The following is a 43442-nucleotide window of genomic DNA, read 5'->3' as shown; positions in this document are numbered from 1 at the left end:
AAAACCCATACGATTTACGGAAGAAAAGGTTTTTCAGGTTCCACACGTATTACAGATTATCTTGATGGATTTCAGTATGATTATAATGAAGGAGGCGGCTTATGTCTTACTTGTAGAAGTGAAACCGCTTTTGAAGAACAGGCGTATAAAAACATCAATGATGGCCTTGTTATCGGAGGTCCCCCTGAATGGAAACTGGATTTTGTGCCTACTTCAGAAGGGTTTTACAGTTTCACGTAAAACCGCTATATTTACCAGTACAGAGACCACCTTGGCAATGCCAGGGTAAGTTTTGCCAAAAACAGCGAAGGCATTCTGGAGGTTACGGATACTAATAATTATTATCCTTTTGGCTTGAATCATATTCAGGGAATGCTTAGTAATTCAAAGTTGGGAAGCTATTATAGTTATAAGTACAATGGTAAGGAACTGCAAGAGACCGGAATGTATGATTACGGCGCAAGGTTCTATATGCCGGATTTAGGAAGATGGGGTGTGGTGGATCCGCTGGCGGAAAAGATGAGGAGATGGTCTCCATATAATTATTGTTTTGATAATCCTTTACGTTTCATTGATCCTGATGGGCGAGGGCCAAATTATTTTGTTGGTACAGATGGAAGAAAAGTTGATGCTAATGTGGTAAATGGTAAAATAGTTTTGGGAAGTAATGCGTCAAAAGATTTACAACGTATGGCTTCTATGACAAATGATTCTGGAAGTTCCAAGGCTATGTCTCAATTTATGGGAGTTGCTAATAATGAAACTAAAGTTAATTTTCAAATAAAGTCAGAAAAAGTTAATAATGGTTTATTAGGTCTACACCAAGCACACGATGCAAGTGGTAAAGCATTAAATTGGAATGATAAAACAAATACTTGGGATGGGAAAGCTGAATATATAAAAGATTCAAATGGGAATTCTGTTTATAAAGAAGCAACGATTACTATTTTTGAAGGGAATCACACACCGGATCAAGTAGATGCAGCAAATATTACAGGAGCTAATAACTTCACCAAAGCAGATGCAATGGTAGTAACGAACGCACACGAGAATGAGCATGATTTAAATATAGAAGACACTAGTACTATTAAAGGGCGATCTGAAGGAGTACATAGTCCCAGAGATCCTGAAGCTGCTGCTACGAAGGTCGAAACGACAACTGCTGTTCAGATTGGAATTAAAAGAGATCCTGCCAATGCTGAAAAGATATTAAATTCTAATTAAAATAATGTAAAAAGTTAAAATGAATAAGTTTATATGTTTATTTCTAATTATAGTTGTGAATTGTAAGGCGCAAATAAAAAATGGTAATGATTATCAAAATATGAGGGATGTAATAAATGAAAATATAAAAAACACTATATATTCTGAAGTTTTAAAAGAAAACAATATACAAGCAAAATTTTATATTACGAATTTATCTTCTGATGCAAAAGAAACTATAAAATCGGACTCATTAAAAAATGAACCATTACTAAATGATGGAGTTTATGCTTTTTATATAAAAGATATTAGATATTCATTTATTCATATTTATGTAAAATCCACAGGAAAAATAAAAATATTTGAATCTGTAAATTGTCCTCCCAATAATCCGAAAATAAAGCAAGCAATTACTTATATAAAAGGTAATTTTGTAAATAAAGAAAGTTTATTTGAAGGTGTCTCTAATTATTCAAAATATGTCCAATATTATAAAATTGATCCCCAATCTAAATTTAATTGTCAAACACGATGAAGAGATAGTATAAATAAAAATTCTCAGACAAAATAAAACCACTGTAACCTTGCAGTGGTTTACTATTTGAGAAAACCGCTATATTTACCAGTACAGAGACCACCTTGGCAATGCAAGGGTAAGTTTTGCGAAAAACAGCGAAGGCATTCTGGAGGTTACGGATACTAATAATTATTATCCTTTTGGATTGAATCATATTCAGGGAATGCTTAGCAGTTCAAAGTTGGGAAGCTATTATAGTTATAAGTACAATGGTAAGGAACTGCAAGAGACCGGAATGTATGATTATGGAGCAAGATTCTATATGCCTGACTTGGGAAGATGGGGCGTAATTGATCCTTTGGCAGAAACTTCTAGACGTTGGAGCACTTATACTTATGTATATATATAATAATCCTTTGAGGTTTATTGATCCTGATGGAATGGAAAATAAGGATATCCATCTTCTGGGGAATTTAGCAGATAAAGCACTTGAGCAATTAAATGCAAATAGCAGCCTTGCTATGACAAAAGATTCGAATGGCAAATTGAATACTGCAAATTTGAGCAAAAGTGACTATAATAAGCTTTCAAAAACGGATAAAGTTCTATATGATGGTATAAAGAATACCAGTATGGATTCAAAAATTTATGCTGAGAGTAACAATGTAACGCCGAGTGGGGGGCTAATGCCAGGAGGATCTTTTGGTGGTGCTGATTATGATTCAGCAACGGGAATTAGTACAGGAACTCAATATACAAATCCTGATGTACTAGGAAGTGCAGAAAGTTTTACAGGAACTCAAAAAGGAACAGGAATAACACATGAAGTTGTCGAAAATGTGCTTATTACCCAAGAATCTTTAAATACAAAAACAGACTTTCCGATAAAAACAGCATTAAATCCTAGTCCAATATTTGATAAATTCCATGATCAAACCAGAAGCATGATGCCGTATGATAATTTAGTCATATCAGCTAGAACAAGATTTGAGACTGTTGGGACAACGACAAGAAAATATTATGAAGGTTTTGCTGGAAAAAAAGATGTTAACGGAAAAATTCAGACACAGCCTTTGTATAAAGTTTATTCAGATGATAAAAAATTAAAAAAATAATCTTATGAAAAATATAGTTTTTTTGTTTTTCTTCTTTATTTGTAGCTGTCAAACAAACAATGTAATTGTTAGTTCAAAACCTGTTCATATAACAAGAAAAATAATCTCTTTTAAAGAAAATAAAGAAGTTAGCATATTGATAGCAGATAATAATGATATTATAGAAGTATTTAAAGAAAATACGTCCAATAATTGTAAAAAAATTAAACTAGGAAAAAGCTATTCTTTAAAAATAATTCCTGTTAGTGATTTAATACAACATGGCATTGAATCTCCCAATGAATACATTTTAAATGACTCAACCATAATTAAATATAATCATTATTATACTTTAGAAAAAAAACAAAATATTTGTATAATAAAATAAATCCTCCTCTTTCCCGCTGCGCAAAGTCTGTGACTTTGAGCGGATTTATGACAGTGTAATAAATTATTATATAGGTGAATATTCAGACGATGAAACATTTGTACAGTATCTTTTGGAAGAAGTATTCCTGAACCCCACCAAATTATATTTATATTGATTGGGAAGCTACGGCAAGAAATCTAGTGTATGATTATTATAGTGATGGGCATTATTTCCGCAGTTAAAAATACAGTCAGATTCAAATAGATTCAATGATGTTTAGTCAAGGCTTTTTAACAAAAACAGTAACCGAAATCGTGACTAAGTGACCAAAAGTGACCGAAATAAAAAAGCAACTTGCTGTAAATTAGCGAGTTGCTTTTGTTTGATTGTAGACCCACAGGGATTCGAACCCCAACTGATGGTACCAAAAACCAGAGTGCTACCGTTACACCATGGGTCTGTATCTTTTTGGTGATGCAAAATTATAAATAATATTTGATTGAAAAAATATTTTTTGCAGATCAATGACAAAAAAAAGTAGTGTTTATCTATAATTGCATGATTTTTAATTAAATACATGATCATGAAAATTCATGAAAATGAGTTCCCGAAATGGTATTTTTTAACGACTAAATAATAAAATCTTATCTTTGCAAAAAATTGGGCTCCAAAAGTTGGAGATACCCATTAATAATTTCATTTATTAAACATTTTTATGTCAAATATTGTCGCAATCGTTGGGCGTCCCAACGTAGGAAAATCAACACTTTTTAACCGTTTACTAGAAAGAAGAGAAGCCATCGTAGATTCTACGGCTGGTGTTACCAGAGACCGTCATTACGGGAAATCTGACTGGAACGGAGTAGATTTTACAGTTATAGATACCGGCGGATATGATGTAGGAACGGATGATATTTTTGAAGAAGAGATCCGTAAGCAGGTTCAGCTGGCAATAGATGAAGCTACGTCTATCATTTTTATGATGAATGTAGAAGAAGGCCTTACTGATACCGATTACGAAATTCACGAACTTCTTAGAAGAGCAAATAAACCCGTTTACATCGTTATCAATAAAGTAGATTCTGCCAAAGAGGAGATAAACGCTACTGAATTCTATCAGTTAGGAATTGAAAAATATTACACTTTGTCTTCAGCTACAGGTTCCGGAACAGGAGAAGTCTTGGATGATATTGTTAAAGATTTCCCTACAACAGATTATAAAGATCCTTTCGAGGGATTGCCGAAAATTACGATCGCAGGTCGTCCCAATGTTGGTAAATCCACTTTAACGAATGCTTTGCTTGATGTAGAAAGAAACATCGTAACTGATGTTGCAGGTACTACAAGAGACAGTATTCAGACTCTTTATAATAAATTCGGACACGAATTTGTTTTAGTTGATACTGCCGGAATGAGAAGGAAATCTAAAGTAAATGAGGATTTGGAATTTTATTCGGTAATGAGATCTATTCGTTCTATTGAATTTTCAGATGTTGTAATCATTATGGTGGATGCAACGCTTGGCTGGGAATCTCAGGATATGAATATTTTCGGTTTAGCACAAAAGAACAGAAAAGGAATTGTGATCGTTGTGAATAAGTGGGATCTTATTGAAGATAAGAAAACCAATACCGTCAGGGATTTTGAAAATTCAATTAAAGAGAAGATCGGTCAGTTCAGTGATATTCCAATTCTTTTTGTTTCAGCATTAACGAAGCAGAGAATCTTGAAAGCTGTGGAAATGGCAATGGTTGTATACGAAGACCGTAAGAAAAAGATCAAAACTTCAAAATTAAACGAAGTGATGCTTCCTATTTTTGAGCAGACTCCGCCACCAGCTAACAAAGGAAAGTATATTAAAATTAAATATTGTGTACAGCTTCCAACGCCGTCACCACAGTTTGTATTTTTCTGCAACCTTCCTCAATATGTAAAAGAACCTTACAAAAGATTTACTGAAAACCAATTGAGAAAGCAATTCGGGTTTACCGGAGTTCCTATTGAAGTGTATTTCAGACAGAAATAATAAATAATCCCTTTTAGATTTTTCTAAGAGGGATTTTATTCATATAAAATTTAATCGTTTAAATAAAAAGTTTTTTCAGAATAATGAATACAATTGTATTGTCAAAACAATTTTCTTTAGTAAACTCCTGGATCAATGAGCTTAGGAATATAGACATCCAGCATGACAGAATGAGGTTCCGTAGAAATATGGAGCGTATCGGCGAAATTGCAGCGTTTGAGATCAGTAAAGGATTAGAATACAAAGAAGTAGAGATTCAAACACCTTTAGATAAAATTAAAGTGCAGGAAATTGCGGTTCAGCCTGTGATTACCACTATTTTAAGAGCCGGAGTGCCTTTGTTTGAAGGTATCCTGAGTTATCTGGACAGAGCAGATTGTGGTTTCGTTGCCGCTTACAGAAAGCACGATGCCAATGATTATTTCTCTATCAAACAGGATTATCTTACCTGCCCGAATATTGAAGGAAGACCACTTATTGTGGCTGATCCGATGCTGGCAACAGGAGCTTCTTTAATTGAAGCCATCAAAGACCTTTTAACCAATGGAACTCCAACACAGCTGCATATTGTTGCGGCAATCGCTTCCAGACAAGGAGTGGAAACCATTGAAAAAGCGTATCCTGATGCAAAAATATGGGTAGGGGCTATCGATGAAGGATTGACTTCAAAAGGATACATTACGCCAGGACTTGGTGATGCCGGAGATTTAAGCTACGGTGAAAAACTACAACGATAAAAATGTTAAGAAAGACCCCAGAAGTCTTTCATCAGATCAAATAATAAATTGGGCCGTACTTTTTCCATAGGATGCTTGGTGTCCGGAAGTATGGCCAATTTTGCATTTGGAATACTGCGGTAAGCACCGATACTTTCTTCTATACTGACCATATGATCTTTGTCTCCGGTCATGATCTGTACCGGGATTGTAATACCCCAAAGGCTGTTTTCATTCAGAGGTGGATTTCTGCCCAGTGAAACCATCATTTTTGCAATGGCAGGAAGTAATTGTTTCCATTTTGTCCCGTGTTGGTTTTCCAGTTGTTCAGCATATTTGGGAACTTTAAAAAGAATAGATTCCGGGTCAAGCATTTTGCTTTCCTTTAAAGCCTGTTCCTCCGTCCAGTCGAATTTTGTACCCAGAGTCATAATAGAATGAATTCTTTCCGGATATCGTAGTGCACAGCAAAGCGCTGCGTAACCTCCCATACTATGTCCAAAAATGCATACCTCTTCTAAATTTTCTTTTTCCAAATAGGCTTTTACTTCTTCAGTGTATTTTTCGATACTAATTCCCTGTTCTGGTAAATCAGTTTCTCCATGTCCTGAAAATAAAAGCGTATGGATATTGAAATATTCTGACAGCTCCTTTTCATAAGGTTTAAAAATGGAACTGTGTCCCAATGCACCGTGCAGCAAAAGCAGATTTTTCATGATCAATAGTTTACCGGAAAATTAGGAAAAAGAATTGAAAGCAGAAAGGTAATTGAATGGAAGGGTACGAGAGTTTTAGTGATTCGGGGGGTATCAACTGGCAACTGGCAACTAGTAACTGTGAACCAGTAACCAGATCACTCTAAAACGCTCAAACCCTTATACTAAACATCCACTGCCATCACCAGAACGCTCACTTTATTATCTCCTGCATTTAAAATTTCCCAGGCAATAGATGAAACAGTACTTCCCGTCGTGAAAACATCATCAATCAAAAGAATATGCTTTCCCGAAATTGACTTTGAAAGAGAAAATGGATTCGTTGTTTCCAAACGGTGTTGTTTATCCTTTAAGGCCTGTGCTTTTGAATAGTGATTTCTTTGGATCAATTCGTGGTCAAATGGGATATGATAAAACGTCGATAATGTTTCTGTAAATACATGCAGTTGGTTATAGCCCCGTTCCTTTAATTTTTTAGGATGAAGCGGAACAGATACCAGAATATCTGGTTTTTCTTCATTGAAATTCAAACGTTCTTTGGTCCATTCGGCAAGAGTTTTACCGGCATTTTCCCTGCTTTTATATTTCAGTTCGTGGATAATCTTTTGACTTAAACTATCCTGCTCAAACCTCATCAGGGCATAGGTATTTTCAATGGGAAACAAAAGTTTGCATTTTTCTCTAATGATGTTATCACCAGAATAGTCAAAATGAGTAAAATGAATCTGTTCAAAACATAAACTGCAAACCAAAAGATCTGAATCTATGATCCGGCTACATTCAATACAGCGGTTGGGAAAAAATAAATCTAATATCATGGTGTGTATTTTTTTTAATTAGAAAATAGAGATTAGAAGTGAGATATTGTTTGTGGAAACTTTAATTTTGCATCTATCATCTATCATCTATCATCTATCATCTATCATCTATCATCTATCATCTATCATCTATCATCTATCATCTATCATCTATCATCTATCATCTATCATCTATCATCTATCATCTATCATCTGTTTCCTGATCTTCTCAATGGCATTTTTCATACTGAGGTTAAAATGTTCCTTTTCCAGTCGGATCGGCGGTGACTGCCGGACTTCACAATCCGGAATGCTGCACGACTCACAGGTGACTCCTACATTGATCGTCTTTAAGGTTGGAGATTTTATAAAACCTATCTTTTTGATGGTTTGGGAGTTCAATAAAATTCCAAGGCAATAGCTTCTGTTGCTTCCATCTGAAAAAGGATTTTTCTGTGAAGTGGAAATCACCAGATAGCTTACTCCCTGATCCTTGTAATGTGAGATCTGAGCATCGGTAAGCGTTTCATTCTCCTTTAAATGATGCAGGTTTTTTACGGCAATCCATCTTCGGCAGTAATGTTCGTTCATCGCATTGGCGTGCGGTGCCTGCTGATGATTCAGGTGAAGTTCCTTTAAAATCTGGATTTTATCCGAATTCTTTTTCTTGACCAGACACAGGTAAAATAAATCCTTTATTCCCAATTCAGAAGAAAGTAAATTGGTCAGTCGGTAATAAAATGTTTCAGGAGAGTCGGTAAAACTTTCAATCAGCTCTTCAAAGCTTTTCGGTTCCCAAGTGTGCTGAAGCAAAAATTCTGAGGTTTTTTCAAGCGTTTGTTTCTTGGGAATTAATAAAGCACCGGCAAAATAAGACGCATAAAAATTATTCAGAATTTCTTCAAAACTTCCGAAATCCAGCCACGAATAAGTGTTGGGACGAATCTTTAATTCCAAAACATTAAACCCTATTTCCTTAGCCAGAATAAATGTTCTCTGATCTTTTTCAAGCTTCCGGTTTAAAAGTAAAAGTTTTTGTTCAGGAACAAACAGGGAACGCAAATTATCCAGTATTCCAAATTGTTCAAAATCCTCAGACTGGATGCTGTAATGAAATTTTTCCGTAAGAATGCTTTCCAAAACAGAAGCTCTCAGATCTTTGTTGATGTCCAACCCGTTTTCTTTGATGAATTCAACTGTTTTATCCTCAATTTCAGGGAAATAATTATCATACAGCTCCTGAAAAGATCTGAGGACAGCAAAGTAAAAGCGTTCTTTTCCCAAATTGTAATTCTGTGAAATCTCAATCAATGCATTAATGAAAGCAGTTACCTTTTTAGGCGCATCACTGATGATGCTGATCAGGTTGTTTTTGCTGATTCCAAAAAGATCCAACGGTATTTCCTTGAAGAAATCCGATTGCAGAATCTCGTTAAATGGAGCTAAGCTTTTGTCGAGTTTAGTAGAAACCAGCTCGTCAAAAGTAGAGCCCAGCGATTCCGAAAGCTGAATGATTTTATCATGCTTCGGATATTTTTTTCCATTTTCAATTTCATTGAGGTAAGATTTGGATAAACCGGTCTTCACGGCAAGATCCTGCAGAGACCAGTTTTTCTTTTGTCTCAGCTGTTTTAGCTTTAGTCCGAAAACGGTTTTGATAAAATCACTTTCTGAATTCATATTCAAATATAAAAAATTGAATGCGATTATTCGCATAATAAATTTTTAAAATATTTAGCGAACGTTCGCTGATTGTGAAAATTTTTATTTATGTTTGTAACATCAAATCACAAAATCAATAGGTTATGGAAACCAGAACTCAGTTAAAAATAAAAGCTCAGAAGCAGTTTGAAGAGGTTTTTACTCCGGAACTAACCGATTTTATCGTTGCACTTCATCAGAAATTCAACGCAAAAAGATTGGCACTTTTAGAAGAAAGAAAAAAAATACAGCAGTTTTTTGATTTGGGAAATCTTCCTCAATTTTTTCCTGAAACCGAAGAAATAAGAAATGGAAGCTGGATCTGTGCATCACTTCCCGCTGACCTTTTAGATAGAAGAGTAGAGATCACAGGACCTGTAGACCGGAAAATGATCATCAATGCTCTCAATTCCGGAGCATCAACCTTTATGGCTGATTTTGAAGACAGCAGCTCGCCAACCTGGGACAACTGCATTCAGGGACAGATAAATCTGGCCGATGCGGTAAGAAGAAAGATAGATTTCACGACTGAAAATGGAAAATCTTACCAGCTTAATGAAAAAACAGCGGTTCTTCAGGTACGTCCACGAGGTTTGCATCTGCCGGAAAAGCATATGGAGATCAATGGTGAAGAAACATCAGGCTCGCTGACTGATTTTGGAATCTATTTTTTTAACAATGCTCAACAATTACTCCAAAACGGAAGTGGTCCCTATTTTTACCTTCCGAAATTAGAACATTATAAAGAAGCACGCTGGTGGAATGAGGTTTTTGTTTTTGCCCAAAATTATCTTGGAATTCCAACAGGAACTATCAAGGCAACTGTTTTGATCGAAACCATTACCGCTTCATTTCAGATTGATGAAATTTTATTTGAATTAAAAGATCACAGTGCCGGACTGAATTGCGGAAGATGGGATTATATTTTCTCGTACATCAAAAAATTCAGAAACCTTCCCGCGTTTATGGTACCAGACAGAGATCAGGTGACTATGGTCTCGCCGTTTATGAGCGCCTATTCAAAAAGAGTGATCGAAATCTGTCATAAAAGAAACGTTCATGCTATCGGAGGAATGGCAGCGCAAATTCCTGTAAAAAACGATGATGAAGCGAACAAAGCGGCTTTTGAAAAAGTAAAAAAAGACAAGGAGCGTGAAGTGAAAAACGGTCACGACGGAACCTGGGTGGCCCATCCTGCTTTAGTCTCTATTGCAAAAGAGATTTTTGATGAACATATGCCAACGCAAAATCAAATTGATAAAAAATTGGAATACCACATCAAAGAGGCAGACCTGTTGGAAGTTCCAAAAGGTGAAATTACTGAAAAAGGAATCAGAAAAAATATCAACGTAGGTATTTTGTATCTGGAAAGCTGGCTGATGGGAGTGGGTGCAGCCGCTATTTACAATCTCATGGAAGATGCCGCCACCGCAGAAATTTCCAGAACGCAGCTGTGGCAATGGTTACAAAATGAAGCAAAACTTGATAACGGGCAAATATTAACCCGCGAAATGATTCTCCAATGGGAAGCGGAAGAAATAGACCACATCGAACAATATGTAGGTGAACAGCGTTTTAAAAATGGGAAATTCAATCTTGCGAAAGAACTTTTCAATGAATTGGTATTCTCGGAAAAATTTGAAGAATTCCTGACTTTGAAAGCGTATCCGTTTATTGAGTGAGAGCGTATATAAGTAGGAGTATTTTAGAGTGGGAGCGTTTGATTTTAAGAGAATTGGCTTTTGGAAAGCGGGACGATTCTATTATACTAAAACCATCGACTTTACCTCATCATTCATAGCTCATCAATGATACCTCAAACAATGCTAAGACTCTCTCATCCCTGAAACCTATCATCTAATCCCTAACAAACAACAAATCCAAAATATTATGAAAACAAGACAAGAACAAATCCAGGCTATAGAACAGGATTGGCTGAACAATCCCCGCTGGACAGGAGTGAAAAGAACCTATACCGCTGAAGAAGTAGTAAAACTTCGCGGTTCTTATAAAATCGATTATACGATTGCGACAGAAATGGCAAACAAATTCTGGAATAAATTAAATAACCAGGATTACGTGGCAGGACTTGGTGCATTAACCGGAAATCAGGCAGTTCAGGAAGTGGATGCTGGACTGGAAGCGATCTATCTTTCAGGGTGGCAGGTAGCGGCTGATGCCAATTTATCAGGAGAAATGTACCCTGATCAGTCATTGTATCCTGCGAACTCAGTGCCTTCTGTGGTGAAAAAGATTAATAACGCATTGTTGAGAGCAGATCAGATCCAGTCGGTGAGCGGAAACGGAGATAAAGAGTATCTGGTTCCCATTATCGCAGATGCTGAGGCAGGATTCGGAGGCAATCTGAATGCTTTCGAACTGATGAAGCAGATGATAGAGGCAGGAGCAGCAGGGGTTCATTTTGAAGATCAGCTTTCTTCGGCAAAAAAATGCGGACACCTGGGCGGGAAAGTTTTGGTTCCGACTCAGGAGGCTATTAATAAATTGGTTGCAGCCCGTCTGGCTTCGGATGTATTGGGGGTTCCAAGTATTATTATTGCAAGAACAGATGCAGATGCAGCAGATCTTCTGACTTCAGATATTGATGAAAGAGATCGTAAATTTGTGACGGGAGAAAGAACTTCCGAAGGATTTTACGTGGTCAATAATGGAGTAGAGCAGGGAATAGACCGTGGTTTATCTTATGCGCCTTATGCAGACCTGATCTGGATGGAGACTTCTAATCCCGATCTGGAGCAGGCAAGAAAGTTTGCAGAAGGAATTCATGCTCAGTTTCCGGGAAAAATGCTCGCATATAACTGTTCACCTTCATTCAACTGGGCAGCCAGATTAAGTGTGGAGGAAATGGGGAATTTCCGTGAAGAGCTTGCGAAAATGGGTTATAAATTCCAGTTTATTACACTCGCTGGTTTCCATGCATTGAACACCGCAATGTTTGAACTCGCATTAGCGTATAAAGAAAGAGGAATGGCAGGGTATTCCGAACTGCAGGAACGTGAGTTTGCTTTGCAGCAGAAAGGATTCAGAGCGGTAAAACACCAGTCGTTTGTAGGAACGGGGTATTTTGATGAAGTACAGAATGTAGTGACTAACGGTTCTTCTGCGACCGTTGCTATGAAAGATTCTACGGAAACGGCGCAGTTTCATTGATCACTTTCCCTATTTAAATAAAATTTTCAAAGGTGAACCTTCTCAGTTTTGAGAAGGTTTTTTGATCGAAATTAGAATTAAAAATTTAAAGTTTATATATTTGATTAGTAATGCAGAAGAAAAAATAATGGATTTAGTTTATCAAAAAGAAATACACGTAACCGAAGAGCATATCGACAAGAATCATCATGTCAATAATGTGCAGTATGTACATTGGGTGGAAGAAATTGCCGGTGAACATTGGGATTCTTTGAAACACAAAACGGAATTTGCAGAATTTGCATGGATCCTCGTTGATCATCATATTCAGTACAAGAAACAAGTGTTCTTACATGATGTGATCACGGTTAAAACCTATCCGAAACCTCCTGAAGGCATAAAACAACCCAGAAAAGTTGAATTCTACTGCAAGGATAAGCTCGTGGTAGATTCAGATACGCTTTGGGTTTTGGTAGATCTGAAAACTCAAAAGATCAAAAGGCTGGAAAGTGACTGGCTGGATAATATCTTTGAAGAATCATAAATTTTCAAAGTCATCTGTATCATCATCAAAACGGATCTGCTCCAAACTATAAAGTATCGATCCATTTGTACAGATCTGTATCAGCAGATATTCCGAATGATTTCCTCAGCCTGCTTTTCCTTGTCTGAACAGTCCGTACCGAAATGTGATTGTATTCCGCGATATCTTTTGTAGTGAAACCCAGCTTGAGAAGAGCGCATAATTTAAACTCCTCGGACGTAATATCCGGATTTATTTCCATGAGATTATCATATAAATTGGGAAATGAAGATTTTATTTTGGGTATGAAAGCAATATCATCATTCATGGCTAGTTTTACCAGATTCTCCAAATCCAGATCATCTTTTCTGTTGAGTTTTGTACGCATATCGGAGATGATTTTTTCGCTTCTAAGAAGCTTCTGGTATAATTCCAAAACCGTAAAGTGTTTTAACATAATAAAATATCCGATAATTGCCAGTGCCACAAACACCATTATAAAAGTAATAAGTCTTTGATTTTTTGAAAATTCTAAATTTCCCATGTTACCAATGCTGAATATTCTGAAATCATAATAATGACTTATGAGAAATAAAATAAATACAGTAGCAAAAATAATGATGATATACTTCAAGGTTTTTCTTGTATTAAAAATAAACAGCGGACTGGTTAATAGCGGGAAATAATACAATGACATGCCATTTTCAAAACCTGATGTGGATGAGAAAAAGAAAACCACCAGGATGTAAAGCTCTATAGTAATAAGGCATACTAAAGAATTTTGTCGAACCTTCGTAAAAAAGAAAAGGATCAGGGAAATAACTCCCAGTATAAACAACACTTCAAAATAATTTTCAAACCCAAACCACAAGTCCCTGAAACTGTTGAAAATCAAAATAACGCCTATAGAAAATGAGAATAAATTTAGTCTTTGGCCATCAAGACGCTTAAGGTTGTCTGCATCGGGATCAATATGCAGATTCAGTATATAATTCAGTATTTGATGTAGCATTGTTAATAAATAAATGTAAAAAGATAATGCTTATTTATTGATAAATTAAAGTTTTAAAATTAATTTTCTGTAATGTTAAAAAAAATAGTATTGTTTATATATAATTGTTTATCAGTTAAATAAAATTAAATTTTTCTTTGATAAAACTTGAAATAAGATTCCCGGAATCCTTTCTGTTTAAAAAAAAGCATACCATTTTATACCACAAAGTGTCTTTTCCATTTGGATACTGTGTTACGGCTTAATTTAAAATGGATGGCAAGCTGGCTGTTGTTGAGTTGATTTTTTTTCTGGTAATCAAGTATTTTAAGAATGTCTGTTTTTGTGTACGAACGGTGCCTCTGGTTGGCTGCAAAAGTTTCTTTGTCTGGGAGGCCGAAAATTTTTTCGTTCAGTTCTATAATGTCCATAACAGATAAGTTTTCTTTTTGTAATAATCGCATGCAGGAATCTCTTTTATTTGGAAACTCTTTTATAATGATATCGTTATAGATTCTCTTATAATCAGGGATTAATTTTTCCATAAGTAGTTTTTATTTTAATTTCATATACCTTTTCATCTTTGAAATACAGCCATAATACCTTTATTTTTCCCAGCCAACTCTTAGACAAAATGTAAAACCAGAAATCGGCAGGATAGTAGTTAAAGTCCTGTTCAAGAAGCTCTGTTATCTCTTTCTTGGATTTTCCTATGAGATAAACATATTTATTATTTTTCATCTTCATCTTTATATTTGCTTATCCACTTATAAAGAGTTGTTTTTGGGATTTTATAATGTTCAATTACTTCCAATCTTGACATTTCTCCCGACTGTATTTGCTTCAGAATAAAGCCAATAACTTCTTTTGTATACATGCTTTTACGGAACTGAGGTAAGATTGTTTTCTTGTAGCTCTTGTTTTCTGCGCTTTTGGTTACTGGAGCATACAGGATCAAATGCTGTGAATACAGCCTGAAAAAATCATATTCTAACAGCTTGCTCCATTTCAACAGATTTTCTGTTTCTATACTTGTTGCCTTGTAGACTTCCTCTATTTCCTGTTCCGTACATTTCATAAAATTACAGATACGGGAAAGTTCTATTTCGCGTGCTGCAACTTCTTGTTCAATCAATGATCCTATTGGAATCTCTTTAAAATTCATTTGTTTATGTTTTTGAAGTCCTATAGAAACCGGCAGACAGATTCATCTGCCGGATAGGAAAAATTTAAGGTATTTTACTGTTCTATTTTTATATATGCTTTAGTATCAATGGGATTATTTCCGGTTGGCTCTGCCATTACAGTTACAGGATAAGCGGTTTCTTGGCTACTTGTTCCGGTTTGTTATTTTGGTGGAAGCACAAAGCTGGCTGTCCCCTTACTTTCATGACTGTATAATAAATAGTAACAAAATTTTTAATAGAATTTGAAAATCATTGTGAAGATGACATTCTTTGTGCAGTCATAAAGACACGTCGGATGTTATTAGTAGGATCATTATCATTTAGGTTATCTACAGAAACATAAACTATTATTCTATACCAAATTCCGTCAACAATTAAATCTATTGTTTCCATCTCCTGTGAATCATCACTGGAGCTGGTGGCTGTTACAGCAGTTGAACTACCATTCATATTATCTCCCCAGTTAAGATAAACTCCGTTATCGGTTTCCATATAACCTCCTGAGGCTAATAAGACATTCGCCCGCCGGAAATGGTCTATGCTCGATGACGCTACATACCATAGCTTGATATTACCCGGAGAGACATTAACTAAACGAGGATTGTAGCTCACCGTTCCGGAACCTTGATTGGAGCTTACAGTAAAATTAAGATCCAATCTTATCTTTCCTCCTAAAACAGCATTATAAGAGCTGCCAATCTGTGTACTCAATAATCCTACGTACGTCGCTGGTAATCTATAAGTAAAGAACTGGTATTCACCGGGAGCCAGCACTTTTCCAAGGCCAACTGATGCACTGCAGCTTTGTCCTCCGATGGAAAGGGGAAATGTTGTTGTACTGGGACTGGATACCGTTGGTATCCCGGAAATGCGATAGTTTAAAGTACCTGATCCCTGCGCAAAATTACTCTGTGAAAGTGTTGCTGTAAGTCCGTTGACAGGTCCTATAGATTGTGCAGGGTACATTCCTTCATTTCCTCCCGCATACGGAACAGACATGGTGCCTGCAAAAGGAACACCGCTAGTATAGGTAAGCGGCTCCAGAGTATTGTCTGTGCATGTCAAACTACCGATGGTGCCAAGCTGTGATGAACGTCCATCAAAAGGTCTCCATTGGGAGCCGTCCCAATATACATAGCCTTTATAGGTAAGGGCAGCTGTTCCTAAATTGAATACTAGTAAACCAGTGGCCGGACTTGGAATTGTAACCGCATCGTTATATGCTGTTAAAGCTATTCTTGGACCTAAAAATCCCTTTTTGTTGGTTGTGGCAAGCTGGCTTACATTAAGTTCCAGAATAGCAGATGCATCGGGATCTGCACCGATACCTGTTGATCCTGATGCAGTGACAATAAAATCATCTGCTAACTGTATTGCAGTGGGAGTTCCTGTAGCAGCATTGTTTTTGCCGCCATCTATATTGAAAATCCCTTGTGGATTTTGTGTATTGATACCCACCTGGCCGAAAGCTAACGAACCGATCGTTAATGTAAAGATGATATAAAATTTATTTCTCATTTTGTTTTCTCATTTTAGAAGAATGAAAAGAGCTTTATAATAACTCCCTTCCCGGATTGATATATTTGAACTTATACTTTTTTTCATGTAGTGTATTGAAAAGAGGAGGAGGACGGATCTGTATTCCTGATAATAAAGTCCTTTTGAATACTACTGTTTTGAAAGGTTGCTTTGGGAAATTTTTATTTTCGTATACAGCAACCATTTTGTATTTATGCTGTAATACTAATGCTGATTGTTTTTCCTTAAAAGGATTGGTTATAACACCAATATTTACTGATTTTTTATTGGAAACTATAACAGGGTTTTTATTTTCAGAGATATAGACTTCCCGTTTGTAAACTTTTTTCTCTGTTTGAAAAATAATGCCGTGCTTTTTAAGTAGACTGCCATTTGTTCCTGTTGGTAATTGTGCATTGATATTATAAAAAAGGCATAGCAAAAGAAGCATGCAGGATGCTTTTTTTATACGGTAACTGCTTTTCTTTAATTGTATTTTCACCTATGAGAGAATTAAGGTGCAAGATTAGCCTTATTTTTTCCTGTAATAAAGGAATGAGATACGCTGAGGATACTTTCTCTTTATATTTAAGGATACTACATAGATACTGTCAAAAATACCAATATTGATTTAAGTTTCTTATTATCAGTAATATAATGTTGTGAATATATTTGAATTTTGAACTTATGGTGATGTTCTCAAAACGCAGATCTGGGCAATAATCTGGTAAAAGTTGATCCTAAGAAAATTAAGAAAACTACTAATTCTTCTTGCGGATAATTGTAAAAATCACATAGGGTGAAAATATTTAAAAATTAATGAAATCAAATTTTATAAACATTTATTATTAGCCAGTTACAAAACAAAATTAAGAGTAGGTTTTTTTCCTGCTCTTTTTTATTTTAAATTTGAGCATTATTTTATGGTTTCATTGATAGTTGACACATATTTTGACACAATTAAATTTGATTTAATTTTAACATCTTGAAAACCAGTTATTTAAAAATAGTACATTTAATATGATACGTATTACAAAAATTTTCACATTCGAAACAGCCCATGTGCTGTACAACTATGATGGGAAATGTAAAAATATGCACGGACATTCCTATAAACTGTTTGTAACGGTTAAAGGAAGGGTGATTAATGATTTGGAGAATTCCAAAAATGGAATGGTAGTGGATTTCGGAGATATAAAAAGTATCGTAAAATCTGAGATCGTAGATCTGTGGGATCATGCAGTTCTTGTCAATGCGCTGTCTCCCCATAAAGAATTAGGCGAAGATCTTGAAAATAAAGGACACAAGGTGATCTATTGCAGTTTTCAGCCGACCTGCGAGAATATGCTGTACGCTATTGCTGCCAAAATAAAATCAAAACTTCCGGCTGAGGTTTCTCTGGCCTATCTTAAACTTCACGAAACAGAAAACTCTTATGGAGAATGGTTCGCAGAAGATAATAAGTAACAGTAATTTACCCATAAAAATTCAGACCGGTGTTAAAAACGATCATTAATTTAGAACCTGGAAAAAAAGTCTATTTCGCTTCAGACCAGCATTTTGGAGCTCCTGATCCTAAGGAAAGCAAGATGCGTGAAGAGAAATTTATCCGTTGGATGGATGAAATCAAGGAAGATGCTCAGGTTTTGTTTTTAATGGGTGATCTTTTCGATTTCTGGCACGAGTGGAAACACGTTATTCCCAAAGGATATGTGCGTGTTCTCGGGAAAATTGCAGAACTGAAAGACAGAGGGATTCACATCTATTTCTTTGTAGGCAACCATGATTTGTGGATGAAAGATTATCTTGAAGAAGAAATCGGATGTACCGTTTTTTATAAGAAACAGTACTTTGAGATGGGTGGAAAAGAGTTTCTCCTTGCTCACGGAGACGGTCTCGGGCCTGGTGATAAAGGATACAAAAGAATGAAAAAGCTGTTTACGAATCCCGTAGCACAGTGGTTTTTCAAATGGCTGCATCCCGATATTGCCATGAAAGTCGCATTGTATCTTTCACAGAAAAATAAAATGATCTCCGGAGAAGAGGATAAAGCCTTTTTAGGAGAAGAAAAAGAATTTCTGATTATCTATTCGAAAGAAAAACTGAAGACTCAGAAAATCGATTATTTCATTTACGGTCACCGTCACCTTCCTATGGTTTTGGATCTGGAACAGAAAGCAAAATACATTAATCTGGGAGACTGGATTTCCTATTTTACCTATGGCGTTTTTGAGCATGATTTTGAACTGAAAACGTTTAAAGACGGCACAAAAAAAAATTACCCCTGAGAGAGGTAATTTTCGAATGAACCGAAGCTCACTCTTGTTTTTAATCCATATTCCAAATTAGTAATTGCAAGAAGTTTACCAAAGTGTAATTTTGCAATGAAAAAATAGTAAAAAAATATAATTTTTTATATAATTCATTCATTTTGAATTGATAAGGAGTTTTTAAAATAGTCTTATAAAATTGGAAAATATATTCAGCATACAGACAGAACAGGATTTCCTGAATGCATCATTGGCCGCTTTTCATTATCAATATGAACATGTTGAGATCTACAGAAAATTTGTAGATTACCTGAAAATAAACCCTGATGAGGTCAATACGTTGACGAAGATTCCTTTCCTGCCGATCGAAATGTTTAAAAACCATCAGATCCTGGACAAAAAACCGAAGACTGATTTGTTTTTTCAGAGTTCCGGAACTACGCAGATGAATCTTTCAAAACATTTTATCGCCGATCCCGGTCTCTATGAAGAAAGTATTTATAAGAGTTTTGAACGGTTTATAGGAAAACCTGAAGATTTTATTTTTCTGGGCTTACTTCCAAGCTATCTTGAAAAACAGAATTCATCTCTCATTTATATGGTGGATTATCTGATGAAAAAATCTGCAAAACCTGAGAACGGCTATTTTCTTTATAATCATTCAGACCTGTTTGAGCTTTTAAACAATTTGAAAGATAAAAAAGTCATTCTTTTCGGAGTGTCTTTTGCCTTGCTTGACTTCCTGGACTCTGTGGAATCCCTTAATCTATCTGTCAACGGATCTCAAAATCTGACGGTGATTGAAACCGGAGGAATGAAAGGCAGAAAAGAAGAAATGACCAAGGATGAACTCTTGAAAATTCTGCAGAACGGTTTTAAAACAGAGAAGATCTATTCCGAATATTCAATGACAGAGCTTCTCTCTCAGGCCTATTCGCTGGGCAACAATGAATACAAGTGTCCCAACTGGATGAGAATATTGGTACGGAATGCAGAAGATCCTTTTTCCTACGAACAGGAGGGAAGAACCGGAGCTGTTAACATAATAGATCTCGCTAATATCCATTCATGCTGCTTTATTGCAACACAGGATTTGGGTAAAAAACTTCCAGGTGATACATTTCAGGTGCTGGGAAGAATAGACCATTCAGATATCCGCGGATGCAGTTTGCTGGTTTCATAAAACTCAGTTTTAAAAATAACAATGATCTCTTGCTATGAATCTCTTAAAAAATTTCTTTTTAATGATCATGCTGACTGGGGTTTCTTGTCTTTTATCTGCCCAGAAAAAGAAGGAAAAGGATATCTGGTCCGGGACGTACCTGGTGAATGAGATCAATAAAGGAGTTTCTACGACTACAGACACCTTAGTGGTTACCAGAATTAAAGATGCTGATCCTAAGGAAATTCCTGCTAAAGAAAAATCTGATCTGGCAAGGTGGTCGATGACTTCAAAAAGAGAGGGAGGGAGGGATAAAATCATCATTAAGCGGTTTTTATTTGACATCGAAGATGACCGTGATGCCTATAAAGAATTCGGGTGGACAGATCTACACAAAGATGGAAAAATGAATTGTATGGATGGCGGACATTTTTTTATTTGTCAGACACAACCCGATACTACCGTTATGTTTGGAAAAGATGAATCTTATGTGACCAAAACGGGCATTTTTGGAATCTGGCTCCATTATGGCGTTGTGGAACTGGAAAAGAAATAATCTCAATTTAAACTTTAATTGTCATGCTGAAGATCGAAGAACTTGTTCACGCTTATATCCATTCCCACTGTGATTTCGAAAAAGAAATTGTACTGACGAATTATTTTCAGGCCGACTGGGAAGCGGATATGCTGTTGATTGATTCTGAAGGATTCAGTCATGAAATTGAGATCAAACTTTCGAAAAGTGATTTTAAAAATGATTTCAAAAAATCATACCTTAATAAAGAGACCGGCGAAAAATTTCTGAAACATGACAAGATTTCCTGCGGAGATTATATCTGCAATGCGTTCAGTTTTCTTCTTCCGATGGGTATGATAGACCATGCCTTAATTCCCGGACACTGTGGGATTATTGAATTCTATCATAACGCAGACACCTGGGAAACGGAGTTCTACCTTATACGCAATCCCAAAAGAGTGCATGAAGACCCTTACTGGAAACTCAATGATAAAGATGTTTTTATCAGAAAAATGGCGCTAAATCTGCTGCAGCGAAAAATGGAGATGAAAGGAAAACAGGAAGAACTTATTTTTAAAAATCCTTTTGAAATCAAGAAAATCAAATAGATATCAGACATGAGTCATCCGTTTTCAGCATTGTATAAAGTTTCCGGATGCGAATTTCGTGGTTTAAACCAGCCACTAAACTCTTCCCAAAACTAAAATTCAAAACTTAAAACCAGCACACAGCCCTACAATAAAATAGGCCGCCAAAAAATGGCAGCCTAATGTTTTGATATAATGATTGGAATTAATCAGCAACAACTTCCGTTGAATCTCTCTGAAGTAAAAACTTGTAGATCAATCCTCCTGTAATTCCTCCCGCAATAGGCGCTGCCCAGAACAGCCAAAGCTGAGACATGGCAAGCCCACCCGTAATGACAGCCTGCGAAAGCGATCTTGCCGGGTTTACCGAAGTATTCGTGATCGGAATAGAAATTAAGTGGATCAGTGTTAAAGCCAAGCCAATCGCAATACCGGCAAACTTTCCGTTAGCCCATTTGTCTGTAGCTCCCATGATGACAATCAGGAAGAAAGCCGTTAATAAGAATTCAGCAAGAAATGCCGCTCCCATACTGAATGCTTTTCCATTATAGACCGCTTCTCCATAGAAGTTGGTCGCAAAAGCGCCCGGTTTTGAAAAATCTACGGCTCCGGAACCACTAAGGATAACATACAGACATCCCGCAGCCAAAAGAGCTCCAAGACACTGTGCCACAATGTAAGGGATAAGGTCTTTTGCAGAGAACCTGCCTCCCGCTAAAAGTCCGAAAGAAACAGCCGGATTGAAATGTCCGCCGGAAATGTGCCCGACAGCATAAGCCATCGTAAGAACAGTAAGACCAAAGGCTAAAGATACCCCTAAAAGGCCAATGCCAATATCGGGAACTCCGGCAGCAAAAACTGCACTTCCGCAGCCGCCGAAAACAAGCCAAAATGTGCCGAAAAATTCAGCAAAAAGTTTTTTTATCATATGTTTATTGTTAAAAGTATCTCAAATGTAAAATTTAAATCTTAAAATAGAAAGATAAATCTTTAAAATATTTCAATTTATTGGGAAGAAAAATTAATGATTTAATAATTTGGTTTGATGTTTGTTGGGAATTTTTTCAGAATGACAGTAAGCGGGAGTTGAATGGTATGACATAAATGTTTATCTTTCGTTTAGTAATTTAAAAGCGTGGTTAATGAGAAAGTTTTTTTGTGCGGCCTTTGTGCCTTTTATGTATAGCTTTTATTATTCGCAGGCAGCAAAAAAAGTACTTCCCTGCTATGATCTTACGTCTGTATTAAAAGTGGAACCCACTGCTCTGTACAAATCGCATCTGGATGCATCAAAAAGTTTTGGCATAAAGTTGCTTACAGACTCTAAAACGGTGCAGAAATATATCAGCAGCGGAAAGTTTCATAAAATAAAAAAAGCAGGAAAAGGATATCGCGTCCAAAAACTGGATTACAGCCGGGCCTATATGGTTTCCAAAGCAAAGAGTACCCTCGAAAAAATGGGGGCCAGATTTAGCAAAGAAACGAAAGGGCATACTTTTACGGTTTCATCCATTACAAGAACATTGGAAGATCAGTGCAGGCTGAGAAGAGTAAACTCCAATGCATCGCTGGGAATAAGCTCTCATAACTACGGAAACTCCTTTGATATTTCCTACATCCGGTTCAATGATGTGCTGAAATACAATCCTAAAATGGAAGTGGCACTGGAAAAGGTATTAAATTTTTATGCAGCTGCCGGCAAAATTTACTATATCAAAGAAAGACAGCAAAGTTGTTATCATATTACAGTAAGAAATTATTGATGTATTAATTTCAGACAATCTCAGTCTAAGGTCTCTTATCAACAGATGATTCTCCATAAATCACAAAAATATTTTAACGGATAGGCGGTTTTTGGTTTTCAAAATTAAATTTATTTTACGAATAATAAATTTATGATATGATTAGTTGTGCAGGATGTTTAGTTTGTATAATTTTATGCCACTAAATAAACCATGAACTTATGAACGAGAACGATTATAAAATAGCGGTTGCTGAATGGAGCAAATGTCTTTCAGACTATCACTTGATCTCAAACCTGATTCCTACCAATTACATTTTCGAACTGCCTGCGGACAAGATCGAAAAAATCAAAGAGAAAAACAAATACGTTGATGTCTGTGCAGAAGTAGGCGTATTCAACGGGGAAGTAGTCCTTATTTTTATCCCGCTGGACGAGAAAGGATATGTTGATAAAAGTGTTGTTGAGTACCAGTACACAGTTTTAGCACCTCTTAAACATGATATCATCCTGCAGCAATCAAAGGAATTTACCGTTGTCAAAAACGCAGTTCTTTCCAGCAATCTTACCCAAATAGATGATAATACCAATACGTTTTTTCCGGTTTCCGACCAGCCCATCCTGGATCAGGATATAGCGATAGAAGCTATCGGACGTTGGAGAGATGAAGGAATGGAATGGTTCTTCCGTGAGTGTACAGAATTCGCAGGAGCGAGAATTTTCAGAAAATTCTATATTCCTATGGAAGATCTTTGTCATCCTGAACCGAAGATCGCAGGGGTTAAATGTTCGTTTGCACTCAGATACAATGATATTTACGGGAGAATGCTGGTAACCCTTATCTTTATCTCTTTCCAGGAGCTATTGCAGGGAAACAGTGCTAAAACTATTTCAAATACTTACGATTGGGCGAAACCTTGTCCTCCTATCTGCCGTATTCCTGAACTTGGATCTTAAATACTTAGTATAGATAGGAATGACCGATTTTTTTAAAGCAATTTTATTCCTAAACTACGGTCTGCTTCTGTCCATCATACTTTTGGGAGCAGCAAAATACCGTATATTAAATAATAAAGAAAAGCAATATTTTCACTGTATTGCTTTTCTTTTTTTTATAGAACTCCTGAACCTCGTTCTGCCTTATATTTTCAATCTTAACGATACCTCGTTTCTGTATCCTCTTTATATCGCTGGAGAGTTTTTTCTGATTACTGCTTTGTTTATCCGGAAGCTGGAACTTCCGAAATATTTAATTTGGGTCACCGCATTGCTGGCAACCGTATTTATGGTGTCAAAATATATTTATGATTATCCTTTTAACAGCGATATCGTAAAGGTGGTTTCAAATATCATCATCATTTGTCTTTCAGGATTTGCACTGATCCGTGAGATCAAAGGCGTTTCTGTACCCAACCGTTTTCTTCTCGCAGATGCCTGTATTTTTTTCTATTATTCCGTTTCGGTCTTTATTTTTATCATTCAGCACCAGATCGCGAACCTGTCAGAAAATGACTATTATATTATTCTGAGCGCGAATAATATTCTGTCGAGCATTTTATATTGTTCATTTTTATATACCTTCATCAAATTAAAGAAGTAACCTTAAATATCAGCCTGTTGATCCTTATAATTGTTACCATAGCAATTATAGTATCCTTTATTCTTCTTGCCTACAGGGCCTTTATCAGTAGGATCATTAAGGAGAAGAATGTCCAGCATGAAGCTGAAGTACTCCATCAGAAAAAGCTGGTGCTTGAAAATATAAAAGCACAGGAAGAAGAAAGAAAAAGAATTGCCGTCATGATTCATGATGATATTGGAAACCGGCTTAATATCCTTTCATTGTGGATGAATAACCTCGATACCAAAGGCGATGAGGTGATTAAAAAAAATATTTACAGCCAAATGTCATCACTTATTGATGCCGCCAGAAGTATTTCCCATTCATTGTATCCTGTCAACCTTGAATCGGTAGGATTCGTTCTCTATGTGGAAGAGCTGATTGCCAACCTTTCACACAAGATCAATATTTCCATGCAGGTAATGCCGGGATATGAGAAAAAAGATATCTTTGTAGAAGTACAGCTGTACAGAATTATTCAGGAATTTACCACCAATGTGATCAAACATTCCACAGCGACGGATCTTTGGATCTACATCAAAGATTACCCACTGAATATGGCTGTAATCATCTCTGACAATGGGCAGGGATTTGACTATGACCTGGTGAAAAAAGGGATGGGTATCAAAAATATCGAATCCAGAATAAAATCTATGAACGCCGTACACAAATGGAAAAGTTCTTTAAATAAAGGAAGCCGTTTAATCATTATAATTCCAAAAAACCATGAACTCCCAAATCAAAATAGCCTTAATTGATGATGAGCAGCTGATCCTGGAAGGGGTGAAAATGCTGCTTTCAAATGAAAAGAATATATCTGTATGCCTTACCTCCAACAACGGGCCTGATTTTATTGAGAAACTGGGAAGCCTTTCGGAAGATGATTTTCCGAATATAGCGCTGGTAGACGTACAGATGCAGCCCATGAACGGCTTTGAGCTGGTAGAAGTTCTTAAAGAAAAATATCCGGAACTGAAGATTATTATTCTTTCTTCTCATTACAAAACGTCGATTCTCGGCTATATGGTCAAGTTGGGCGTATCTGCTTTTCTTCCCAAAAACTCACACCGAAAAACATTCATCGATGCTATTACCATGGTTTATAAAAACGGAGTTTTCTTTACCGCAGAAGATCATCAGATGCTTTTTACCTATATGAACAGTTCAGCAAAGAAGAAATCGCTTTTTGAAATGGAAGACGAATTGTCTGAACGGGAAAAAGATGTCGTCAAACTCATTTGTCAGGAATACACGAATAACGAAATCGGCGAAAAACTCTTCATCAGTCCCAGAACAGTAGAAAGCCACCGCCAGCGTATCCTGGAAAAGATCGGAGCCAAGAACACTGTAGGGATTGTCATCTACGCGGTTGTCAACAACATATATTCTCTTGATAAAATCTGATTCCGTAGAAATACGGAATTTTTTATTTGGTATTTTTCACGCTAGTATTGCTCTTCCTTCTTCCGTTAATTTGAAAAATAAGTTTTACAGGATTTAAAGTAGAACACAACAATCAAAAAGCAGAGGGAATTTTTTAATAACTAAAGCAAAACACTGCGATGGAAAACGATACAATACTATCTGTCGGAATCTTTTTTGACGGAACAGGAAATAACGGGATCAATGCTTCTTCATCTGAAAGGCCTTTACAAAATAATGAAAGCTATAAAGGAGCTCCTACCAATATCTATAAATTATTTAATTTATTTAAAGCAAACAGTAAAATATATGTCGAAGGTATAGGAACTGTCACTGGCGGTGAAGATAGCAATTTTGCAATGGCAACATGCGCCAATCCTCCTGATGGACAGGGATATTCTTCCGACGACAAATTAGACAAAGCAGATCGTTTTGTACAGAATATCTTGGGCGACGGAAATACAGAGTATCACTTTTATATCTATGGATTCAGCAGAGGAAGTATGCTTGCCAGAGAGTTCTGTAATCAGCTGGTAACAAAATATCCATCAGCAAATATAACCATAAAATTTCTCGGTGTTTTTGATACGGTTGAATCCAAACCATTCAACACCTATGATATGAATCTTCCGCAGGAAGTGGAAAATGCCCTCCATATCTGTGCAGTCAATGAATGCCGCTTCTTTTTCCCGCTCACCGGTTTTTTTGAAAATTCAAAAAGTATGCAGGATACCAAAACCGAAACTTCAGGATCGGTCTGGAAAGAAGTTTTCGTTCCCGGCGCTCACGCTGATGTAGGAGGTGGCTATCTTCAGGCACCGCATTCCGTATATATTTCTACAGATTTTATTAATACCAATGACCTTGAAGATTATGTTTCTGATGTAAGAACTGCAAAAACCGATGCTGAAGGAAATAAAATATGGGACGCCCTGCTTTCCGGATTTCAGATTGAAAAAGGAGTTGTCCTTTCCCAGGCTTACGTTTCCAGAGAAGTAATCTTGAATACCCTTCCCATTGTATACGGAAAAGTAATGTTGCAGGAAACCAATAATGTCATGGCAGGGATTTTCAGCACAGATCTTTCCCGGTCAGGGTTAGAAATTACAGATGATACTTTCCTTTCAGATTTCTATACCCACCTTGCAGCCTATGTGGAAAGTTTTTCACTGGATATGAAACCTAAGTATGATTATTCAGGTTTCGCAGATTATACTCATATTTCAGCCAATTTTGGAATGTATAGTGCTGATATGTTAAAAAGATCGGCAGATGAGATTGAGGCAGAGCTGATCAATAATGGTCTGAATGTACCCAGCAGTACCTCTGTAGACCGGGGAATCCATACCAAACTTCTTACTGAACTGCACCTCCCTGAAGACAGTTTTGTAGCAGACTTTCTGTATGGAACCAATGTTCCGAATAATGATATCTGGAGCCGTACAATAGAGATAAGATCCTTTGCGGCAGAACAGAATTAGATAAAATAACGTTAGTACTTTTCAGTTTTAAATTTAGGTTATGAAGGGATGTCTGGCAGGGCATCCCTTTTTGTTGTTCCAAAAGCCGTGCTGTCAGGGAGTCTGTTTTTATTTCTGGCCTATTCATTTCTTTTTCCGTACTTTTGCACCCGAAAATTCATTATTCATCACTAATTTTTATTTAATAAAATGCTTTCTGTTCAAGGTTTAGGATTACATCATTCGGGAAACTATCTGTTTCAAAATACCAATTTCACCATTAAAAAGGATGACAAAGTTGGTCTCGTGGGAAAAAATGGAGCGGGGAAATCCACTTTATTGAAAATGCTTTCAGGGGAAATTAATTTCTACGAAGGAACTGTCGTTCGCGAGGGAGGTGCTACCATTGGTTTCCTGAAGCAGGATCTGGATTTCGTCAAAGGAAGAACCGTATGGGCTGAAACCATGCAGGCCTTTGAGCAAATCAATGCCTGGAAAAACGAACTGGAAGAGGTAAATCATCAGATGGCCGTAAGAACAGATTATGAAAGTGATGCGTACACGGATCTGATCAATAAAATGACAGAGCTGAACGATCTTCTGATGAACCATGACGCTTACAATCTTGAAGGCGATATGGAAAAAGTATTGTTCGGTTTAGGATTCAGAGCGGATGATTTCCAAAAAATCACCGACGAATTTTCCGGAGGCTGGAGAATGAGAATTGAACTGGCTAAACTACTGCTTCAGAAAAATGATATCATGCTTCTCGATGAGCCTACCAACCACCTGGATATGGAATCCATTATCTGGCTGGAAAACTTCCTGAAAGACTATCCCGGAGCCATCGTTCTGGTAAGTCACGATAAGCAGTTTATGACCGCGGTCTGCAACAGGACTTTCGATATCAATAATAAAAAAGTTGACGATTATAAAGCGAATTACTCCAAATATCTGATCATGCGTGAAGAACGCCGCGAGAAACTCATCGGGGCCAAAAAGAACCAGGATGCAGAGATCAAGCAGATGGAGGATAACATCAATAAGTTCCGTGCAAGTGCTACCAAAGCTTCCTTCGCACAGTCCCTTATTAAAAAATTAGATAAAATCGAGCGTATTGAAGTGGATAATGAAGATGTTTCCAAATTCAACATCCGTTTCGTACAATCTATGGTTCCCGGAAAAGTAATTTTTGAAGCTGAGCATTTAGGGAAAGCATACGGAAAAAAACAAATTTTTGATGATGTAGACTTTATTGTTCAGAGAGGAGACAGAATTGCCCTTTTAGGACAGAACGGACAGGGAAAAACTACGTTGGCAAAAATTCTTGCCGGAGAAATTAAGGATTATTCAGGAACCTGGAATTTAGGACACAACGTCAACATCGGATACTTTGCCCAAAATCAGGAAGAAGTACTGACCCCCAATAAAACCGTTTTAGAAGAAGCTGAAGATGCAGCAACAGAAGAAACCAGACCCAGGGTAAGAGATTTATTAGGATCTTTCCTATTTCAAGGAGAAGCTGTTTCCAAAAAAACAAAAGTGCTTTCCGGAGGAGAAAGAAACCGTCTGGCGCTTTGTAAATTACTGCTTCGTCCATTCAACACGCTGATCATGGATGAGCCTACCAACCACCTTGATATTCAGTCTAAGGAAATTATCAAACTGGCCTTACAGAACTTTCAGGGAACATTGATCGTGATTTCTCACGACAGAGAATTCCTGGATGGACTTTGTGATAAGATTTATGAATTCCGTGACGGAAGAATGAAAGAATTCCTGGGAAGTGTTGGCGAATATCTTGAATACAGACAAAAGGAAACGCTTAGAGAAATTTCTGCTGAAAAAGCAAAACTTCACAGTGAAGATGTAAAGGTTGAGGTAAAACCAGCTCCGAAAGAAGTGAAGGTCGAAGAAAAATCAACGATTGTCAGCAAGGAACAAAAAAATATTCAGAATAAATTAAAGAAAGTAGAAGAAAAAATTTCTGAACTGGAGTCTGAAATTGAAACTATGGAAGCTACTTTTACAAAAGAAAACCCTTCTGAAGAAACTTTGGAAAAATATAATAAAACCAAAGAAGAACTGGAAGTTGCTTTACAGGAATGGGAGCATTTAGGTTCTCAGCTGGCTTAAGTATGGCAGATTTTCATGAATGGAGGAATTGAAATTGATTTGCGGATAACAAGGATATTTAAATCTTATATTTTGCATTTTACAACTTCTTCAATATCCAATTATGATACAAAATAACAAGAGATATAGATCCTTCGGCTCTGCTCAGGATGACAGTTTTAAAATAATACGTTTTTTATTTTTGTGGCTATCACAGTAAATTACAGTTGGTATTAGGAATGTCACCCCGAGCGAAGCCGAAGGATTTTTTACTATAAAAAAAATAAATAAAAAAATAATTACCTCTGTCAAAGTATCTTTTTGTAACAAAAAACTACTTTTACCGACGTATTGAACAGTTTTAATGAAGTGTTTAACCAAAACTTAATTTAAAACTTAAATTATTTTTATAATTTTACAAAATGATTTTTAAGGAAAGCAGAAATCTGAAGAACTTTATTTCCAAACTTTTGTTTGGGATTTACTTCATTGCACTGTTTTCTCAAAGTTTTCACCACCATGACGCTGTCGACTACTTTAAGAGTTTCAATCTCAAGAAGACAGAACATGCCATGACCAAAACTTCGGCTAAAGAAAAGCCCGGCGATTGTCTCGCGTGTCATTTCTTAGCTACAGGACATACACTGGTTCCTGACGAATACAATTTTACTTTCGAACATTTTACGCACGAAGTAAAACAGGTGATGGCCGTTCAGGAAAAAATATGGTCTCAGACCAAATTCACTTTTCAGCTTCGGGGGCCTCCCTCAATTTCATAAATCATAGATTTTTATAGGCTTTAATTGATTTTAAAGTTCAATATTTTGGGTTTAAAGCTATTGTTTGATAGCTGTTGGATGTTCGGGTTCCTGGTTTTCGGAATTCGAGATAAGACGTACGGGATAAGTGTTTTTAAGACTGGGAAATGGAAGTTTTCGGAGGTCTTAAGTACGAATACTATTCTCATTTAGGTTTCAGGATGCACGTTCAGTGATTCAGGATTTTGAATTTTCAGGATTATAAATGAATGTATACATCTGAAAGCGGTTATCTAATATCTTACACATCAATTATTACTACTTTTTACATTGTACATTTTACAATTTAAAAACAAACCCATTCAACAAATTTTTACAAAAAAAATGTACCTGTAAAAGGTACGCAATCAATCTATAGACAATGAAATTGATATATAGTCTGATGTTGGTTCTATGTGGACTGACGTTGATAAATGCACAAAAAACGTATACTGTAGAAGGAACTGTTCATGATTTTCATGATAAAACCATGCTGCAAAATGCGGTGGTGAATATCGGTGGATTTACTGCTAAAACCGATACTAAAGGTAAGTTTATACTGAATAAAATTCCTGCGGGAAAATATACGCTCATTGCCAAACATCCTGATTGTAATGATTATACTGAAAATATAGAAGTTGGTCAGGATTTACAATTGGTCATTAAGTTAGAGCACCACAGCCATGATATAGAAACGGTGACCATTCATGGGAGTCATAAATCTAATGGTTCTCTGATCATTAAAACCTTAGATAGATCTGAAATCGAGAGGAATTCTACCGATAACCTGGGGAACTTATTATCAAAAATTTCTGGGGTTGCCACTTTAAAAACAGGGAATAATATTTCAAAACCTGTTATTCACGGCTTGTATGGAAGCAGAATTTCTATTTTGAACAACGGAGTAAAGCTTGCAGAACAGGAATGGGGAGTAGAGCATGCTCCCAATGTTGATATTAATAATTTTCAGCACATCGATGTGATCAAAGGAGCTTCTGCATTGAAATACGGAAGTGATGCTATCGGAGGAGTGGTGGTGCTGGAACCTGAAATTTTTCCTAAAAAAGACACGATTAAAGGGTCGGTCGGACTTACAGGGATCTCAAATGGCAGAGGGCTGGGACTGGATGTAGATGTTGCTAAAGTCTGGAAAAACGGATGGGCTGTGAAATCCCGCGGCAGTGTCAAAAAATTAGGAGATCAGAGTGCTCCCGATTATAATCTGAAGAATACGGGAATGGATTTTTCTTCTTTCAATTTTACGGTTCAGAACAACAGTTATGAAAAAGGAATTTCATTTGACTATTACCTGACGAACCAGAATATAGGAATTTTGAGAGATTCGCACGTTTCTACTTCCGGGGATTATGACAGGGCAATGACGGCAAATCCACCTGTTTACTCAGGAAAATTCAGTTATGATATTGATAATCCAAGACAGGTTGTGGAGCATCATATTGCAAAAGTTTCAGCTTTTAAAAGATTTGAAAATATTGGAAAACTGTCAGCAACCTACAGTTATCAGTACAATCACAGACAGGAATATGATATCCGGAGAGGTGAACTGAATGATATCCCTTCTTTAGATTTAGAGCTGATGACTCATCAGTTTAACCTTAATGATTTATTGGAAAGAGGCAAATGGTCTCTGGAAACAGGAATTGATGCAGGTTTTCAAAACAATTATTCAGATCCTGCGACAAAAGCGAGACGTTTGATTCCTAATTATGATAAATATTCTGCAGGAGCTTATTCCGTATTTAAATATAAGATGTCTTCTAAATTTAATTTCGAGGCTGGCGCAAGATATGATTTCACCCGTTATGATGTGACCAAATGGTATGATCAAAATGACTGGGAAAAATTATATGCCGACACCTATCCTCAATTTTATGTGAAGAAAAGCCAAAACAGAATTCTGACGCGTCCCCAGCTTAATTACAATAATGTTTCCTTTAATGCAGGTTTGGAATACCGCCCGGGATCAAATTTTGATCTGAAATTTAACTATGCAAAAGTGGGCAGATCGCCGAATGTTGCAGAGTTATTTTCGGACGGATTACACCATTCTGCAGGAGTGATCGAAACCGGAGATATGGCATTGAAAAATGAAGAGGGACATCAGTTTAACTTAACAGTAGACTCAAAATTCAATGTCTTGAAAGGACTGAATATTTCTGTAAACCCCTATTTTTTTATCACTAAAAACTTTATCAATCAGGTTCCTGTGGGAATCAAGGGAACAATCAGAGGGGTATTTCCCGAGTGGGCCTATCAGCAGATCGATGCCAGGATGTACGGGGTAGACCTTGATATCAACTGGAAACTTACGGATGACCTTACCTATGTGGGAAAAGGAAGTTACGTTCACGGACAGGATGATACCAACCATGAACCTTTGATTCTGATGATGCCACCGAATTTCTCCAACGCATTACAGTTTAAAAAGGAAAAATGGAATAACTTCTATTTTACCGTTGAAAATCAAACCTCTCTGAAACAAACCAGATTCCCTGTCCGAAATGTTCCGCTGGAAGTATATGTGGACGGCGAATTGGTGGATAAAACCATTGATTTGAGTACGCCACCCAACAGCTATTCTCTTTGGAACGTGCAAACAGGAATCAATATCAGCAAAAATCTTTCTGCAGGGCTTATCGTCAACAATCTCTTCAATACTTCTTACAGAGATTACCTGAACCGTTTGAGGTTCTTTGCGGATGAGGCAGGAAGAAACTTTATTTTAAACTTTAGATACAAATTCTAAGGATTCAGAAAAATATTACATTACAATTTTACAAACTTAAAATTCTAAAAATGAACAAACTATTCAATACTAAAAATATTATCAGATTACTAGCTGTTTTATTCATTACAATCACTGTTATTTCTTGTCAGAGAGACGGTTCTGTAGCAGAAGATGATCTTCCTCAGGAAGAACTTACCAATATTATTTTGTTGGTGAAAGAAGACACGCCGGGATCTACAGCGATCGAATATAATTACAGTATCGGAGCAGGAGGTATTCCTACAATTCCTCTGAAAGACGGGAAATCCTATACTGTGGAAGCAAAATTCAGAAACGGAAATGAGGACGCTACCAACGAAATCATTGAGGCTAAAGATGAGCATTTCCTTATTTTCGACTTTCCGAAATCCAACATTGCCGTTACCAGACTGGACGGAAATGATCTTAGAAAAGATGGAAAAAGAGTGGGGTTGAAAACAAAATGGGATGTTGTAAAAGCGGTGGACGGAACTTCTCCGTTCCTGAAATTAACCCTTATTCATGAGCCTCAGAGTGTAAATGAAGTAAAGGTTGGAACGGCCTGGGGAAGTGTAGTAGGAGGAGAAACTGACGCAGAAGCTACTTATAATCTAAGTAATTAGAAATACTTACCTAAGGATAGAACCGCTGATATTTTCAGCGGTTTTTTATTTATCAACATTTGAGGACTAAGAATTGATTAGAAGTAGGTTATTCTCATAAAATTTTCATATTTTTGCAACCTAAAATTTTAATCAATAATGAAGGTTACCGCACAAAACCATGATGACGTAAGTGCATTACTTACAGTGACATTGGAAAAATCTGACTACAAAGAAAAAGTAGACAAGCAGTTGATTAATTATGCTAAAAATGCGCAAGTTCCTGGTTTCAGAAAAGGGAAAGTGCCTTTGAGTATGGTTAAAAAACAATATGAAGCAGGTATTGCATTCGAAGAAATCAACAAACAGGTTTCTGACGCATTGAACAATTATGTTAACGACAACAAGTTAAGATTAGTTGGACAGCCTGTTCCTCAGCCAGTAAACCAGTTGGACTACAACGCTGATCAAATTGAAGTTGGTTTCGAAGTAGGATATGAGCCTGAATTCACTATAGATTTAGCTAAATATGAAGCTCCTCACTATAAAGTAGAGGCTTCTGACAAGGAAATCACAAAGAGCATTGAGAACATGCAGAAGCGTTTTGCGGAGCAGGTTCCTCAGGATAAAATCGGTAAAGATTCTTATGTAGCTTTAGAAATTTCTCAGGTTGTAGAAGAAGATGCTGAAGGAGAGCACCACCACCAGCCAAAGAACGTTACCATTACTGCTGAAAACAAAGAAGCTTTCAAATTGGTAAAAGCTTTGAAAATGGACGGTTCTGTAAAAGTATCTAAAGAAACTCTTGCAGGTGACGAAGAACTGGCTAAAGAATTAGGATTCACTAAAGAAGAAGTTGAGCATCTACACCATGCTGAAGTAGAAGTTAAAGTAAAAGATTTCTATGCATTGAACTTAGCTGAACTGAACCAGGAGTTATTCGACAAAGTATACGGAGAAGGGACTATTACCTCTGAAGAAGAGCTTAAAGAAAAAGTAAAATCTGAATTGGATGAGTATTTCCAGCAAAATGCTGACGTTCACTATGTGAATAAAGTATTGGAGCAGGTTACTGAAAAAGAAGAAGTGAAACTTCCTGAAGCTTTCTTGGTAAAATGGTTGTTATTCTCTAACCAGAATATTCAGTCTGAAGAGCAGGCTAAAGAAATTCTTGAAGCAGAGAAAAGTCAGCTAAGATACCAGATCATTGAAGGTAAATTAATGACTGATAACGAAATCAAGTTAGACTATGCTGATGTATTGGCACAGGCTGAGCAGTTGGTGAAAAACCAGTTGGCAATCTACGGAATCCACCACTTAGGGGATGAAGAAATCCAGAAATACGCTGTTGAAATGTTGAAAGACCAGGAGCAGGTAAGACAAATTTCTTCTGAAGTAGCGATGGCTAAACTGAAAGATGTAATCCTTGAAAAAGGAGGGAAAAAAGAAACTAAAATCTCTCACGACGAGTTTTTAGAAGAACTTAAGAAATAATTTATTTCGATATAAATATTTGAAAACCTCCGAGCAATCGGAGGTTTTTTTTATTTTTGCCTAGTGCCCATTATCGATCTTGAAGCAGTTTCTATCTGCCTCATTCTCTTTGATTAATTTTTGTTTTCTTAAAAAATCTTAATGGATCCGGACAGGAATGATCCGGTATTCCCTGTAAAAATACTTTGTTAAATTTATTGGAGTCATTATTCATATATTTACATCCTTAAATTTATTATAGATATGAAAAAGATCATCATTCCGTTTTTCTGTGCCGTATTGTTTTCAGTACCGGCAGCAGCTCAGCAGACCACCGCAGCTCCCGCAAAGACGGAAGTCGTGAAATCTAAACTTGCACCCAAAGAAGTCATTGATAATTACTTCAAAGCTTTAGGAGGAAAGGCCAAATTAGAAGCCGTAAAATCTACGGTAGTAGACAATACTCTTAGTGTTCAGGGGATGGATATTACCATGAGCACCATGAAACAGGGCAATAAATTCAAATCTGTACAAACCGCAATGGGACAAAAGGTAACCCAGTTTTTTGACGGTGAAAAAGGATACATAGAAAGAGCAGGCCAGAAAACTGATTTTCCTGCCGATAATATCGCTGAACTGAAAAAAGGAAAAACTGTAGAAGCATTGGCCTTTGATCCTGCAGGCTTTCAATCGGTTACCGTAGAAAAAGTGGATGGAAAAGATTATAATGTATTATCTTCAGAAAAAGGAAAATTTTACTTTGATGCCTCAACCGGCCTTTTATACAAATCTACGGTAGGAGAGGGGAATGTGATTGTGAAAGATTATCTGACTGTAGAAGGTTTGAAATTCCCTTCCGAAGTTGATATTGAAGGAAAAGGGCAGAAAGTGACGATAAAAACTACAAAAGTTGTTTTAAACACGGGCGTTTCAGATGCTGATTTTAAATAAAAACTGTCATTTTGCAGTACAAAAGCCGGATATTTTCCGGCTTTTTTGTTGCCTTTTTAATTTTAACTCAAATTTAACTATGATATGAATTTTAACACTTCTTCAGCTGGTGAATAATTGATATTTTTAGCACGAAAATAAATTCAAATTACATGAAGAAAGTTTTATCATCATTTGCGGTCATCTTCCTGATGTCTTCAAATGTTTTCGGACAGAATATCCCCGTGGATGCTTCTGTGAAAATCGGTACTCTTCCCAACGGAATGAAGTACTATATCAAAAAAAACACATTACCTGAAAAGAAAGTAGATTTCCGTCTGGCCATCAATGCAGGATCTATTCTTGAAGATGAAAATCAGAGAGGTTTGGCGCACTTTATGGAGCACATGAACTTCAATGGAACCAAGAATTTTCCGGACAACAAACTGGTAGATTTTCTACAGTCTATCGGAGTAAAATTCGGACAGCACCTGAATGCTTACACAAGTTTTGACGAAACGGTATACATGCTTCCCGTTCCGCTGGATAAACCAGGAAACCTGGATGCAGGTCTGAAAGTAATGGAAGACTGGGCATTTAATGCTACACTTTCCGATGAACAGATCAACAAAGAAAGAGGGGTAGTTCTGGAAGAACTGAGACTGGGTCTTGGCGCTGACAAAAGAATGGCCGATAAATATCTTCCTAAACTATTGTATCAATCTCAATATGCAGACAGACTTCCGATCGGTAAAAAAGAGGTGCTGGAAAATTTTAAGCCGGATGTCATCAGAAAATTCCACCAGGACTGGTACAGACCGGACCTCATGGCGATCATAGTGGTAGGAGATATCAATGTAGACGAAGTTGAAAAGAAAATCAAAGACAACTTCAGCAAATATAAAAATCCTTCTAAACCAAAAGAAAGAAAAGTCTTTGATCTTCCCAACCATAAAGAAACATTAGTAGCAATAGAGACAGATCCTGATGCTACAAGTTCAATGGTTCAGTTTATTATGAAAGATGCGGAAGCTTACAAGCCTGATGTTACTGTTGAACAGTACAACCAGAGTATTATAGAAGGTCTTTCTACCGCAATGCTGAATAACAGATTAAAAGAACTGATTAACTCAAACAATCCACCTTTTACCTTCGGATCTGTATATCATGGAGGAACGTATGCAAGAAGTAAGGAAGCTTTCCAGGGATTTGCTGTGGTAAAGGAAGGAAATCAGCTGAACGCTTTGAAAGTTCTTTTGGAAGAAGTAGAAAGAGCAAAAAGATTTGGATTTACCCAGTCTGAGCTGGACAGAGCGAAAGCACAGACGCTGTCCAACCTTGAAAGGTCTTACAACAACAGGGACAAGACAGAAAGTGATATGCTGGTAGACGAATATGTAAGAAACTTTCTGGAGCAGGAACCGATGCCGGGAATTGCATGGGAATATGAAGATACAAAATCATTCCTTCCTAAAGTTACTCTCGCACAGACCAACGACGTGATCAAGAAATTGGTGAAAGATGACAGCAGAGTGATTGTGATGACCGGGCCAAAGAAAGACAACGTTACCATGCCTACAGAAGCCATGGTTCTTAATACATTCGAAGCTGTAAAAATGGCAGACCTTAAGCCGTACGAAGAAAAAGCAGCCATCAAAAATTTAATAAAACCTTTCAAATCAGAAGGGAAGATTACCAAGACTGAAACTGATGCTAAACTGGGAACAACAACCTGGACGCTAAGCAACGGAGCTAAAGTGACTTTCAAAAAGACAGATTTCAAAGATGACGAAATCGTATTTTCTGCAAGAAGTTTAGGAGGAAACTCCCTGATCTCCGATGCAGACTTTATCAAAACTCAGTTTGCTTTTGGAGCATTATCTGAAGCAGGAGTGGGCGGATTCTCAAAAGCAGATCTTACCAACTATCTTGCCGGAAAGCAGGTGAGTGTCAATCCTATGATTGGACCATATTTTGAAGGGATTTCAGGAAGAACTTCCCAGAAAGATTTAGGGACGGCTATGGAGCTTACGTATGCTTATTTTACAGGTTTAAATTACAACCCTGCAGCATTCAATGCCTACAAAGAAAAGCAGTCTGCCATGCTGGATAACCTGTTGTCTAATCCTCAGGCTTATTTCTCCAATGAGCATGCGAAATTTATGAATCAGAAGAACCCGAGATTCATTGGATTATTCCCGATGGAAAAAGACTGGGCGAATACAGATTATAAAAAAGCGTACGATATCTATAAAGAGAAATTTGCCAATGCCGGAAACTTCCAGTTCTATTTTGTAGGAAATATTGATGAAGCAAAATTAAAAGAACAGGTACTTCAGTATATCGGTGGACTTCCGACATCAGGAAAAACAACAACATTTAAAGATACCGGATACAGACAGATGACCGGAGATTATTCAAAAGTCTATAAAAAAGGAAAAGACCCTAAGAGTATGGTCACCATCTCTTACAGCGGAGAAACCCCTTATAATGAAAAAGAAGCTTTAGCTCTTTCAGCTCTTGGAGAAGTGGCTACCATCAAAGTAATTGAAAAACTTAGAGAAGATGAAAGCGGAATTTATGGCGGTGGAGCCAGAGGAAGTATGAACAAGATTCCTTACAGTACATACAATTTCAGCATCAGTTTCCCATGTGGACCTGAAAATGCAGAGAAACTTACAAAAAGTGCAGTGGCTGAGCTTCAGAAACTTATTGATAAAGGTCCTGAGCAAAAAGATCTTGACAAATACAAAGAAGGGGAGTACAATGACAACAAAACAGAACTTAAGGACAATATGTTCTGGATGAGTGCTCTTGCTAAAAATCAGTTGGATGGCAGCGATAAATATGACATCCTGAACTATCAGGAAAAAGTAAAAGCGCTTACCGTGAAAGACCTTCAGGATGTGGCTAAAAAATACCTTGCCAAAGGTAAAATCACAGCGACCTTGATGCCGGAAGACGGATGGGAAAATACTAAAAAAGCTGATGCAAAACCTGCAGTGGTAGGAGCAACAGTCGTTAAATAATATTTTTCAGAATAATTGATAAAAAAAACCGCAGATCAGTCTGCGGTTTTTCTTTATTTAAGAGCCATAGGCTTTTTTCCATTCCTCAGCGGCTTCACTTAAAACGCCGTAGAACTCCTCACCATATTTTCTGGTCAGTGGAGTTTTCAGAAACTTATAGACAGGAACCTGCAATTCTTTCCCCAGCGCACAGGCATCACTGCACACATTCCATTCGTGGTAGTTAAGCGCTGTGAAAGTGGAATATTCTGTAATACGGATCGGATAAAGGTGGCACGAAATCGGCTTTTGCCAGTCTACAGCACCGTCCTCATAAGCCTTTTCAATACCACATTTTGTAATTCCTTTTTCATCGAAAGTTACATAAGCACATTCGCGGTCTTCCACCATGGGCGTTACGTACATTCCGTCCTGCGGATCTGTGGTCCATGTTCCCTGTTCTTCAAGCGCTTTGATGCCTTCCTGTGTAAGATAAGGCTTTATTTTATCAAAAATACGGTCTAAAATCTCAAGTTCGTCCTTATCCAACGGAGCACCTACATCTCCTTCCACACAGCATGCACCTTTACATTTCGTAAGGTTGCAAACAAATTCTTCGGAAAATATATCCTCTGAAATCAATTTATCGTCTATCTGAATCATAATCTTTAAAATAAATTAAAATACGTACCTGCCTTAAAAGCAATCAAACTCATAATGATAAGCCATAAGCTTACCTCCTGCATCCAGTATTTAGGCAAAAATCTCATCATCCTGCTCAGGATAATGCTCGATGGGAATGCCAGAAGCAGTAAATATTCATAGTTTTTATTCATGTACAGAATAATAGTCACCAGCTGGGCCAGTGAAAATACCAGCAGAAATGTATATTTATACCGGCTTATCGGGCTTTTCTTATTGTAATTTTTAAAATGGTCGTATACTGCATAAATCAGCATCAGGACAATAGGAATTAAAGGAAACAGATCAATATAATCCGTCATGGGCTTCATTTTTCCAAACGGGAAATAATCTATATTCCACGTCGTAAAACTGAAAAAGAACATGATGGAAAAATAGCTGAATGCAATTAATATCGTTCCTAAAAGAAACCTGAAGAGATTTAAACTTATTTTTTGAGAAGTGGCAATCACGTGAATGATCACGAAAAGCGCCATTGGCCACGTCGTTGGCAGGAAAATAAAATTCAAGGCCACGATGGCTCCTACCAGTACATAAGACTTCTTTCTGATGTCTTCATCTGCACTCGTGAGCAGCAAAACAAGAAAAGAATTGGTAAGCAGTGAAACAGCAATTCCTATGTCCAGGTTTCCCGGATAAAGTCCGAAAATAAAAAAGGTATAAAGAAATAAAGGCAGATGTGTCTGATAATTGAGCGCAATGCTGTGAAAACAAAAATATCCCAATGCAATTCCCAGAAAAGTTATCCCGGCAATGATGGCTTCATAAGTGTTGAAATTCAGTATGTTAAATATTATAACTACTAAGAGAAGAAAGCCAATATAAACAGGAATTGAAAAAATATTGCTTTCTTTTGAAAGTAATTTAAACATTTTTTATAAATTTGTACAAAGTTAATTTAAAAAAGGAAAATAATGACGTCTTTCTGGTTATTCTTAAGTAAAGTTTTCAAATGGACCTTCGGTTTTTTTGATTCGTTTGGAAATGTTTTAAACTGGATTCTATTTGCCGTTTGCTGCGTATTGTTCACGTACTGGTGCTATGTACTAGTAGTAACATTAGGTGGTGATAAAGATAAAGACTATTATTCTCCAACTGAGGGGAAGAACCCTTACTACGATCCAAAGATCTATAAAAAAGAAGGTTAATTAATTGGTTATATAGTAAAAAACCGATGAGACTCAGGTCTGATCGGTTTTTTTATTAACAATTAAAAATGTATTTTTTAGTCGTGGATGGGGAGTACCAACACCGGAATATGGGAATCTTTTGTAAGTCCTTTCGTTAAACTTCCTACAAAAACATCATAGATCCCACTTCTTCCATGGGATCCCATGACGATATAATCCGCATTTTTGGCCTTTGCATATTCCAGGATAGTATCCTTGGCGATTCCTTGTTTTAAAAGATGCTCACAGTCCACGTCGTGGGCAATGATTCTTTGCTCGATCTTATTCAGCTCTACCAGTTCAGCTCTGATCTCATTAGCTTCTACTTCAGGAAAATATTGATATCCCATATCACCGATAGCAAAACCAATATCTGATGGCGCGACATGAATCAAAAAGATTTTGCCGTTTAACTGTTTTGCGAATTTTATAGCGCCTTCTACAAGTTGTTCCGTTTTGTCCCCAAAATCTACGGGTAGTACAATATTTATCATGACCTCTAATTTTGTTTATTTTAAAGATAAGAAAAAATTGCCAAAATTTTATGTTAAATCCTTATAATATTCGAATATCAAGAATTTTATCATCTTTTAGATAAGCTTCCAGCACGTCATTTTCTTCTACTTTTCCTACCCCTTTTGGAGTTCCCGTAAAAATAAGATCACCCACTCTCAGGGTAAAATACTGAGACGCAAAAGCGATGATGTCGTCAAAGCTGAAGATCATATCTTTGGTATTGCCATCCTGCACTTCTTCCTTATTCTTCAGTAAAGAAAATTCTAAATCATCCAGATTGTAATCTTCTTTTTTGAAAAAGTTTCCCACGACCGCAGAACCATCGAATCCTTTGGCCAGTTCCCACGGAAGACCTTTAGACTTCAGCTCACTCTGAAGATCTCTTGCCGTAAAATCTATTCCTAAGCTGATCTCTTCATAATGTTTGTGAGCTACCTCTTTCCGGATGTATTTTCCTCCTTTTGAAATCTTTAAAACCACTTCCAGTTCATAGTGAACGTCATTAGAAAATTCAGGAATATAAAAATCATTTCCTTTTAAAACCGCGGTGTCAGGCTTCATGAAAATAACGGGTTTTTCAGGAATCTCATTTCCTAATTCTTTTGCATGTTCGCTGTAGTTTCTTCCTATACAAATGATTTTCATATCTCTTAATTATTTTAGGTGTCCGTCATTGAAATCCGGTTGTAAATCCACAAGCTGTTCAATAACGACGAGGAAATTTATTAATATTTTTAAACTTTAATTCTATGGATGTGTAAATTCATTACCACAGTAATAACATACAAACTTCTGGCTTGACAAAATCGAGATCCCAAAGAAACTGGTCGCCCGGTCATCCCTGTAAATATGGTTTGAGCCACATTTTGGACAGACAAAGTCAAATGCCGGATCTTTGATGGTATGTTCCACTTCCAGGGAATATGCTTCATTATCGTTATAATCCTGTAGTATTTGTTTTGCCTTTTCCAGATCATCCTCAAAAACCTGCAACTGAATACCACCTACAGCTTGTGACAGCAGCCAGTCAGACTGAATCAGCTGTTCATTCGCAATAAAGCCATTGACTCCATTTTCGGAAAGGATCTGTTTGTCCCTGTTAGCTTCAAGGGCGGTTTCGTAGAATTTGAAACGAACGAGATTTGACATGTTTTAAAATTTACCTGATAATTGAATTTTGGTGAAGACTTTCTTCGTATACAGTGGAAAATCAGCATTCTGAAGCCATCCGTAATAGCCCAGATCCTTCTGGAAAACCGCTTTTACCACTTGTCCTTTATATTTTCCAAAATTGAAAACAGCCTCGTTTTTATCATTGTATCCGATAAATCCTGCAAGATCAGCATTCTTATTATGGAACGTAAACTCACTTAAAGGCGCTATTTCATTGGGAATATCCTGATACTTTCCAACCTGCGCATCCAGTACCTCAAAGGTAGCCATCACATCCGCTTCTGCCGAGTGAGCGTTTTCCAGGACTTTACCACAGTAGAACTGATAGGCTGCTCCCAGATTTCTAGGCTCCTTCTTGTGGAAAATGGTCTGTGCATCTACCAATCTGAATTTGCTAAGGTCAAAATCTATTTCTACTCTCAGAAGTTCTTCTGCCAGAAGCGGAACATCAAATCTATTGGAATTAAATCCTCCCAAATCACTTCCTGCAAGCATTTCCATCACTTTTGGAGCGATATCTCTGAAGGTAGGAGCATCTTTTACATCCTCATCATAAATTCCATGGATCGCGCTGGATTCATTAGGAATTGGCATTTCAGGATTCACACGCCATGTTTTGCTTTCTCTGGAGGCATCAGGGTTGACTTTTAAAATACAGATTTCTACAATCTTATCTTTTCCAATATTGGTTCCTGTAGTTTCAAGGTCAAAAATGCAAAGGGGTTTATGGAGTTTTAAATTCATGTCTATAATTTGATAATGTTTTAATTTGAAAATGTACGGATTCTATGATCAGTAATCTGGTGCTTCTAAAGTCTTATATCTGATGTATAATATCTCACCTCTGATGTCTACTTCAGTTGTCTCTGAAAAACGAGGGATACTAATATATAATAAATAA

At 36.8% G+C, this 43442-nt stretch carries 47 protein-coding genes and 1 tRNA gene (1 of these 48 only partly in view); 30 read left to right on the top strand and 18 right to left on the bottom strand.

Going from position 1 to position 43442, the window contains the following annotated elements:
* From BUC06_RS24380 to BUC06_RS17115, 6 genes are all read left to right on the top strand, one after another.
* Positions 1 to 240: hypothetical protein (locus tag BUC06_RS24380; protein WP_167367433.1), on the top strand; the 240-nt coding region annotated here is incomplete at its 5' end.
* Between the two features lie 9 nt (positions 241 to 249).
* Entirely contained in the window at positions 250 to 1224 is a 975-nt protein-coding gene (locus BUC06_RS24375) for an RHS repeat-associated core domain-containing protein (RefSeq protein WP_317041434.1), read from the top strand.
* A 19-nt stretch (positions 1225 to 1243) separates the two neighbouring features.
* Positions 1244 to 1738 (top strand): hypothetical protein, encoded by a 495-nt coding sequence (locus BUC06_RS17130; protein WP_073335229.1) that lies wholly within the window; start codon positions 1244 to 1246, stop codon positions 1736 to 1738.
* Positions 1739 to 1925: 187 nt separating this feature from the next.
* The gene (locus BUC06_RS24370) at positions 1926 to 2129 is read left to right on the top strand and encodes an RHS repeat-associated core domain-containing protein (protein WP_073335228.1); all 204 of its coding nucleotides are present in this window, start codon (positions 1926 to 1928) and stop codon (positions 2127 to 2129) included.
* Positions 2130 to 2160: 31 nt separating this feature from the next.
* Entirely contained in the window at positions 2161 to 2835 is a 675-nt protein-coding gene (locus BUC06_RS17120) for a hypothetical protein (RefSeq protein WP_228423800.1), read from the top strand.
* Between the two features lie 4 nt (positions 2836 to 2839).
* A complete protein-coding gene (locus BUC06_RS17115) occupies positions 2840 to 3202 on the top strand; it encodes a hypothetical protein (protein WP_073335226.1) in 363 nt (120 codons plus the stop codon).
* A 371-nt stretch (positions 3203 to 3573) separates the two neighbouring features.
* Here the strand turns inward: BUC06_RS17115 and BUC06_RS17110 are convergent.
* Positions 3574 to 3644 (bottom strand) — tRNA-Gln (locus BUC06_RS17110).
* 255 nt (positions 3645 to 3899) lie between these two features.
* Here BUC06_RS17110 and der point away from each other — a divergent pair.
* Positions 3900 to 5210, top strand: coding sequence for a ribosome biogenesis GTPase Der (gene der / locus BUC06_RS17105; protein ID WP_047450295.1), 1311 nt, complete (start codon positions 3900 to 3902; stop codon positions 5208 to 5210).
* Positions 5211 to 5293: 83 nt separating this feature from the next.
* A complete protein-coding gene (upp, locus tag BUC06_RS17100; RefSeq protein WP_073335225.1) occupies positions 5294 to 5947 on the top strand; it encodes a uracil phosphoribosyltransferase in 654 nt (217 codons plus the stop codon).
* A gap of 5 nt (positions 5948 to 5952) precedes the next feature.
* Here upp and BUC06_RS17095 read toward each other — a convergent pair whose 3' ends face one another.
* The 3 genes from BUC06_RS17095 to BUC06_RS17085 form a co-directional block, all read right to left on the bottom strand.
* Positions 5953 to 6642, bottom strand: a complete 690-nt coding sequence (locus BUC06_RS17095; RefSeq protein WP_073335224.1) for an alpha/beta fold hydrolase — start codon at positions 6640 to 6642, stop codon at positions 5953 to 5955.
* Positions 6643 to 6806: 164 nt separating this feature from the next.
* Complete coding sequence (locus BUC06_RS17090) at positions 6807 to 7460, bottom strand: ComF family protein (RefSeq protein WP_073335223.1); 654 nt, start codon at positions 7458 to 7460, stop codon at positions 6807 to 6809.
* 174 nt (positions 7461 to 7634) lie between these two features.
* Entirely contained in the window at positions 7635 to 9119 is a 1485-nt protein-coding gene (locus tag BUC06_RS17085; protein ID WP_083564109.1) for a helix-turn-helix domain-containing protein, read from the bottom strand.
* A gap of 125 nt (positions 9120 to 9244) precedes the next feature.
* On the opposite strand from BUC06_RS17085, the gene aceB reads away from it, so the two are divergent.
* The 3 genes from aceB (at position 9245) to BUC06_RS17070 (ending at position 12834) form a co-directional block, all read left to right on the top strand.
* Positions 9245 to 10822, top strand: coding sequence for a malate synthase A (gene aceB, locus BUC06_RS17080; protein ID WP_073335221.1), 1578 nt, complete (start codon positions 9245 to 9247; stop codon positions 10820 to 10822).
* Positions 10823 to 11030: 208 nt separating this feature from the next.
* Positions 11031 to 12311, top strand: a complete 1281-nt coding sequence (gene aceA / locus BUC06_RS17075) for an isocitrate lyase (RefSeq protein WP_073335220.1) — start codon at positions 11031 to 11033, stop codon at positions 12309 to 12311.
* Between the two features lie 127 nt (positions 12312 to 12438).
* Complete coding sequence (locus BUC06_RS17070) at positions 12439 to 12834, top strand: acyl-CoA thioesterase (RefSeq protein WP_073335219.1); 396 nt, start codon at positions 12439 to 12441, stop codon at positions 12832 to 12834.
* Positions 12835 to 12880: 46 nt separating this feature from the next.
* Here the strand turns inward: BUC06_RS17070 and BUC06_RS17065 are convergent, their stop codons facing one another.
* The 6 genes from BUC06_RS17065 to BUC06_RS17040 all read right to left on the bottom strand — a co-directional run bounded on the left by BUC06_RS17065 (position 12881) and on the right by BUC06_RS17040 (position 16960).
* Entirely contained in the window at positions 12881 to 13825 is a 945-nt protein-coding gene (locus BUC06_RS17065; protein ID WP_073335218.1) for a helix-turn-helix transcriptional regulator, read from the bottom strand.
* Between the two features lie 197 nt (positions 13826 to 14022).
* Entirely contained in the window at positions 14023 to 14349 is a 327-nt protein-coding gene (locus tag BUC06_RS17060) for a transposase (protein ID WP_073335217.1), read from the bottom strand.
* Positions 14330 to 14545, bottom strand: coding sequence for a hypothetical protein (locus tag BUC06_RS17055; RefSeq protein WP_139263383.1), 216 nt, complete (start codon positions 14543 to 14545; stop codon positions 14330 to 14332). Before BUC06_RS17055 ends, BUC06_RS17060 begins: the two co-directional genes overlap by 20 nt.
* Positions 14535 to 14969: a transposase gene (locus BUC06_RS17050; protein WP_073335215.1), complete on the bottom strand. Its 435-nt coding sequence runs from the start codon at positions 14967 to 14969 to the stop codon at positions 14535 to 14537. The genes BUC06_RS17055 and BUC06_RS17050 overlap by 11 nt, the downstream gene beginning before the upstream one ends.
* 271 nt (positions 14970 to 15240) lie before the next feature.
* The gene (locus BUC06_RS17045) at positions 15241 to 16509 is read right to left on the bottom strand and encodes a hypothetical protein (RefSeq protein WP_073335214.1); all 1269 of its coding nucleotides are present in this window, start codon (positions 16507 to 16509) and stop codon (positions 15241 to 15243) included.
* Positions 16510 to 16543: 34 nt separating this feature from the next.
* Complete coding sequence (locus tag BUC06_RS17040; protein WP_073335213.1) at positions 16544 to 16960, bottom strand: hypothetical protein; 417 nt, start codon at positions 16958 to 16960, stop codon at positions 16544 to 16546.
* Between the two features lie 569 nt (positions 16961 to 17529).
* Here BUC06_RS17040 and queD point away from each other — a divergent pair.
* The 5 genes from queD to BUC06_RS17015 all read left to right on the top strand — a co-directional run bounded on the left by queD (position 17530) and on the right by BUC06_RS17015 (position 21066).
* Positions 17530 to 17976, top strand: coding sequence for a 6-carboxytetrahydropterin synthase QueD (queD, locus tag BUC06_RS17035; protein ID WP_073335212.1), 447 nt, complete (start codon positions 17530 to 17532; stop codon positions 17974 to 17976).
* 29 nt (positions 17977 to 18005) lie between these two features.
* The gene (locus tag BUC06_RS17030; RefSeq protein WP_083564108.1) at positions 18006 to 18797 is read left to right on the top strand and encodes a UDP-2,3-diacylglucosamine diphosphatase; all 792 of its coding nucleotides are present in this window, start codon (positions 18006 to 18008) and stop codon (positions 18795 to 18797) included.
* A gap of 181 nt (positions 18798 to 18978) precedes the next feature.
* Positions 18979 to 19962, top strand: a complete 984-nt coding sequence (locus BUC06_RS17025) for a LuxE/PaaK family acyltransferase (protein WP_073335211.1) — start codon at positions 18979 to 18981, stop codon at positions 19960 to 19962.
* A gap of 61 nt (positions 19963 to 20023) precedes the next feature.
* Positions 20024 to 20497, top strand: a complete 474-nt coding sequence (locus BUC06_RS17020) for a phosphate ABC transporter permease (protein WP_073335239.1) — start codon at positions 20024 to 20026, stop codon at positions 20495 to 20497.
* 23 nt (positions 20498 to 20520) lie between these two features.
* Positions 20521 to 21066: a hypothetical protein gene (locus BUC06_RS17015; protein WP_073335210.1), complete on the top strand. Its 546-nt coding sequence runs from the start codon at positions 20521 to 20523 to the stop codon at positions 21064 to 21066.
* 184 nt (positions 21067 to 21250) lie between these two features.
* Here BUC06_RS17015 and aqpZ read toward each other — a convergent pair whose 3' ends face one another.
* Positions 21251 to 21970, bottom strand: coding sequence for an aquaporin Z (aqpZ, locus tag BUC06_RS17010; protein ID WP_073335238.1), 720 nt, complete (start codon positions 21968 to 21970; stop codon positions 21251 to 21253).
* 217 nt (positions 21971 to 22187) lie between these two features.
* Here aqpZ and BUC06_RS17005 point away from each other — a divergent pair, with 217 nt between their 5' ends.
* From BUC06_RS17005 to BUC06_RS16945, 13 genes are all read left to right on the top strand, one after another.
* Complete coding sequence (locus BUC06_RS17005; protein WP_073335209.1) at positions 22188 to 22808, top strand: DUF5715 family protein; 621 nt, start codon at positions 22188 to 22190, stop codon at positions 22806 to 22808.
* 200 nt (positions 22809 to 23008) lie between these two features.
* The gene (locus tag BUC06_RS17000) at positions 23009 to 23743 is read left to right on the top strand and encodes a hypothetical protein (RefSeq protein WP_073335208.1); all 735 of its coding nucleotides are present in this window, start codon (positions 23009 to 23011) and stop codon (positions 23741 to 23743) included.
* A 19-nt stretch (positions 23744 to 23762) separates the two neighbouring features.
* The gene (locus BUC06_RS16995; protein ID WP_073335207.1) at positions 23763 to 24386 is read left to right on the top strand and encodes a hypothetical protein; all 624 of its coding nucleotides are present in this window, start codon (positions 23763 to 23765) and stop codon (positions 24384 to 24386) included.
* A 17-nt stretch (positions 24387 to 24403) separates the two neighbouring features.
* Positions 24404 to 25165: a sensor histidine kinase gene (locus BUC06_RS16990; RefSeq protein ID WP_228423796.1), complete on the top strand. Its 762-nt coding sequence runs from the start codon at positions 24404 to 24406 to the stop codon at positions 25163 to 25165.
* Positions 25134 to 25811, top strand: coding sequence for a response regulator transcription factor (locus BUC06_RS16985; RefSeq protein WP_073335206.1), 678 nt, complete (start codon positions 25134 to 25136; stop codon positions 25809 to 25811). Before BUC06_RS16990 ends, BUC06_RS16985 begins: the two co-directional genes overlap by 32 nt.
* 158 nt (positions 25812 to 25969) lie before the next feature.
* Complete coding sequence (locus BUC06_RS16980) at positions 25970 to 27310, top strand: T6SS phospholipase effector Tle1-like catalytic domain-containing protein (protein ID WP_073335205.1); 1341 nt, start codon at positions 25970 to 25972, stop codon at positions 27308 to 27310.
* Positions 27311 to 27499: 189 nt separating this feature from the next.
* Positions 27500 to 29425 (top strand): ABC-F family ATP-binding cassette domain-containing protein, encoded by a 1926-nt coding sequence (locus tag BUC06_RS16975; protein ID WP_073335204.1) that lies wholly within the window; start codon positions 27500 to 27502, stop codon positions 29423 to 29425.
* 401 nt (positions 29426 to 29826) lie between these two features.
* Positions 29827 to 30183: a hypothetical protein gene (locus tag BUC06_RS16970; RefSeq protein WP_073335203.1), complete on the top strand. Its 357-nt coding sequence runs from the start codon at positions 29827 to 29829 to the stop codon at positions 30181 to 30183.
* 400 nt (positions 30184 to 30583) lie between these two features.
* A complete protein-coding gene (locus tag BUC06_RS16965; RefSeq protein ID WP_073335202.1) occupies positions 30584 to 32968 on the top strand; it encodes a TonB-dependent receptor in 2385 nt (794 codons plus the stop codon).
* A 50-nt stretch (positions 32969 to 33018) separates the two neighbouring features.
* Entirely contained in the window at positions 33019 to 33591 is a 573-nt protein-coding gene (locus BUC06_RS16960) for a hypothetical protein (RefSeq protein WP_073335201.1), read from the top strand.
* 138 nt (positions 33592 to 33729) lie between these two features.
* A complete protein-coding gene (locus BUC06_RS16955) occupies positions 33730 to 35064 on the top strand; it encodes a trigger factor (protein WP_073335200.1) in 1335 nt (444 codons plus the stop codon).
* Between the two features lie 243 nt (positions 35065 to 35307).
* Complete coding sequence (locus BUC06_RS16950; protein WP_073335199.1) at positions 35308 to 35994, top strand: hypothetical protein; 687 nt, start codon at positions 35308 to 35310, stop codon at positions 35992 to 35994.
* A 152-nt stretch (positions 35995 to 36146) separates the two neighbouring features.
* On the top strand, positions 36147 to 39002 hold the full coding sequence (locus tag BUC06_RS16945) for a M16 family metallopeptidase (protein WP_073335198.1): 2856 nt from the start codon (positions 36147 to 36149) through the stop codon (positions 39000 to 39002).
* Positions 39003 to 39059: 57 nt separating this feature from the next.
* On the opposite strand, the gene BUC06_RS16940 is transcribed toward BUC06_RS16945, so the two are convergent.
* Both BUC06_RS16940 and BUC06_RS16935 read right to left on the bottom strand, forming a co-directional pair.
* Positions 39060 to 39644, bottom strand: coding sequence for a DUF3109 family protein (locus BUC06_RS16940; protein ID WP_073335197.1), 585 nt, complete (start codon positions 39642 to 39644; stop codon positions 39060 to 39062).
* 5 nt (positions 39645 to 39649) lie between these two features.
* Positions 39650 to 40555, bottom strand: coding sequence for a DUF6427 family protein (locus tag BUC06_RS16935; protein WP_073335196.1), 906 nt, complete (start codon positions 40553 to 40555; stop codon positions 39650 to 39652).
* Between the two features lie 42 nt (positions 40556 to 40597).
* Here BUC06_RS16935 and BUC06_RS16930 point away from each other — a divergent pair, with 42 nt between their 5' ends.
* Positions 40598 to 40831 (top strand): DUF6341 family protein, encoded by a 234-nt coding sequence (locus BUC06_RS16930; protein WP_073335195.1) that lies wholly within the window; start codon positions 40598 to 40600, stop codon positions 40829 to 40831.
* Positions 40832 to 40908: 77 nt separating this feature from the next.
* Here BUC06_RS16930 and BUC06_RS16925 read toward each other — a convergent pair whose 3' ends face one another.
* From BUC06_RS16925 to BUC06_RS16905, 5 genes are all read right to left on the bottom strand, one after another.
* Positions 40909 to 41346, bottom strand: a complete 438-nt coding sequence (locus tag BUC06_RS16925) for a universal stress protein (protein WP_073335194.1) — start codon at positions 41344 to 41346, stop codon at positions 40909 to 40911.
* Between the two features lie 61 nt (positions 41347 to 41407).
* Positions 41408 to 42013 (bottom strand): fumarylacetoacetate hydrolase family protein, encoded by a 606-nt coding sequence (locus BUC06_RS16920; RefSeq protein WP_073335193.1) that lies wholly within the window; start codon positions 42011 to 42013, stop codon positions 41408 to 41410.
* 102 nt (positions 42014 to 42115) lie between these two features.
* Positions 42116 to 42517: a putative signal transducing protein gene (locus BUC06_RS16915; protein ID WP_073335192.1), complete on the bottom strand. Its 402-nt coding sequence runs from the start codon at positions 42515 to 42517 to the stop codon at positions 42116 to 42118.
* 3 nt (positions 42518 to 42520) lie between these two features.
* Complete coding sequence (locus tag BUC06_RS16910; protein WP_073335191.1) at positions 42521 to 43285, bottom strand: 3'-5' exonuclease; 765 nt, start codon at positions 43283 to 43285, stop codon at positions 42521 to 42523.
* 107 nt (positions 43286 to 43392) lie between these two features.
* Positions 43393 to 43442 carry the 3' portion of a CDP-alcohol phosphatidyltransferase family protein gene (locus BUC06_RS16905; RefSeq protein WP_073335190.1) on the bottom strand. The gene runs 664 nt beyond the window's last position, so 50 of the gene's 714 nt are visible here — the last part of the coding sequence; its start codon lies off the right edge, out of view; its stop codon occupies positions 43393 to 43395.

The organism is Chryseobacterium carnipullorum, from assembly GCF_900142785.1.
In the GTDB taxonomy this organism is placed as follows: Bacteria; Bacteroidota; Bacteroidia; order Flavobacteriales; family Weeksellaceae; genus Chryseobacterium; species Chryseobacterium carnipullorum.
Note: the sequence above shows the minus strand (reverse complement) of the source record. Positions and strands in the feature narration are given on the sequence as shown.

What these genes read in the sequence shown, in the direction of transcription:
- BUC06_RS17130 (WP_073335229.1), top strand. Translation starts at nt 1,244, where the DNA reads ATGAATAAGTTTATATGTTTATTTCTAATTATAGTTGTGAATTGTAAG.
- BUC06_RS17120 (WP_228423800.1), top strand. Translation starts at nt 2,161, where the DNA reads ATGGAAAATAAGGATATCCATCTTCTGGGGAATTTAGCAGATAAAGCA.
- BUC06_RS17115 (WP_073335226.1), top strand. Translation starts at nt 2,840, where the DNA reads ATGAAAAATATAGTTTTTTTGTTTTTCTTCTTTATTTGTAGCTGTCAA.
- der (WP_047450295.1), top strand. Translation starts at nt 3,900, where the DNA reads ATGTCAAATATTGTCGCAATCGTTGGGCGTCCCAACGTAGGAAAATCA.
- upp (WP_073335225.1), top strand. Translation starts at nt 5,294, where the DNA reads ATGAATACAATTGTATTGTCAAAACAATTTTCTTTAGTAAACTCCTGG.
- BUC06_RS17095 (WP_073335224.1), bottom strand. Translation starts at nt 6,642, where the DNA reads ATGAAAAATCTGCTTTTGCTGCACGGTGCATTGGGACACAGTTCCATT.
- BUC06_RS17090 (WP_073335223.1), bottom strand. Translation starts at nt 7,460, where the DNA reads ATGATATTAGATTTATTTTTTCCCAACCGCTGTATTGAATGTAGCCGG.
- BUC06_RS17085 (WP_083564109.1), bottom strand. Translation starts at nt 9,119, where the DNA reads ATGAATTCAGAAAGTGATTTTATCAAAACCGTTTTCGGACTAAAGCTA.
- aceB (WP_073335221.1), top strand. Translation starts at nt 9,245, where the DNA reads ATGGAAACCAGAACTCAGTTAAAAATAAAAGCTCAGAAGCAGTTTGAA.
- aceA (WP_073335220.1), top strand. Translation starts at nt 11,031, where the DNA reads ATGAAAACAAGACAAGAACAAATCCAGGCTATAGAACAGGATTGGCTG.
- BUC06_RS17070 (WP_073335219.1), top strand. Translation starts at nt 12,439, where the DNA reads ATGGATTTAGTTTATCAAAAAGAAATACACGTAACCGAAGAGCATATC.
- BUC06_RS17065 (WP_073335218.1), bottom strand. Translation starts at nt 13,825, where the DNA reads ATGCTACATCAAATACTGAATTATATACTGAATCTGCATATTGATCCC.
- BUC06_RS17060 (WP_073335217.1), bottom strand. Translation starts at nt 14,349, where the DNA reads ATGGAAAAATTAATCCCTGATTATAAGAGAATCTATAACGATATCATT.
- BUC06_RS17055 (WP_139263383.1), bottom strand. Translation starts at nt 14,545, where the DNA reads ATGAAAAATAATAAATATGTTTATCTCATAGGAAAATCCAAGAAAGAG.
- BUC06_RS17050 (WP_073335215.1), bottom strand. Translation starts at nt 14,969, where the DNA reads ATGAATTTTAAAGAGATTCCAATAGGATCATTGATTGAACAAGAAGTT.
- BUC06_RS17045 (WP_073335214.1), bottom strand. Translation starts at nt 16,509, where the DNA reads ATGAGAAATAAATTTTATATCATCTTTACATTAACGATCGGTTCGTTA.
- BUC06_RS17040 (WP_073335213.1), bottom strand. Translation starts at nt 16,960, where the DNA reads ATGCTTCTTTTGCTATGCCTTTTTTATAATATCAATGCACAATTACCA.
- queD (WP_073335212.1), top strand. Translation starts at nt 17,530, where the DNA reads ATGATACGTATTACAAAAATTTTCACATTCGAAACAGCCCATGTGCTG.
- BUC06_RS17020 (WP_073335239.1), top strand. Translation starts at nt 20,024, where the DNA reads ATGATCATGCTGACTGGGGTTTCTTGTCTTTTATCTGCCCAGAAAAAG.
- BUC06_RS17015 (WP_073335210.1), top strand. Translation starts at nt 20,521, where the DNA reads ATGCTGAAGATCGAAGAACTTGTTCACGCTTATATCCATTCCCACTGT.
- BUC06_RS17005 (WP_073335209.1), top strand. Translation starts at nt 22,188, where the DNA reads ATGAGAAAGTTTTTTTGTGCGGCCTTTGTGCCTTTTATGTATAGCTTT.
- BUC06_RS17000 (WP_073335208.1), top strand. Translation starts at nt 23,009, where the DNA reads ATGAACGAGAACGATTATAAAATAGCGGTTGCTGAATGGAGCAAATGT.
- BUC06_RS16995 (WP_073335207.1), top strand. Translation starts at nt 23,763, where the DNA reads ATGACCGATTTTTTTAAAGCAATTTTATTCCTAAACTACGGTCTGCTT.
- BUC06_RS16985 (WP_073335206.1), top strand. Translation starts at nt 25,134, where the DNA reads ATGAACTCCCAAATCAAAATAGCCTTAATTGATGATGAGCAGCTGATC.
- BUC06_RS16980 (WP_073335205.1), top strand. Translation starts at nt 25,970, where the DNA reads ATGGAAAACGATACAATACTATCTGTCGGAATCTTTTTTGACGGAACA.
- BUC06_RS16975 (WP_073335204.1), top strand. Translation starts at nt 27,500, where the DNA reads ATGCTTTCTGTTCAAGGTTTAGGATTACATCATTCGGGAAACTATCTG.
- BUC06_RS16970 (WP_073335203.1), top strand. Translation starts at nt 29,827, where the DNA reads ATGATTTTTAAGGAAAGCAGAAATCTGAAGAACTTTATTTCCAAACTT.
- BUC06_RS16965 (WP_073335202.1), top strand. Translation starts at nt 30,584, where the DNA reads ATGAAATTGATATATAGTCTGATGTTGGTTCTATGTGGACTGACGTTG.
- BUC06_RS16960 (WP_073335201.1), top strand. Translation starts at nt 33,019, where the DNA reads ATGAACAAACTATTCAATACTAAAAATATTATCAGATTACTAGCTGTT.
- BUC06_RS16955 (WP_073335200.1), top strand. Translation starts at nt 33,730, where the DNA reads ATGAAGGTTACCGCACAAAACCATGATGACGTAAGTGCATTACTTACA.
- BUC06_RS16950 (WP_073335199.1), top strand. Translation starts at nt 35,308, where the DNA reads ATGAAAAAGATCATCATTCCGTTTTTCTGTGCCGTATTGTTTTCAGTA.
- BUC06_RS16945 (WP_073335198.1), top strand. Translation starts at nt 36,147, where the DNA reads ATGAAGAAAGTTTTATCATCATTTGCGGTCATCTTCCTGATGTCTTCA.
- BUC06_RS16940 (WP_073335197.1), bottom strand. Translation starts at nt 39,644, where the DNA reads ATGATTCAGATAGACGATAAATTGATTTCAGAGGATATATTTTCCGAA.
- BUC06_RS16935 (WP_073335196.1), bottom strand. Translation starts at nt 40,555, where the DNA reads ATGTTTAAATTACTTTCAAAAGAAAGCAATATTTTTTCAATTCCTGTT.
- BUC06_RS16930 (WP_073335195.1), top strand. Translation starts at nt 40,598, where the DNA reads ATGACGTCTTTCTGGTTATTCTTAAGTAAAGTTTTCAAATGGACCTTC.
- BUC06_RS16925 (WP_073335194.1), bottom strand. Translation starts at nt 41,346, where the DNA reads ATGATAAATATTGTACTACCCGTAGATTTTGGGGACAAAACGGAACAA.
- BUC06_RS16920 (WP_073335193.1), bottom strand. Translation starts at nt 42,013, where the DNA reads ATGAAAATCATTTGTATAGGAAGAAACTACAGCGAACATGCAAAAGAA.
- BUC06_RS16915 (WP_073335192.1), bottom strand. Translation starts at nt 42,517, where the DNA reads ATGTCAAATCTCGTTCGTTTCAAATTCTACGAAACCGCCCTTGAAGCT.
- BUC06_RS16910 (WP_073335191.1), bottom strand. Translation starts at nt 43,285, where the DNA reads ATGAATTTAAAACTCCATAAACCCCTTTGCATTTTTGACCTTGAAACT.